The organism is Tistlia consotensis USBA 355, from assembly GCF_900177295.1.
Taxonomy (GTDB): Bacteria; Pseudomonadota; Alphaproteobacteria; order Kiloniellales; family DSM-21159; genus Tistlia; species Tistlia consotensis.
This window is the reverse complement of record NZ_FWZX01000015.1, coordinates 1-52471: the sequence shown is the minus strand read 5'-3', so window position 1 is coordinate 52471 and position 52471 is coordinate 1. Positions and strand designations below refer to the sequence as shown.

Annotated in this window: 64 protein-coding genes and 1 tRNA gene (1 of these 65 cut by a window edge); 6 read left to right on the top strand and 59 right to left on the bottom strand. The window is 70.2% G+C overall.

Features of this window, described 5'->3' with window-relative positions:
• The 10 genes from tolA to B9O00_RS17625 form a co-directional block, all read right to left on the bottom strand.
• A protein-coding gene (tolA, locus tag B9O00_RS17670) for a cell envelope integrity protein TolA (RefSeq protein ID WP_085124028.1) crosses the window boundary here: on the bottom strand, nt 1-646 show its 5' portion. 173 nt of this gene lie to the left of the window's left edge; 646 of the gene's 819 nt are visible here — the first part of the coding sequence; the start codon lies at nt 644-646; the stop codon falls past the left edge of the window.
• Nucleotides 647-802: 156 nt separating this feature from the next.
• Nucleotides 803-1261 carry a protein tyrosine phosphatase family protein gene (locus B9O00_RS17665; protein WP_089229594.1) on the bottom strand — a complete coding sequence of 153 codons (459 nt, stop codon included), beginning with the start codon at nt 1259-1261 and terminating at the stop codon, nt 803-805.
• Nucleotides 1262-1432: 171 nt separating this feature from the next.
• A tRNA-Pro gene (locus B9O00_RS17660) sits at nt 1433-1509 on the bottom strand.
• Between the two features lie 90 nt (nt 1510-1599).
• Entirely contained in the window at nt 1600-1992 is a 393-nt protein-coding gene (locus B9O00_RS17655) for a MerR family transcriptional regulator (protein ID WP_200808551.1), read from the bottom strand.
• 3 nt (nt 1993-1995) lie between these two features.
• Nucleotides 1996-2289 carry an integration host factor subunit alpha gene (locus B9O00_RS17650; protein WP_085124025.1) on the bottom strand — a complete coding sequence of 98 codons (294 nt, stop codon included), beginning with the start codon at nt 2287-2289 and terminating at the stop codon, nt 1996-1998.
• Between the two features lie 133 nt (nt 2290-2422).
• Nucleotides 2423-3400 carry a beta-ketoacyl-ACP synthase III gene (locus B9O00_RS17645; RefSeq protein ID WP_085124024.1) on the bottom strand — a complete coding sequence of 326 codons (978 nt, stop codon included), beginning with the start codon at nt 3398-3400 and terminating at the stop codon, nt 2423-2425.
• A 13-nt stretch (nt 3401-3413) separates the two neighbouring features.
• Complete coding sequence (gene plsX, locus B9O00_RS17640; protein WP_085124023.1) at nt 3414-4466, bottom strand: phosphate acyltransferase PlsX; 1053 nt, start codon at nt 4464-4466, stop codon at nt 3414-3416.
• Nucleotides 4467-4516: 50 nt separating this feature from the next.
• On the bottom strand, nt 4517-4702 hold the full coding sequence (rpmF, locus tag B9O00_RS17635; RefSeq protein ID WP_085124022.1) for a 50S ribosomal protein L32: 186 nt from the start codon (nt 4700-4702) through the stop codon (nt 4517-4519).
• A 155-nt stretch (nt 4703-4857) separates the two neighbouring features.
• Nucleotides 4858-5418: a YceD family protein gene (locus B9O00_RS17630; protein ID WP_085124021.1), complete on the bottom strand. Its 561-nt coding sequence runs from the start codon at nt 5416-5418 to the stop codon at nt 4858-4860.
• 82 nt (nt 5419-5500) lie between these two features.
• Nucleotides 5501-6103, bottom strand: coding sequence for a ubiquinol-cytochrome C chaperone family protein (locus tag B9O00_RS17625; RefSeq protein ID WP_085124020.1), 603 nt, complete (start codon nt 6101-6103; stop codon nt 5501-5503).
• Nucleotides 6104-6146: 43 nt separating this feature from the next.
• Between B9O00_RS17625 and B9O00_RS17620 the strand changes: the two genes are divergently transcribed.
• Nucleotides 6147-6623 (top strand): outer membrane protein assembly factor BamE, encoded by a 477-nt coding sequence (locus tag B9O00_RS17620; protein WP_085124019.1) that lies wholly within the window; start codon nt 6147-6149, stop codon nt 6621-6623.
• Nucleotides 6624-6824: 201 nt separating this feature from the next.
• Here B9O00_RS17620 and B9O00_RS17615 read toward each other — a convergent pair whose 3' ends face one another.
• On the bottom strand, nt 6825-8942 hold the full coding sequence (locus B9O00_RS17615; protein WP_085124018.1) for a sodium-translocating pyrophosphatase: 2118 nt from the start codon (nt 8940-8942) through the stop codon (nt 6825-6827).
• Between the two features lie 228 nt (nt 8943-9170).
• A complete protein-coding gene (locus B9O00_RS17610; protein WP_085124017.1) occupies nt 9171-10007 on the bottom strand; it encodes an EipB family protein in 837 nt (278 codons plus the stop codon).
• A 163-nt stretch (nt 10008-10170) separates the two neighbouring features.
• Between B9O00_RS17610 and B9O00_RS17605 the strand changes: the two genes are divergently transcribed.
• Nucleotides 10171-11136, top strand: a complete 966-nt coding sequence (locus B9O00_RS17605; RefSeq protein ID WP_085124016.1) for a 2-hydroxyacid dehydrogenase — start codon at nt 10171-10173, stop codon at nt 11134-11136.
• 68 nt (nt 11137-11204) lie between these two features.
• Here the strand turns inward: B9O00_RS17605 and B9O00_RS17600 are convergent, their stop codons facing one another.
• From B9O00_RS17600 to B9O00_RS17585, 4 genes are all read right to left on the bottom strand, one after another.
• A complete protein-coding gene (locus B9O00_RS17600) occupies nt 11205-12419 on the bottom strand; it encodes a hypothetical protein (RefSeq protein ID WP_085124015.1) in 1215 nt (404 codons plus the stop codon).
• Nucleotides 12420-12700: 281 nt separating this feature from the next.
• Complete coding sequence (locus B9O00_RS17595) at nt 12701-13393, bottom strand: class I SAM-dependent DNA methyltransferase (RefSeq protein WP_085124014.1); 693 nt, start codon at nt 13391-13393, stop codon at nt 12701-12703.
• 80 nt (nt 13394-13473) lie between these two features.
• Nucleotides 13474-15129 carry a methyl-accepting chemotaxis protein gene (locus B9O00_RS17590; RefSeq protein WP_085124013.1) on the bottom strand — a complete coding sequence of 552 codons (1656 nt, stop codon included), beginning with the start codon at nt 15127-15129 and terminating at the stop codon, nt 13474-13476.
• Between the two features lie 61 nt (nt 15130-15190).
• Nucleotides 15191-15781: a hypothetical protein gene (locus B9O00_RS17585; RefSeq protein ID WP_200808550.1), complete on the bottom strand. Its 591-nt coding sequence runs from the start codon at nt 15779-15781 to the stop codon at nt 15191-15193.
• 363 nt (nt 15782-16144) lie between these two features.
• Between B9O00_RS17585 and B9O00_RS17580 the strand changes: the two genes are divergently transcribed.
• Together B9O00_RS17580 and B9O00_RS17575 are read left to right on the top strand one after the other, a co-directional pair.
• On the top strand, nt 16145-18559 hold the full coding sequence (locus tag B9O00_RS17580; protein ID WP_085124012.1) for a GcvT family protein: 2415 nt from the start codon (nt 16145-16147) through the stop codon (nt 18557-18559).
• Entirely contained in the window at nt 18556-19017 is a 462-nt protein-coding gene (locus B9O00_RS17575; protein WP_085124011.1) for a YaiI/YqxD family protein, read from the top strand. Before B9O00_RS17580 ends, B9O00_RS17575 begins: the two co-directional genes overlap by 4 nt.
• 30 nt (nt 19018-19047) lie before the next feature.
• On the opposite strand, the gene B9O00_RS33510 is transcribed toward B9O00_RS17575, so the two are convergent.
• The 14 genes from B9O00_RS33510 to B9O00_RS17510 all read right to left on the bottom strand — a co-directional run bounded on the left by B9O00_RS33510 (nt 19048) and on the right by B9O00_RS17510 (nt 33700).
• On the bottom strand, nt 19048-19212 hold the full coding sequence (locus B9O00_RS33510; protein WP_179243915.1) for a hypothetical protein: 165 nt from the start codon (nt 19210-19212) through the stop codon (nt 19048-19050).
• A gap of 98 nt (nt 19213-19310) precedes the next feature.
• Nucleotides 19311-19520 (bottom strand): cold-shock protein, encoded by a 210-nt coding sequence (locus B9O00_RS17570; RefSeq protein ID WP_085124010.1) that lies wholly within the window; start codon nt 19518-19520, stop codon nt 19311-19313.
• Between the two features lie 202 nt (nt 19521-19722).
• Nucleotides 19723-21678 (bottom strand): acetyl-CoA carboxylase biotin carboxylase subunit, encoded by a 1956-nt coding sequence (locus B9O00_RS17565; protein WP_085124009.1) that lies wholly within the window; start codon nt 21676-21678, stop codon nt 19723-19725.
• A gap of 106 nt (nt 21679-21784) precedes the next feature.
• The gene (locus tag B9O00_RS17560; protein WP_085124008.1) at nt 21785-23317 is read right to left on the bottom strand and encodes an acyl-CoA carboxylase subunit beta; all 1533 of its coding nucleotides are present in this window, start codon (nt 23315-23317) and stop codon (nt 21785-21787) included.
• 137 nt (nt 23318-23454) lie between these two features.
• Entirely contained in the window at nt 23455-23898 is a 444-nt protein-coding gene (locus tag B9O00_RS17555; protein WP_085124007.1) for a hypothetical protein, read from the bottom strand.
• Nucleotides 23895-24629, bottom strand: a complete 735-nt coding sequence (locus B9O00_RS17550; RefSeq protein ID WP_085124006.1) for an ATP12 family chaperone protein — start codon at nt 24627-24629, stop codon at nt 23895-23897. The genes B9O00_RS17555 and B9O00_RS17550 overlap by 4 nt, the downstream gene beginning before the upstream one ends.
• Before the next feature lie 11 nt (nt 24630-24640).
• Nucleotides 24641-26845 (bottom strand): AsmA family protein, encoded by a 2205-nt coding sequence (locus B9O00_RS17545; protein WP_085124005.1) that lies wholly within the window; start codon nt 26843-26845, stop codon nt 24641-24643.
• On the bottom strand, nt 26842-27537 hold the full coding sequence (locus tag B9O00_RS17540) for an HAD-IA family hydrolase (RefSeq protein WP_085124004.1): 696 nt from the start codon (nt 27535-27537) through the stop codon (nt 26842-26844). The genes B9O00_RS17545 and B9O00_RS17540 overlap by 4 nt, the downstream gene beginning before the upstream one ends.
• A gap of 3 nt (nt 27538-27540) precedes the next feature.
• Nucleotides 27541-28569 (bottom strand): RluA family pseudouridine synthase, encoded by a 1029-nt coding sequence (locus tag B9O00_RS17535; protein ID WP_085124003.1) that lies wholly within the window; start codon nt 28567-28569, stop codon nt 27541-27543.
• Nucleotides 28566-28952 (bottom strand): fluoride efflux transporter CrcB, encoded by a 387-nt coding sequence (gene crcB / locus B9O00_RS17530; RefSeq protein WP_085124002.1) that lies wholly within the window; start codon nt 28950-28952, stop codon nt 28566-28568. The genes B9O00_RS17535 and crcB overlap by 4 nt, the downstream gene beginning before the upstream one ends.
• A 54-nt stretch (nt 28953-29006) precedes the next feature.
• A complete protein-coding gene (locus B9O00_RS17525) occupies nt 29007-29666 on the bottom strand; it encodes a cysteine hydrolase family protein (protein ID WP_085124001.1) in 660 nt (219 codons plus the stop codon).
• A 155-nt stretch (nt 29667-29821) separates the two neighbouring features.
• Nucleotides 29822-31135, bottom strand: coding sequence for a replication-associated recombination protein A (locus B9O00_RS17520; RefSeq protein ID WP_085124000.1), 1314 nt, complete (start codon nt 31133-31135; stop codon nt 29822-29824).
• Nucleotides 31136-31167: 32 nt separating this feature from the next.
• Nucleotides 31168-32574 carry a DegQ family serine endoprotease gene (locus tag B9O00_RS17515; protein WP_085123999.1) on the bottom strand — a complete coding sequence of 469 codons (1407 nt, stop codon included), beginning with the start codon at nt 32572-32574 and terminating at the stop codon, nt 31168-31170.
• 73 nt (nt 32575-32647) lie between these two features.
• Nucleotides 32648-33700: a pentapeptide repeat-containing protein gene (locus tag B9O00_RS17510; protein WP_085123998.1), complete on the bottom strand. Its 1053-nt coding sequence runs from the start codon at nt 33698-33700 to the stop codon at nt 32648-32650.
• Between the two features lie 333 nt (nt 33701-34033).
• On the opposite strand from B9O00_RS17510, the gene B9O00_RS17505 reads away from it, so the two are divergent.
• Both B9O00_RS17505 and B9O00_RS17500 read left to right on the top strand, forming a co-directional pair.
• Entirely contained in the window at nt 34034-34720 is a 687-nt protein-coding gene (locus tag B9O00_RS17505; RefSeq protein WP_085123997.1) for a fumarylacetoacetate hydrolase family protein, read from the top strand.
• A gap of 174 nt (nt 34721-34894) precedes the next feature.
• Nucleotides 34895-35506, top strand: a complete 612-nt coding sequence (locus B9O00_RS17500; protein ID WP_085123996.1) for a PAS domain-containing protein — start codon at nt 34895-34897, stop codon at nt 35504-35506.
• Nucleotides 35507-35547: 41 nt separating this feature from the next.
• Here the strand turns inward: B9O00_RS17500 and B9O00_RS17495 are convergent, their stop codons facing one another.
• From B9O00_RS17495 to tuf, 29 genes are all read right to left on the bottom strand, one after another.
• The gene (locus B9O00_RS17495; RefSeq protein ID WP_085123995.1) at nt 35548-36717 is read right to left on the bottom strand and encodes an acyltransferase family protein; all 1170 of its coding nucleotides are present in this window, start codon (nt 36715-36717) and stop codon (nt 35548-35550) included.
• Between the two features lie 252 nt (nt 36718-36969).
• Complete coding sequence (gene rplQ, locus B9O00_RS17490) at nt 36970-37401, bottom strand: 50S ribosomal protein L17 (RefSeq protein ID WP_085123994.1); 432 nt, start codon at nt 37399-37401, stop codon at nt 36970-36972.
• A 139-nt stretch (nt 37402-37540) separates the two neighbouring features.
• Nucleotides 37541-38557 carry a DNA-directed RNA polymerase subunit alpha gene (locus tag B9O00_RS17485; protein ID WP_085124102.1) on the bottom strand — a complete coding sequence of 339 codons (1017 nt, stop codon included), beginning with the start codon at nt 38555-38557 and terminating at the stop codon, nt 37541-37543.
• Nucleotides 38558-38721: 164 nt separating this feature from the next.
• On the bottom strand, nt 38722-39111 hold the full coding sequence (gene rpsK, locus B9O00_RS17480) for a 30S ribosomal protein S11 (RefSeq protein ID WP_085123993.1): 390 nt from the start codon (nt 39109-39111) through the stop codon (nt 38722-38724).
• Between the two features lie 47 nt (nt 39112-39158).
• Nucleotides 39159-39536, bottom strand: coding sequence for a 30S ribosomal protein S13 (gene rpsM / locus B9O00_RS17475; RefSeq protein WP_085123992.1), 378 nt, complete (start codon nt 39534-39536; stop codon nt 39159-39161).
• A gap of 202 nt (nt 39537-39738) precedes the next feature.
• A complete protein-coding gene (locus B9O00_RS17470; protein ID WP_085123991.1) occupies nt 39739-40332 on the bottom strand; it encodes an adenylate kinase in 594 nt (197 codons plus the stop codon).
• The gene (gene secY, locus B9O00_RS17465; protein ID WP_085123990.1) at nt 40329-41681 is read right to left on the bottom strand and encodes a preprotein translocase subunit SecY; all 1353 of its coding nucleotides are present in this window, start codon (nt 41679-41681) and stop codon (nt 40329-40331) included. Before secY ends, B9O00_RS17470 begins: the two co-directional genes overlap by 4 nt.
• Nucleotides 41682-41723: 42 nt before the next feature.
• Nucleotides 41724-42227, bottom strand: a complete 504-nt coding sequence (gene rplO, locus B9O00_RS17460; protein WP_085123989.1) for a 50S ribosomal protein L15 — start codon at nt 42225-42227, stop codon at nt 41724-41726.
• A 61-nt stretch (nt 42228-42288) separates the two neighbouring features.
• Complete coding sequence (gene rpmD, locus B9O00_RS17455) at nt 42289-42501, bottom strand: 50S ribosomal protein L30 (RefSeq protein ID WP_085123988.1); 213 nt, start codon at nt 42499-42501, stop codon at nt 42289-42291.
• Nucleotides 42502-42527: 26 nt separating this feature from the next.
• A complete protein-coding gene (rpsE, locus tag B9O00_RS17450; protein ID WP_085123987.1) occupies nt 42528-43094 on the bottom strand; it encodes a 30S ribosomal protein S5 in 567 nt (188 codons plus the stop codon).
• A gap of 16 nt (nt 43095-43110) precedes the next feature.
• Entirely contained in the window at nt 43111-43476 is a 366-nt protein-coding gene (rplR, locus tag B9O00_RS17445; protein ID WP_085123986.1) for a 50S ribosomal protein L18, read from the bottom strand.
• Nucleotides 43476-44009 carry a 50S ribosomal protein L6 gene (gene rplF, locus B9O00_RS17440; protein ID WP_085123985.1) on the bottom strand — a complete coding sequence of 178 codons (534 nt, stop codon included), beginning with the start codon at nt 44007-44009 and terminating at the stop codon, nt 43476-43478. Before rplF ends, rplR begins: the two co-directional genes overlap by 1 nt.
• A gap of 12 nt (nt 44010-44021) precedes the next feature.
• Complete coding sequence (rpsH, locus tag B9O00_RS17435; protein ID WP_085123984.1) at nt 44022-44420, bottom strand: 30S ribosomal protein S8; 399 nt, start codon at nt 44418-44420, stop codon at nt 44022-44024.
• 13 nt (nt 44421-44433) lie between these two features.
• On the bottom strand, nt 44434-44739 hold the full coding sequence (gene rpsN / locus B9O00_RS17430; RefSeq protein WP_085123983.1) for a 30S ribosomal protein S14: 306 nt from the start codon (nt 44737-44739) through the stop codon (nt 44434-44436).
• Between the two features lie 22 nt (nt 44740-44761).
• Complete coding sequence (rplE, locus tag B9O00_RS17425) at nt 44762-45304, bottom strand: 50S ribosomal protein L5 (protein WP_085123982.1); 543 nt, start codon at nt 45302-45304, stop codon at nt 44762-44764.
• Nucleotides 45305-45327: 23 nt separating this feature from the next.
• The gene (rplX, locus tag B9O00_RS17420; RefSeq protein WP_085123981.1) at nt 45328-45648 is read right to left on the bottom strand and encodes a 50S ribosomal protein L24; all 321 of its coding nucleotides are present in this window, start codon (nt 45646-45648) and stop codon (nt 45328-45330) included.
• Nucleotides 45648-46016 carry a 50S ribosomal protein L14 gene (gene rplN / locus B9O00_RS17415; RefSeq protein ID WP_085123980.1) on the bottom strand — a complete coding sequence of 123 codons (369 nt, stop codon included), beginning with the start codon at nt 46014-46016 and terminating at the stop codon, nt 45648-45650. The genes rplX and rplN overlap by 1 nt, the downstream gene beginning before the upstream one ends.
• Before the next feature lie 13 nt (nt 46017-46029).
• On the bottom strand, nt 46030-46293 hold the full coding sequence (rpsQ, locus tag B9O00_RS17410; RefSeq protein WP_085123979.1) for a 30S ribosomal protein S17: 264 nt from the start codon (nt 46291-46293) through the stop codon (nt 46030-46032).
• Nucleotides 46294-46297: 4 nt separating this feature from the next.
• Entirely contained in the window at nt 46298-46504 is a 207-nt protein-coding gene (rpmC, locus tag B9O00_RS17405; RefSeq protein WP_085123978.1) for a 50S ribosomal protein L29, read from the bottom strand.
• Nucleotides 46505-46508: 4 nt separating this feature from the next.
• Nucleotides 46509-46928, bottom strand: coding sequence for a 50S ribosomal protein L16 (gene rplP / locus B9O00_RS17400; RefSeq protein WP_085123977.1), 420 nt, complete (start codon nt 46926-46928; stop codon nt 46509-46511).
• A gap of 32 nt (nt 46929-46960) precedes the next feature.
• Nucleotides 46961-47650, bottom strand: a complete 690-nt coding sequence (gene rpsC, locus B9O00_RS17395; RefSeq protein ID WP_085123976.1) for a 30S ribosomal protein S3 — start codon at nt 47648-47650, stop codon at nt 46961-46963.
• Nucleotides 47651-47652: 2 nt separating this feature from the next.
• Nucleotides 47653-48033, bottom strand: a complete 381-nt coding sequence (rplV, locus tag B9O00_RS17390) for a 50S ribosomal protein L22 (protein WP_085123975.1) — start codon at nt 48031-48033, stop codon at nt 47653-47655.
• Between the two features lie 5 nt (nt 48034-48038).
• Nucleotides 48039-48317: a 30S ribosomal protein S19 gene (gene rpsS, locus B9O00_RS17385; protein WP_085123974.1), complete on the bottom strand. Its 279-nt coding sequence runs from the start codon at nt 48315-48317 to the stop codon at nt 48039-48041.
• 10 nt (nt 48318-48327) lie between these two features.
• Nucleotides 48328-49158 (bottom strand): 50S ribosomal protein L2, encoded by an 831-nt coding sequence (rplB, locus tag B9O00_RS17380; protein WP_085123973.1) that lies wholly within the window; start codon nt 49156-49158, stop codon nt 48328-48330.
• Between the two features lie 4 nt (nt 49159-49162).
• Nucleotides 49163-49495 (bottom strand): 50S ribosomal protein L23, encoded by a 333-nt coding sequence (locus tag B9O00_RS17375; protein WP_085123972.1) that lies wholly within the window; start codon nt 49493-49495, stop codon nt 49163-49165.
• Nucleotides 49492-50112, bottom strand: a complete 621-nt coding sequence (gene rplD / locus B9O00_RS17370; protein ID WP_085123971.1) for a 50S ribosomal protein L4 — start codon at nt 50110-50112, stop codon at nt 49492-49494. The genes B9O00_RS17375 and rplD overlap by 4 nt, the downstream gene beginning before the upstream one ends.
• Nucleotides 50113-50114: 2 nt before the next feature.
• Nucleotides 50115-50879 carry a 50S ribosomal protein L3 gene (gene rplC / locus B9O00_RS17365; protein ID WP_085123970.1) on the bottom strand — a complete coding sequence of 255 codons (765 nt, stop codon included), beginning with the start codon at nt 50877-50879 and terminating at the stop codon, nt 50115-50117.
• A 5-nt stretch (nt 50880-50884) separates the two neighbouring features.
• The gene (gene rpsJ, locus B9O00_RS17360) at nt 50885-51199 is read right to left on the bottom strand and encodes a 30S ribosomal protein S10 (protein WP_085123969.1); all 315 of its coding nucleotides are present in this window, start codon (nt 51197-51199) and stop codon (nt 50885-50887) included.
• A gap of 73 nt (nt 51200-51272) precedes the next feature.
• Nucleotides 51273-52463, bottom strand: a complete 1191-nt coding sequence (tuf, locus tag B9O00_RS17355) for an elongation factor Tu (protein WP_085122436.1) — start codon at nt 52461-52463, stop codon at nt 51273-51275.
• Between the last annotated feature and the right edge of the window lie 8 nt (nt 52464-52471).

The window sequence follows — 52471 nt, the reverse complement described above, 5'->3', positions numbered from 1 at the left end:
CCCGGACGCTGCCGTCGGGGGCCAGCAGGATGCGGATCGAGACGACCCAGCCGGAGCCGCTCGCCGGCGCGCTCTTCAGGTTCCAGCGGCGCTCGACCTGGGCCCGGATCAGGTCCTTGACGGCATAGGTCGCGTCCCGCGCGGGCTGCGCGCTGCTCGCCGTGGCATTCGAGGCCCCCTCGCCCTGCTGGCGGCTCGGCTGGGCCGGGCGCGGCGGCGCCGGCTGGTGCAGCTTCGCGAGGCGCCTCAGCTTGGCGCTGAGGTCCTCGGCAGTGGAGGTGCGATGCTGCGTCCGGGCGGCGGGCCGCGGCTCGGCGCGCGCCTGCGGCTCGGCCCGCGGCAGCGCCGCCCGGCTGTCCGCCTCGGCCACGGTCGAGAGATCGGGAGCCGGCCGGGCGCGGATCGGACGGCCCGAGACCCGGCCCTGGGGCAGCTCGGTGACCGGCACGGCGGTCGCCGGGACCGGTTCGGCGAGCTCCGGCGCCCGCACCTGCGGCAGCGGCGCCGGCAGCGGGGCCGGGGGCGCGGCCGTGACCTCGCCGAGCCGGACCAGGTCGACCGTCACCAGCCTCGGCGGGGCCGGGCTGCCGGCCAGCAACGGCGGTCCGAACAGCGCGAGCAGCCCGACCACGAGGTGCAGCAGCACGGAGGCGACGAGGCCGGCGGCCGGCGCGCGGCCGGGCCCGCACGAGCGGCTCCCCGCCGACCAGCCCGTCGCTCTCGACCATCCGGGCAGCGCTCCGCCCCGCTTCGCCGTTCCAGCACCGCGCCCCGGCAGGATAGCGCCCGCGGCCGGCGGCGCCTACGCGCCGCGCTGCACCTCGTGCCAGGCGATGTACTGCTCGATCATCGGCCGCATGCCGCCGAGGTCGTAGCCGCCGGCCCGGGCCTTCTCCAGGGTGGCGTCGATGTCGGCCGCGTTGTGGCAGGTCTCGCTCAGGGCCCAGAGCGCCGTCGAGCGCGCGCCCGACTTGCAGTGCGCCAGCACCGGCCCCGGGCTGCCTTCGACGACGGCGCGGAAGCGCTCCAGCAGCTCCGGGCTCAGGCTCTGCGGAGTCATCGGCAGGTAATGGTAGGCCAGGCCGGCCGCGACGGCCGCAGCGCCCATCTCCTCGGAGGTCGGCTGCTCGGGCCCGCCCTCGCCGTCCGGACGGTTGTTGACGATGGTGCGAACGCCCAGGCCCGCGATCTCCGCCAGGTCCTCGGGCGCGATCTGCCCGGACGCGTAGAAGCCCTCGGCGATCTTGCTGTAGCTCGGCATCGGACTGCTCCTCGGCAAGCGACGGCCCGCGGCCAGCACAGGGCCGCGCCGTCGAGGCTCATCTTGGCCCATCGCGCAGGCGGCACAAGGGCCCTAGGGTGTCGCACCGCCGCCGGCCCTCCGACAAAGCGACGGCCGGCCGGAGCTGCCTCCGGCCGGCCGTGCCGTCTTTGGTCGGAGCGGCGGGATTTGAACCCACGACCCCTTGACCCCCAGTCAAGTGCGCTACCAGGCTGCGCTACGCTCCGTCGGGTCGCCGGGCGGCTGGCCGGCCGGCGAGGCCCCTCTATAGCGATCCCCATCGCCGGGGGCAATGACCCAACGGCGACCGCGAGGCCTCAGCCGTTGCGGAGCAGGTTCCGAATCTCTATCAGATCGTCAAGAATGGACTGCAACTTATTGGTATCCTTGACGATCTCCGGCTCCACCTCGGCCGTTTCCTGGGGCCGTGCGCCACCTTCGCGCAGCAGCTTCTGCACTCCCTTGATGGTATAGCCCTCGCCGTAGAGCAGCTGCCGGATGCGGCGCAGCAGCTCGATGTCCTCGGGACGATAGTAGCGGCGCCCGCCGCCGCGCTTGAGCGGGCGGACCTGGGCGAACTTGGTCTCCCAGAAGCGCAGGACGTGCTGCGGCACGTCGAGCTCCTCCGAGACCTCGCTGATCGTCCGGAAAGCGCCAGCCGACTTGCCGTTCTGCCGGGATGCAGCGGCTGCGCGCACAGACTGGCTCACCGGCTACTCCCCGTTGATGCGCTTCTTGAGCACGTGGGAGGCACGGAACACCAGCACCCGCCTCGGCAGGATCGGCACCTCCTCGCCGGTCTTGGGGTTGCGGCCGATTCGCTGACCCTTTTCGCGCACCGAGAAGGTGCCGAAAGAGGAGATCTTGACCATCTCGCCCTTGACCAGCGCGTCGGCCATTTCGTCGAGCACCGCTTCGACCAGCTCGGCCGATTCGTTACGGGACAGGCCAACCTCCTGATAGACGGCCTCACTGAGATCAGCGCGCGTGAGGGTCTGACCAGACATTTCCCGTCTCCTCGCGATTTATCAAGACCTTAAGGCAGGGCCTTCACGCGGTCAATCACCCAAGACCGCGCCGGAGGGTCGGGAATGTAAGGATCGGGTAACGAGGCTGCAGGCTCGGTGCGGCGCGGGCGACCTACCAGCGGACCAGGGCCGAGCCCCAGGTGAAGCCGCCGCCCATCGCCTCGAGCAGCACCAGGTCGCCGGTGCCGATCCGCCCGTCGCCGGCGGCCTCGGCCAGGGCCAGCGGGATCGAGGCCGCCGAGGTGTTGGCATGGCGGTCGACGGTCAGCACGACGCGGTCGTGCGGCAGGTTCAGCCGCTTGGCCATGGCCTCGATGATCCGGGCGTTGGCCTGGTGCGGCACCATCCAGTCGATGTCGCCGGGGGTCAGGCCGTTGCTCTCGAGCGCCGTGTCGATCGCCTCGGCCATGCGCACGACGGCGTGGCGGAACACCTCGCGGCCCTGCATGCGCAGGTGGCCGACGGTACGGGTCGAGGAGGGTCCGCCGTCGACGTAGAGCGCGTCGTGGTGGGTGCCGTCGGAATAGAGGTGGGTCGAGAGCACGCCGCGGTCGCCGGCATGGCCCTCGCCCGGGGCGGCGCGCAGCACCACCGCGCCGGCGCCGTCGCCGAACAGCACGCAGGTCGTGCGGTCGGTCCAGTCGAGGATCCGGCTGAAGGTCTCGGCGCCGACGACCAGGGCGCTCTTCGCCTGCCCGGCGCGGATGAAGTTGTCGGCGACCGCCAGGCCGTAGACGAAGCCCGAGCAGACCGCCTGGACGTCGAAGGCCGCGCCCCGGGTCATGCCAAGCCGGGCCTGGATCATCGTCGCGGTCGCCGGGAAGGTCTCGTCCGGAGTCGAGGTCGCGCAGACGATCAGGTCGAGCTCGTCGGGCCGCATGCCCGCGACCTCGAGGGCGCGCTGGCTGGCCGCCAGGCCGAGGTCCGAGGTCGTCTCGCCCTCGGCCGCGATGTGGCGCTGGGTGATGCCGGTGCGCTGGCGGATCCAGGCGTCGTCGGTGTCGACGATCTTCGCGAGATCGGCGTTGGTCAGGATCCTCTCGGGCAGGTAGGCGCCTTGGCCGACCACCTGGGAACGGGTCAGAGCCATGCCCACGACCGGTTCAGGACACTGCCGCGCGAGGCGCCGTACCGCTGCGGGCGGCCGCCAGCGCGGCGAAGTCGTCGCGCATGGTGTCGATGAAGCCGTGCCGCGCCAAGTCGACCGCCAGGCCGACCGCGTGGGCGAAGCCGAGCGCGTCGCTGCCGCCGTGGCTCTTGACCGCGATGCCGTTGAGGCCGAGGAAGACCGCGCCGTTGTAGCGCCGCGGGTCGACGCGGGCGCGCAGCTTGCGCATCGCCGGCCTGGCCAGCAGGTAGCCCAGGCTGGCCAGCAGCGAGTGGCGGAAGGTGGCGCGCAGGAACTCGGTGTAGAGCTTGACCGTGCCCTCGGCCGTCTTCAGCGCGATGTTGCCGGTGAAGCCGTCGGTGACCACCACGTCGACCGTCCCCTTGGCGATGTCGTCGCCCTCGACGAAGCCGTGGAACTGCCCCGGCAGCTGGATGGCGCGCAGCTGGGCCGCGGCCTCCTGGATCGCGTCGTGGCCCTTCATCTCCTCGGAGCCGACGTTGAGCAGGCCGTAGGTCGGCGCCTGCAGGCCGAGCACCGAGCGGGCGAAGGCGTTGCCCATCACCGCGAACTGCACGAGGTTGTCGGCATCGCAGGTGATGTTGGCGCCGAGGTCGAGCATCACCGACTCGCCGCGCTGGGTCGGGAAGAACGAGGCGATCGCCGGCCGGTCGACGCCCGGCACGGTGCGCAGCGCGAGCTTGGCCATGGCCATCAGCGCGCCGGTGTTGCCCGAAGAGACCACGGCCTTGGCGAGCCCGTCGCGCACCGCGTCGATGGCGAGGCGCATCGAGGACTTGCGTCCGGTGCGCAACGCGATCGACGGCTTGACGTCGCTGCCGACCGCGTCGTCGGTATGGACGAACTGGCTGTGCTCGCGCAGGCGCTTCAGCCGATTGAGCATCGGCTCGACCTCGGCGGAACGGCCGAAGATCAGGAAGTCCACGTTCGGATGACGTCGCCGCGCAATGCTGGCACCGCGCAGCACGGCACCCGGCGCGTGGTCACCGCCCATGGCATCCAGCGCTATGGTCAGGCGCCCGGTCACCGCACTCCGTCCACTGCTGAGAAAGGGCCGGCCGAGCTAGCAGGCTCGGCTCAGAACTCGTCCTTCGGCTGCAGAATCTGCTTGCCGCGGTACATGCCGCTCTTCAGGTCGATGTGGTGCGGACGGCGCAGCTCGCCGCTGTCCTTGTCCTCGACAAAGGCCGCCGACGCCAGGGCATGGTGCGAGCGGCGCATGTTGCGCCGGGACTTCGAAACCTTCTTCTTGGGAACCGCCATCGTCTTCTCTCTCTATCGGTCCGCGCCGACGGGCTGCCGGACGCCTGTTACTTAGCCAAATTGCTACAGCCGGGCAAGCCCGACCCCAGGCCGCCGCCGAACTCGCCGTCCGGCCGACCTGGAACCGGCCCTGCCCGGGCCGTCCCTCGCCTCCCTCAGCGCTGCCCGCGGTCCTTCAGGCTGGCCAGCGCCGCGAAAGGATTGTCGCTCGGCACCTCCTCTTCGTCGGAGGCGCCCCAGTCCCTCTGCACCAGCTCCGCGCCCGGCGCCCTGGGATAGGGATCGAGCGCCAGCGCGAACTGCTGGGCAACCAGCTCCCCGAGATCCAGCCGGTCGCCCTCCAGCGGCTCCGGCTCGTCGACCTCGGCATCCAGAACCACCTCGGCGGCGTCCTGTCCCCCGGCCGGCTGGAAGTCCAGCTCGAAGCCCTCGTCCAGCACCGCCGGCACCGGGCCCAGGGTGACCACGCAACGCTGCGTCGCCGCCGCGGACAGCCGGCCGGTCACCCGCACCACGCTGCCGCCACGCAGACGCCGGAGCGTCAGCTCCCCGACCAGGCGCTCGAGGCCGATCAGGCCGAAGCGCTCGGCCAGGGCCGCGCGCTCGTGCGCATCGGCCTCGACCTCGCGCCGCACCGGGCGCTCGCCGAGCTCTCTCAGATTGAAGGGGCGGGAGAACTCGCCGGCCGCCCCGGAAGCCGGGTCGCCCTGACTCATTGCAACCTACCCTCGCGCGCCGGAGAGGCGCGGAAAGTAGAGAAAGCACCCGCTCTGGTCAAGCGGCGATGCGGGCCGGCGCTCAGCCGTTCCCGGCGGGTTCCGGCGCGGCCGCGAAGGCCGGGCGCCCGGCGAGCAGCGCCGCGTCCGGCTGCCCGGCCAGCGCCTCGATCTGCCTGCGCAGGTAGGCCGCCACCGCCTCGACCGCCGCTGCCGGCACCGGCGCCCCCCGGTAGAGGTTGCGGCGCAGGGCCTCGGCCAGGGCGTCCTCGCCCGCGCTGCCGCCCCCGGCCGCCTCGCCTGCCAGCGCCCGGTCGTAGGCCTCGACCCGGCCGTAGAAGGCACGGCCCATGGCCGTGACCTTCGGCCCGACCTTCAGGTCGCCGACTCCGCTGACCCGCACCGACTGGTCCATGTCGAAGAACAGCAGGTCGAACAGCGTCTGGCTGACCGCGGCGGCCGGCGCCGGCGCCTCGCGGAGCCGGCGCATGACCAGCCAGGCATGCAGCACCAGCAGGTCGAATCGGCCGTCGACGCTGTCGGCAACCGCACAATCCCGGTAGAAGACCGGCTGCCGCGCCTGGGCGACGACGGCCTCGTAGAGGCCCCGCGCAGCAGCCTCGTGGGGGTTGCCGGGGAAGATCGGGGCGAAATAGCGCGCCTTCAGGCGGTCGAGCAGAGTCATGGCGCGCTTGAAATGGCTGGGTCGGCGGCGGTAATCAAGCATCATGAACACGACGGCCCGCCATCTGACCGCTCTTCTGCTGATCACGCCGCTCGTCGCCGGGAGCCTCGCCGGCTGCGCGGCGCGGGTCGCGGTGCGCGGCAACCTGCCGGATCCCGAGCAGGTCGCCGCGGTCCTGCCCGGCCAGAGCAGCCGGCAGGACGTCCAGCGGATCCTCGGCTCGCCCTCGACGCTGTCGACCTTCCAGGCGAACACCTGGTACTACATCGGCGAGCGGACCGAGCAGATCGCCTTCTTCCGGCCCGACGTCATCGACCGCAGCGTGCTGGTCATCACCTTCAAGGACGACGGCACCGTCGACGACACCAAGCTCTACACGGTCGAGGACGGCCAGGAGATCGCGATGGTCGACCGCACGACCCCGACCGAGGGCAACGAGCTGACGATCTGGCAGCAGCTGATCGGCAACATCGGACGCTTCGGCAGCGACAGCGGCATCAAGAAGCCCGGCAGCACCTGAGCCGGCCGGCTTCTCCCCTCGGCGAACGACTCCGACGAAGAAGGGCCCCGGCGCGATCCGGGGCCCTTCTTCGTTGCCTCGCGCCTCGGCGGCGCCCGGGCCCGGCCGAGGCCGCACCCCCGCGCTTCGGGCTGCCCCGGAAAGACGAAGGGCCCCGGGTCGCCCCGGGGCCCTTCGCCGGACCGGAAGGCTGTCGTGCGGCTACCGCGCCAGGGCGGCGAGCAGCAGCAGGGCGACGATGTTGGTGATCTTGATCATCGGGTTGACGGCCGGGCCGGCGGTGTCCTTGTAGGGATCGCCGACCGTGTCGCCGGTCACCGCGGCCTTGTGGGCGTCGGAGCCCTTGCCGCCGTGGTGGCCGTCCTCGATGTACTTCTTGGCGTTGTCCCAGGCGCCGCCGCCCGCGGTCATCGAGATCGCGACGAACAGGCCGGTGACGATGACGCCGAGCAGCATCGCGCCGAGCGCCGAGAAGGCCGCCGACTTGCCGGCCAGCCCCCAGACGACGAAGTACAGCACGATCGGCGAGAGCACCGGCAGCATCGAGGGGACGACCATCTCCTTGATCGCGGCCTTGGTCAGCATGTCGACGCAGCGGCCGTAGTCCGGCTTGGCCTTGCCCGCCATGATGCCCGGGATCTCGCGGAACTGGCGCCGCACCTCCTCGACCACCGCGCCGCCGGCACGGCCGACGGCCATCATGCCCATCGCGCCGAACAGGTAGGGCAGCAGGCCGCCGACGAACAGGCCGATGACCACGAAGGGGTTGGACAGCGAGAAGTCGATGGAGACGCCCTTGAAGGCCTCCGTGCCCTGGGCGATGAAGTACTTCAGGTCCTCGGTGTAGGCGGCGAAGAGCACCAGCGCGCCGAGGCCCGCCGAGCCGATCGCGTAGCCCTTGGTCACCGCCTTGGTCGTGTTGCCGACGGCGTCGAGCGCGTCGGTCGTGTCGCGCACGTCACCCTCCAGCTCGGCCATCTCGGCGATGCCGCCGGCGTTGTCGGTGACCGGGCCGAAGGCGTCGAGCGCGACCACCATGCCGGCCAGGGCCAGCATCGCGGTGACCGCGATGGCGATGCCGAACAGGCCGGCCAGGACGTAGGTCACGTAGATCGCCGCGACGATCACCAGCGCCGGCAGCGCGGTCGCCTCCATGGAGACCGCGAGGCCCTGGATGACGTTGGTGCCGTGGCCGGTCACCGAGGCCGAGGCGATCGACTTGACCGGGCGGAAGTTGGTGCCGGTGTAGTACTCGGTGATGACGACGATCAGGCCGGTCACGGCCAGGCCGACCAGGGCGCAGAGGAACAGGTCCGTGCCGGTGAAGGTCGTCGTGCCGTAGGTATAGGAGGTGCCGAAGCCGACGCAGACCGCGGTGACCGGGATCAGCGCCAGGACCGACAGCAGCACCGCCGCGATCAGGCCCTTGTAGAGCGCCGCCATGATCTTCTTGCTGGCGCCCAGCTTCACGAAGTAGGTGCCGATGATCGAGGTGATGATGCAGGAGCCGCCGATCAGCAGCGGATAGACCATCAGGTGCGACAGGAAGGCCTGGCCGGCGAACAGGATCGAGGCCAGCACCATGGTCGCGCCGACCGTGACGACGTAGGTCTCGAAGAGGTCCGCGGCCATGCCGGCGCAGTCGCCGACGTTGTCGCCGACGTTGTCCGCGATGACGCCCGGGTTGCGGGGATCGTCCTCGGGAATGCCTGCCTCGACCTTGCCGACCAGGTCGGCACCGACGTCGGCGCCCTTGGTGAAGATGCCGCCGCCGAGACGCGCGAAGATCGAGATCAGCGAGGCGCCGAAGGCGAGGGCGACCAGCGCGACCACCGTCTGGCGGTCCTCGATGCCGAAGCCGATCAGCTGCATGAAGCCGTAGTAGCCGGCGAGGCCGAGCAGCGCGAGGCCGGCGACCAGCATGCCGGTGACCGCGCCCGACTTGAAGGCGACGTCCAGGCCGCCCGCCAGCCCCTTGGTCGCAGAGGCCTGGGTCGTGCGCACGTTGGCGCGGACCGAGACGTGCATGCCGATGTAGCCGGCCAGGCCGGACAGCACCGAGCCGACCAGGAAGCCACCGGCTTCGACGAGGCCGAGAAAGACGGCGACCAGGATCAGGATGACCACGCCGACCATCCCGATGGTCATGTACTGGCGGTTCAGGTAGGCGCGCGCGCCCTCCTGGATGGCGGCTGCGATCTCCTGCATCCGCTGGCTGCCGGCGTCCGCCGACAGCACCGACTTGGCGGTGATCGCACCATAGAGCACGGCCAGCAGCCCGCAGGCGATGGCGATGATCAGCAGTAGGCTAGAAGACATTCGTTCCTTCCCCCGTTCCCTCGCCTCAGCGCCGCGCTTTTCCGCGGCGACGAAGGGAACCTAAAGCGTCTCCAAAAGGCTGGAATCCCCGGATTGAGGCGCGCGGAACATGGCAGAATCGGCCGGTCCGCGCAACCGGCACCCGCCGCAGCGCACAACGCGAAGAGGATCAAGCCGTTGGGCGGGGAACATCGAGCGGCCGGGGCGGTCGCCGACCCGTGCGGACGATCAGCACTTCGGCTTCGGCAGGGCCTCTAGCTCGACCAGCCGGGCGCGCAGCGCGAAGTCGCCGTAGTCGAACACGAAGTCGTCGGCGACGCCGTTGCCGTAGATCAGCACCTCCTGCTCGTGGACCGGCTCGGAGCGGCTCGGATCGGTGCTGTAGTAGGCGAGAAAGATGCGGTGCGCCTCGAGGCCGGCCAGCAGGTCGGCGCCGACCTTCGGCGCCGCGACGGGCTTCTTGCCGTCCGACCGCACCGCCGAGACCTCCGACAGGCCGTCGTCGTCGGCCGAGCCGTCGAAGACCGTGCGCCAGATCTGCTGCTGGCCCGCCTCGGCCATGGCGATCATCTCGTAGGAATGCCAAGTCGGGAAGATCGTGCCGGCCGGCAGCGGCACGTCGCGCTCGACCGGCTCGTCGAAATGCGCCGTGCCGGCCTTGCCGACCGCCTGCAGGCTGGCCCGGCCCGAGATCGTCTCGCTCTTGCGGCCGTGGTCGAAGCGGTCGATGAAGAAGCGGTAGGACGTGCCGTCCTTGGCCTCCCAGGAATCGAAGCGCCAGCCGAAGTCCAGGCTCGGCTCCTGGCCGCGCGAGACCTCCATGCGGGTCAGCTGGCGCACGGTCCAGCCGTCGCAGGCGTCGGCCCACTCGAAGCTGAGCTGGCCGCTGGCCGCCGAGACGTCGCTGCTACGCGCCCGCTCCAGGGTCAGCTCGTAGGAGGCGCGATGGGGCTGGAACCGCTCGATGGCATGCTTCAGCGCCGCCTCCTGCGGACCGGCCGCCGCCGGATTGGCGACTCCGGTCGTGACCAGCACGATGAAGACCGCCGGGAAGAGGCATCGCATCGCATCCGTCCTTCATTGGGCTCCACACCCCCTTCGACAACTACTAGGCTTGCCGCCGCGCCGTGACAAGGCACGCGGCCAGGAACCCGAGGCCCTCCGCCGCCCGCGGCCCGCAGGGCAGACCGACCCCAGCCCGCAGGGCAGACCGACCAGGGAGAAGACCATGACCGACCGTCCCCTCGTGCTCGCGACGCGGCGCCTGCCGCCCGCCGTGACCGCCCGCCTGCAGCGCGACTACCGGGCGACGCTCAACGAGTCGGACGAGGTCCACAGCCCGGACCGCCTGGTCGCCCTCGCCGAGGGCTGCGACGCGATCCTCTGCTGCAGCTCGGAGAAGTTCACCGCCGGGCTGATCGGCCGCCTGCCCGCCTCGGTCCGGGCGATCGCCACCTTCTCGGTCGGCTACGAGCACATCGACACGGCCGCGGCGCAGGCGCGCGGCATCCGGGTCACCAACACGCCCGACGTGCTGACCGACGCGACGGCCGACATCACCCTGCTCTGCCTGCTCGGCGCGGCCCGGCGCGCCTGGGAGGGCGAGGCCATGCTGCGCAACGGCGAGTGGGTCGGCTGGTCGACGACCCAGCTGCTCGGCGTCCACGTCACCGGCAAGCGGCTCGGCATCTTCGGCATGGGGCGCATCGGCCGCGCCGTCGCCCGGCGCGCCCGCGGCTTCGACATGCAGGTGCACTACCACAACCGGCGCCGGCTGCCGGCCGAGCAGGAGGAGGGCGCGACCTATCACGCCGATCCCGACGAGCTGCTCGGCCTCTGCGACTTCGTCTCGCTGAACTTCCCGGCCAGCGCCGAGACCGAGAACTTCCTCAACGCCGAACGCATCGCCCGGCTGCCCGACGGCGCGGTCGTGGTCAACACGGCGCGCGGCACGGTGGTCGACGACGACGCGCTGATCGCCGCCCTGCAGTCGGGCAAGCTCGCCGCCGCCGGCCTCGACGTGTTCCGCGGCGAGCCGAAGCTCGATCCGCGCTACCGGGAGCTGCCCAACGCCTTCCTGCTGCCGCACATGGGCAGCGCCACGATCGAGACACGCGACGCCATGGGCCTCAAGTGCCTGGACAACCTCGACGCCTTCTTCGCCGGCAAGGAGCCGCCCGACGCCCTGGTCTGAGCGTCTCCCGCTCTCGCGGGACATCGCCGGCGATGCGGCGGGGGCGATGCGGCGGGGGCGGACGATGCTCAGGCCGGCATCAGGTCCATTGCCAGCAGCGCCCGCTCCTCCGCCGTCGCGCGCAGATCCTGGAAGCGCTCGATGTAGTGGAAGGCCTCGCCGTCGCCGGGGAACAGCGGGAACCAGGTCGAGGTCGGCAGGGAGTACATCAGGAACAGCAGGTGGCGCGGGCCGTCGCCCGGCCGCGAGCCGAAGTGCAGGCAGCGGGTCGTGTCGCAGAACACCGCCGTCCCGCGCCCGCCGGTGAAGACCAGCGGCGGCTCCGGCCCCGTCGCCTGGGCCAGTTCCTCGTCCGGCACGCGGCCGATGCCGTAGTCCGGCCGGGCGTGGAACAGCCGCTCGGTCCGGTCGGCCGGCAGCGCCGTGAAGGGGCCGCTGCGCTCGCCGACCTCGTTCAGGTAGATGAAGACCTTGACCTGGGTGATGTCCTCCGGATCGACGTGCCAGTACTGGCTGGAGTTCTTCTCCATCCGCTCGTTCGGCGAGACGTTGACCGTCGCCGAGAAGAGGATCGGCATGGCGCCCAGGTAGTCGATCACCGGAACCAGGATGTGCGGGTCGCAGGCCAGCTTGCGGATCGCCGAATCGTAGCCGATGCGGTTGTCGCCGACATTCAGGGTCTCCTCCGCCGAGACGGTGAAGATCATCGCGTTCTTCAGCGGCAGTCCCTCGTAGGGCGGCAGGGCCGCGACGAAGGCGGCGGCCTCGTCGAGACCGGCCTCCAGCACCGGCGTTGCCGGCAGCCGGCCGGCCGCGCAGCCCGTGACCGGATCGATGCGGATCGCCTCTCCCGCCAGCGCCGGCCGGTGGCGCTCGAGGTAGGCCCGTCCCATCTCGGCGCGGGCGGCCATCAGGTCGCGGCGGGTCTGGCGGGCCAGGTGGTGGTAGAAGACCCGATCGCCGCGCGTCCCGCGCTTGCGCACCTCGGCCCGGTTGACCGGCGCGCCGGCCAGGTCCAGGCGGACGTCCGGTCCCTCCAGGTACAGCGCGAGGTTGCGGGTGCTGTTGGCCGGCAGCAGCAGCTCCTCGGCCTTCAGGCGTTCCTTCTCCGCCTGCCGGGCGGCCCTCTCGGCCTGCCTGGCCGCCTTCCCGGACCGTGCCCGGGCTTCGGCCTCTTCCCGCAGGCGCTGCTTTTCGGCCAGTCGGGCAGCCTTCCCGGCCTGCCTGCGCGCTTCCTTTCGCCGCAGATGCAATTCGCCGCGGAGCTTTTCGAGAATCGCCATCACCTCGCCCCCCGAGATGCAATGCGCTTCTACCTTTAGGGGAGAATGCCAATCGGCCGGCGACGACTCAAGGACTCTCGCGCACCGAGCCGCGCAACGCGCCCGCCGAAGGCTGCCCGACGGGCCGGAACCCGGCCGCGACTCGGGCGTTACGGCAGCATCCTATGCGCCGGCGACGCCGGCCTGGGCTCAACCGGAACGGCGGGGCGTGGCCCCCATCGCGCCCCGCCTCCCGATCGCCCGCCTCCCGATCGCCCGGCGGTTGCCGCCGATCGGGCCGCTCAGAGCGGCTCCAGCACCAGGATCTCGCAGTCGTCGCCGGCGGCCTGCTCCGACGGGGGCCGCATGTAGGGCGCGCGGCGGCGCGCCAGGATGCGCAGGCGCCCCGCCGACTCCAGCACCTCGAAGCGCCGCAGGAAGCCGCCACCGTCGTCGCGGCCACCGCCGGGGCCGCTCCCGGGGCCGAGGCGGATGCAGGGCACGATGCGGCCGCCCGGGCGGACCAGGCGCAGCAGCTCGTCGAGGGCCGGAACGGCGATATGGCTGACCGAGAAGACGCCGACGCCGACGGCCGCGTCGTAGGCGTGATCCGGCAGGTCCAGCCCGGCCAGCAGGTCCCCGGCGAACAGCCGGCGGTAGACGCCCTTGGCCCGCGCACGCTCCAGCATGGCCGGCGAGAGGTCGACGCCGTCGATCGCCGAGAAGCCGTGCCCGGCCAGCGCCGCGCCGACCAGGCCGGTGCCGCAGCCAATGTCGAGCAGGGCCGCCGTCCGGTCCGGCAGGGCCTCCGCGACGACCTTCGCGGTCTCGACCGGCCCGACGTAGCCTTTCGCGCCGAGCAGCTCGGCGTCGTAGTCCGCCGCCCAGTCGTCGTAGAGCGCGCGCGTGTCCTCGGGGCCGGTCAGGCGGCGCGCACGCCCGACCCGGTCCGGTGTCCGGTCGGGCGCGGGGTCGGGACCCGGTTCGGCGGACATGGCTCGGCCTCCTGGATCACAGGAGGCCGAGCCTAGCACGGTGAGGGTCTGCCGGTCGCCGGCCGGCGGGAGCGCGCGGCTCAGGCCGCCCGGAGCTTGGAGAGGAAGCGGCCGAGCGCCTGGTCGAGCGCCACCGACTGCTCGGCGACCCGCTCGGAGGCGAGGCGCATCTCCCTGGCCGCGCTGCCGGTCTCGGCCGCGACCTGGCTGGCGCCGACGACGTTGCGCGAGACCTCCTCGGTGCCGACGGCGGCCTCGCTGATGTTGCGCACGATCTCGTCGGTCGCCGAGCTCTGCTCGCTGACCGAGCCGGAGATGTGGCCGGCGATCTCGCTGACCTTGCCGACGATGCCGGTGACCGTCTCGATCGCCGCGACCGACTGGCTGGTCTCCGACTGGATCGCGCCGATCTGCTGGGAGATCTCGTCGGTCGCCTTGGCGGTCTGGGTCGCCAGGTTCTTGACCTCCGAGGCGACCACGGCGAAGCCCTTGCCGGCCTCGCCGGCGCGGGCTGCCTCGATCGTCGCGTTCAGGGCGAGCAGGTTGGTCTGCTCGGCGATCTCGCTGATCAGGTTGACGACCTCGCCGATCCGCTCGGCGGCACGCGCCAGCGACTGGATCTGCTCGTTGGTGCCGTTGGTCGTGGTCACGGCCTCCTCGGTCATCCGGAGCGATTCCTGCGCCTGGCGCCCGATCTCGGCGATCGAGGCCGTCAGCTCCTCGGCCGCGCCGGCGACCGCCTGGACGTTCGCCGAGGCCTCCTCGGACGCCGAGCCCGCCGCGGAGATCTGGCGGGCACTGCCCTCGATCGCCTCGGCGATCGCGTTGACGTGGCGCTGCATCGTCTCGGTCGCCCCCTTCAGGCCGTCGACGACCGCCTTGATGCTGCCTTCCAGCTCCTCGGCCATGGCGAGCAGGTCGGCGCGCCGCGCCTCGGCGTTGCGGGCCTCATCCTCCTGCTGGCGCTGGCGCAGGGCCTGCACCTCGAGGGCGTTGTCCTTGAACACCTGGACCGCCCGGGCCATCTCGCCGACGTCGTCGCCGCGCTCGCGCTCCGGCACCTCGGTCTCCAGCTCGCCGGCGGCCAGGCGCGACATCGCCCCGGTAATCACCGCCAGCGGCCGGCCGATCAGGCGGCCGGCCGTCACGGTCAGCAGGATCAGCAGCAGGCCGACGCCGGCCAGCGATACCAGCACGCTCTGCCAGGCGGCGTCGGTGACGGCCTGATCGAGCGCCGAGGTGCTCCAGGCGATTGCCAGAGTGCCCAGGCGCTTGCCCTGCTTGTCGGTCCCGGCGGGCACGGCGATCGCGATGTGCTCGCCGTCCTGCGCCTTCCAGACGCCGTCCTTGGCGTCGGCCGACTGCTTCGCGGCCTGGCCGAGGTCCATCGGCGGCAGGCGGTCGGAGTCGTAGTGCGTCACGACCTCGCCGGCGGCGTTGAAGGTCCACAGCGAGGCGATCGCCGAATCGGGCCGGTCGGTGAGCGGCCGGTAGACCTCCTCGATCGCCTCGGGCTTGTTCCAGCGGATGCCGCCGGAGACGTTGCCCGCGACCAGCTGCGTCACGGTCAGGAACTTGTCCTCGCCCTGCTGGAGCAGCGTCTGCTGGGCGCGCAGCAGGCTGACCGCCGCGACGGCGGCGAAACCGATCACCACGGCGACGGCGACGGCCAGCGTCAGCTTGCGCGCGACGGTGAAGCGGGGCCGGCGAATGCCGGGGGAAGATGCTTCGGTCATCTCGATACTCCCTGTCCGAGATTCCGGCCGGGCGGGCGCCCCGCCCGGCCGGGCCCTTTCGTCAGAGGGCGTCGACGTTGACGCCGACCGTGATGGCGCCGATCGGCTTGCCGCTCGCCGGGTCGACCACGGTCATCGAGACCTGCGACTGGAACATCTGGGTCGACTCGTCCTTCTCGACGTCGTCGACGAAGACGGCATCCGGCCCGACCGCGAAGGTCTTCTGGTACTTCGCCTCGTCGCCCTGCCAGTAGTCCGAGGTGACGTCGGACTGGCCGACGTTCAGGCCCTTGTCGTCCATCACGAAGATCTCGGTGACCAGGCCGCCCTGCTGCTCCTTGACGCCGGACAGCCACTTCGACAGCGCGTTGCCCATCACCGAATCGATCAGCGGCTTGGCAGCCGCCGAGGTCTCGGCACGCCACTGCTTGTCGAGGGCATCGATCTTCGCCTGGTCGTATCCGGCGGTCTTGGCGTTCTGGGCCTTGATGGCATCGACCAGGACCGGCTCGGCGGTCCAGCCCTTCACGGTCTTGGCGGCGAATTCCTTCATCGGCGCCACATGGGGCGCATCGGCGGCAAGTACCGTGGCCTGGACGGCGACCAGGGCCGCGAAACCGACCAGCGAGGCGACAATAATTCTCCCGAGCATCTATTCCTCCAGGGGCGTTTGTCTCTTGATATTCGAGTCGTTGCTTTCGGAACGACTGGCGACTGGGGAGGCAGTGTTGTCCCGCGATCTTAAAAAAGGCTAAATTCATAATGGATTGTAACAATCCGGAGTTGTTCAGTAGTTGCCCCCGTTTACCCGTTTAAGGTCAAACCAGATCGCCCTGCGGTAGCGACGACGCCGGGGCCAGGGCCCGCCTCTGCGACATTCGCGCCAGAGATACCGGCCCTTTGAAACGTTTGCGTCGCGCCCTGTCGGCTTTGCGCTAGATTGGCCGGCGCACCCGTGCTGTCTTCCTGACCCAGCGTCCGCGATCCTGTCCGTCAACCCGGAGGAAGCCTTTCGATGAAGTCGCATCTGCAGGTCGCCGTGATCGGCGGCGGCGTGGTCGGCGCCAGCGTGCTCTATCACCTGGCCAAGCTGGGCTGGCCAGAGGTCGGGCTGTTCGAGCGCTCGGAGCTGACCGCAGGCTCGACCTGGCATGCGGCGGGCGGCATGCACACCATGAACGCCGACCCCTACGTCGCCAAGCTGCAGGCCTACACGATCGGCCTCTACAAGACGCTGGAGCAGGAGAGCGGCCAGTCCTGCGGCATCCACCAGACCGGCGGCCTGCTGCTGGCCAGCGACCCCTCGCGCCTGGACTACATCCGCGCCGTGCATGCCAAGGGCAAGGTGCTGGGCCTGGAGCTGGAGCTGGTCGACGCCGCCGAGGCCAAGCGCCGCCTGCCGATCGCCGACGTCAGCGACGTGCTGGGCGCGCTCTACGACCCGCTCGACGGCCACGTCGACCCCTCGGGCGTGACCAACGCCTACGCCAAGGCGGCCCGCTCCTTCGGCGCCGAGGTCTACCGTCACACGCCGGTCGAGGAGCTGACCCAGAACGGCGACGGCTCGTGGAACGTGGTGACCCCGAACGGCACGGTGGTCGCCGAGCACGTCGTCAACTGCGGCGGCCTCTGGGCGCGCGAGGTCGGCGCCCTGGTCGGCCACTCCGTGCCGATCCTGCCGATGGAGCACCAGTACATCCTGACCGACGAGATCCCCGAGGTCGCGGGCTCGCCCAGCGAGGTCATCCACTGCGTCGACTTCAAGGGCGAGAGCTACCTGCGCCAGGAGGGCAAGGGTCTGCTGCTCGGTACCTACGAGGCGCACGGCACGCCCTGGTCGCTCAACGGCACGCCGAAGGACTTCGGCCACGAGCTGCTGCCGAGCGACCTCGACCGGATCATCGACCGCATGGAAGCCGCCTACAGGCGCTACCCCTGCCTGGCCGAGGCCGGCATCAAGAAGATCGTCAACGGCCCCTTCTCCTTCGCCGGCGACGGCAACCCGCTGCTCGGCCCGGTGCCCGGCTACCGCAACTACTGGATCGCCGCCGGCGTCATGGCCGGCTTCAGCCAGGGCGGCGGCGTCGGCCTGTCGCTGGCCCAGTGGATGATCGACGGCGAGCCGGAGACCAGCGTCCTGGCGATGGACGTCGCGCGCTACGGCGACTTCGCCAACAGGCGCTTCACCATGCTGAAGGTGAAGGAGAACTACGGCCGCCGTTTCTCGATCACCTTCCCGAACGAGGAGCTGACCGCGGCGCGGCCGGTCAAGACGACGCCGGTCTATCCGCGCCTGAAGCAGCTCGGCGCCGTCATGGGCGCGCAGTACGGCACCGAGTACGCGCTGTGGTTCGCGCCGGAGGGCATGGCCCCGGTCGAGACCACGACCTTCCGCCGCTCCAACGCCTTCAAGCCGGTCGCCGAGGAGTGCAAGGCGGTGCGCGAGCGCGCCGGCATCATGGAGATCTCGGTCTACGGCAAGCACGAGATCGAGGGGCCGGACGCCGCGGCCTTCCTGGACCGGATCTTCGCCAACCGCCTGCCCGCCGTCGGGCGCATCGCGCTGACCCCGATGCTGAGCGAGAAGGGCCGCATCGTCGGCGACCTGACGGTCGCGCGCCTGGCCGAGGACCGCTTCTTCGTGATCGGCTCCGGCTCGGCCGAGCTCTACCACCAGCGCTGGTTCCACAGGCACCTGCCGCCCGCGGGCGTGACCAGCCGGGCCGTCACCCGCCAGTGGGTCGGCTTCAACCTGGCCGGCCCGCAGGCCCGGCAGGTCCTGCAGAAGCTGACCGACGAGGACCTCGGCGGCAACGCCTTCCCCTTCCTGGCGATGCGGGAGATGGCGCTCGGCCTGGTGCCCGCGCGGGTCGGCCGGATCTCCTTCACCGGCGAGCTCGGCTACGAGATCTATTGCACGCCGGAATACCAGAACACGCTGCTCGAGCTGCTGCTCGAGGCCGGCAAGGAGGTCGACGCCCGGCTGATCGGCAGCCGCGCGCTGCAGTCGCTGCGGGTCGAGAAGGGCTTCGGCGGCTGGACCCGGGAGTACACGCCGGCGAACCTGCCGTTCGAGGCCGGCCTCGGCCGCTTCGTCAAGCTGGACAAGGGCGAGTTCATCGGCCGCGCCGCCGCCGCCGCGGAGAAGCAGGCCGGGCCGGCCCGCAAGCTGGTCATGCTGGAGATCGAGGCCAGGGATGCCGACCTCTGGGGCGACGAGCCGCTGCTCGACGGCGATCGCTGCGTCGGCTTCGTGACCTCGGGCGCCTACGGCCACACGGTCGGCAAGTCGCTGGCGCTCGGCTACCTGCCGGCGGCTCTGGCCGAGCCGGGCCGGCGCTTCGTCACCGACAGCCTCGGCAACGCCCTGGGCGCGACCGTGCTGGCCGAGCCGCCCTACGACCCGAGCGGCGCGCGCATGCGCTCGTGAGCGGGGGCAGCATCTACGTCGACGCCGACGCCTGTCCGGTCAAGGCGGAGATCTACAAGGTCGCCGAGCGCCACGGCCTGACGGTCTTCGTGGTCTCGGCCGATGTCATGGGAGTGCCGCGCCAGCCCTGGATCCGGCCGGTCGTCGCCGGCCCGGCCTTCGACGCCGCCGACGACTGGATCGCCGAGCGCGTCGGGCCGGGCGATATCGTGGTGACCGCCGACGTGCCGCTGGCCTCGCGCGCGGTCAAGGCGGGGGCCGCGGCCATCGGGCCGACCGGCCGCGCCTTCACCGAGGCCTCGGTCGGCATGGCGCTGGCGACCCGCAACCTGATGCAGGAGCTGCGCGAGGCCGGCACGGTCACCGGCGGCCCGAAGCCCTTCTCGCCGCGCGACCGCTCGCGCTTCCTGGAAGCGCTGCACGAGACGATCGTGCGGCTGAAGCGGGGCCGCGGCTAGGCCGGGGCCTCGCGGAGCGACGCCGCGACGTCAGCCCTGGGGAGCGCCCTCGTCGGCGCCCGGCAGTTCGTCGCCGCGCTCGGCCTTGCGGCGGGCGACCTCGTCCTCCTTCTTCTGCAGCTTCTCCTGCTTCTTCTGCTGCTTGGCGCGATTGCGCTCGGCGCGCTGCTGGTTGTAGTTCGGCTTGAAAGCCATCGCCTCTCCTCCTCTCTCTCGCCCAGGGACGTCCCGCAGAAACGAAAAGGGCACCGGAAGCCGGTGCCCTCCTCGCGAACCCGGAGAAAACCGAGGCGTCAGACCGCCTTCAGGTTCTCCGCAGAGCTCTTGCCGCGCCGCGGGTCGGTGACGACCTCGTACGAGACCTTCTGACCCTCGTTGAGGGCACCCATGCCGGCGCGCTCGACGGCCGAGATGTGGACGAAGACATCCGGACCACCGGAGTCGGGCTGGATGAAGCCGTAACCCTTGGTGGCGTTGAACCATTTCACTGTGCCGACGGGCATTGCAGTCTCCTCTGTGCGTCGGTCGCGCCCCCGCCTCGGACCTGAGCCGGTGCAGCGCGTCAAACTGTGGCGTGGATTGGCAGCGTTTCCGTAGCCACGAAGGCACGAGAGGTCGGCCGTCCGACAGATTGACCGCCAATAATTGGCTCGACCGGGCCTCGACGCCAAGAACTTTTTTTGAAGGGCCTCCCCGGGGGCCTCCCTACTCGAACTCCAGAATCGCCTGATCGACGGCCAGCGAATCGCCGGGACTCGCCTTGATCGCCGCGATCCTGCCGTCGGCTGCGGCCCGCAGGACGTTCTCCATCTTCATGGCCTCGACGACCGCCAGCTCCTCGCCCGCCTTGACCTCCTGGCCCTCGCTGACCGCCAGCGAGACGAGCAGGCCGGGCATCGGCGAGAGCAGGAACCTTGAGAGATCCGGGGGCTGCTTGACCGGCATCAGCTCGAGCAGGCTGCCGATCCGCGGCGCCACGACCAGGGCGCGCAGGCTGGCGCCCTCGAAGGTCAGGCGGAAGCCCGGCTCGTCGCCGTCGACCTGGACGATCAGGGCGCGGCTGCCGACGGCGCCGCGGAACAGCGGCACGCCGGGCGCCCAGCTGCCCCGGACCTCGCGCTCGAAGCCCTCGCCGCGCACCACGACGTCGCCGGTCGTGCCTTCGATCGTCACCCGGTGCGACGTGCGGTCCAGGAAGACCACGCGCTCGACTGCCTGCCCCGGCGGCGCGGCGCGGAACTCCCGGCGCCAGCCGACGAAGGCGGCGACCGCGACCAGGCGGTGCAGGTCGTCGGGCTGCAGCGCGCTGCCGACGAAGCCGTCGGGGAACTCCTCGGCGATGAAGTTGGTCGAGAGGCGCCCTTCGCGGAAGCGCGGATGGCCGACGACCGCCGAGAGGAAGGCGACGTTGTGCTGGATGCCGCGGATGTGGAAGGCGTCGAGCGCCGCGCGCATGCGCTGGATCGCGGTCTCGCGGTCCGGCCCGTGGGTCACCAGCTTGGCGATCATCGGGTCGTAGTACATCGAGATCTCGGCGCCGGCCCGCACCCCCGAATCGACGCGCACGCCCTCGACCGCCTTGGGCTCGGCGTAGTGCACCAGCCTGCCGATCGAGGGCAGGAAGCCGCGCGTCGGGTCCTCGGCATAGACGCGCGTCTCGATCGCCCAGCCCTGGCGCTTCACCTCCTTCTGGGAGAACGGCAGCGTCTCGCCGGCGGCGATGCGGATCATCCACTCGACCAGGTCCAGGCCGGTGATCATCTCGGTCACCGGATGCTCGACCTGCAGGCGGGTGTTCATCTCCAGGAAGAAGAAGTTGCGGTCTCTGTCGACGATGAACTCGACGGTGCCGGCCGAGCGGTAGCCGACCGCCTGCGCCAGCGCCACGGCCTGCTCGCCCATGGCCCTGCGGGTCGCCTCGTCGAGGAACGGCGACGGCGCCTCCTCGACGACCTTCTGGTGGCGGCGCTGGATCGAGCACTCGCGCTCCCAGAGGTAGAGGCACTTCTCGGCGTCGGCCAGCACCTGGATCTCGATGTGCCGCGGCTCCTCGACGTAGCGCTCGATGAACACGCGGTCGTCGCCGAACGACGACTTGGCCTCGCTGCGCGCCGAGCGGAAGCCCTCGGCGACCTCCTTGTCGCTGCGCGCGATGCGCATGCCCTTGCCGCCGCCGCCGGCCGAGGCCTTGATCATCACCGGGTAGCCGACGCCGCGGGCGATCTCGACCGCCTCCTCGGCGTCGGCGATCTCGCCGATGTGGCCGGGCACGGTGCTGACGCCGGCCTTGGCGGCCAGCTTCTTCGACTCGATCTTGTCGCCCATCGCGGCGATCGCCGGCGCCGGCGGGCCGATGAACACCAGGCCCGCCTCGGCCAGCGCCTCGACGAAGCCCGCCTTCTCAGACAGGAAGCCGAAGCCGGGATGGATCGCCTCGGCGCCGGTCGCCTTGGCGGCCTCGATGATCCTGTCGGCCCTGAGGTAGCTCTCGGCCGAGGCGGCCGGCCCGATCGCGACGGCCTCGTCGGCCAGCTCGACGTGCAGCGAGTCCCGGTCGGCCTCGGAATAGACCGCGACCGTGGCGATGCCCATCCGCTTGCAGCTCTTGATCACCCGCACGGCGATCTCGCCGCGGTTGGCGATCAGGATCTTCTTGAACATGCGTCTCCCCTTCGCCGCCCGTTCGCCGGCTTTTCGATTCCGTCATCCCCGCGAAGGGATGACGGGCTGAGGGGCCGGAAGACCGGCGCTCCGGGCATCCTGGTCCTCACAGCGGCATGTTGTCGTGCTTGCGCCAGGGGTCCTCGAGCCGCTTCTTCTCGAGCAGCTTGAGGGCCTGGCAGATCCGCCGGCGGGTGCCGTGCGGCATGATCACGTCGTCGATGAAGCCGCGGCTGGCGGCGACGAAGGGGTTGGCGAAGAGCTTGCGGTACTCCTCGGTGCGCTGCTCGATCTTCCCGGGATCGCCGGCGTCGGCGCGGAAGATGATCTCGACCGCGCCCTTCGGGCCCATCACGGCGATCTCGGCCGAGGGCCAGGCGTAGTTGACGTCGCCGCGCAGGTGCTTGGAGCTCATGACGTCGTAGGCGCCGCCGTAGGCCTTGCGGGTGATCACCGTGACCTTCGGCACCGTCGCCTGGGCATAGGCGAACAGCAGCTTGGCGCCGTGCTTGATGATGCCGTTGTATTCCTGGGCGGTGCCGGGCAGGAAGCCGGGCACGTCGACGAAGGTCACGATCGGGATGTTGAAGCAGTCGCAGAAGCGCACGAAGCGCGCGCCCTTGATCGCGCTGTCGATGTCCAGGCAGCCGGCCAGCACCATCGGCTGGTTGGCGACGATGCCGACGGTCCTGCCGTCCATGCGCGCGAGGCCGATCACGATGTTGCCGGCATAGGCTGGCTGCAGCTCGAAGAACTCGCCCTCGTCGACGACCTTCTCGATCAGCTCCTTCATGTCGTAGGGCTTGTTCGGGCTCGGCGGCACCAGGGTGTCGAGGGAGAGGTCCTCGCGCTCGGCCGGGTCGTCGGTCGGCCGGACCGGCGGCGCCTCGCGGTTGTTGAGCGGCAGGAACGACAGGAAGCGGCGCAGCTCGAGCAGGGCCTCGACGTCGTTCTCGAAGGCGAGGTCGGCGACGCCGGACTTGGTGGTGTGGGTCAGCGCGCCGCCGAGCTCCTCGTGAGTCACCGTCTCGTGGGTCACGGTCTTCACCACGTCCGGACCGGTCACGAACATGTAGGAGCTGTCCTTCACCATGAAGATGAAGTCGGTCATGGCCGGCGAGTAGACGGCGCCGCCGGCGCAGGGCCCCATGATCATCGAGATCTGCGGCACGACGCCCGAGGCGACGACGTTGCGCAGAAAGACGTCGGCGTAGCCGGCCAGGGAATCGACGCCCTCCTGGATGCGCGCGCCGCCGGAATCGTTGAGGCCGACGACCGGCACGCCGAGCTGCAGGGCCTGGTCCATGACCTTGCAGATCTTCCTGGCGTGGGTCTCCGACAGCGAGCCGCCGAACACCGTGAAATCCTGACTGAAGACCATGACCGGCCGGCCGTCGACCAGGCCGTGGCCGGTGACCACGCCGTCGCCCGGCACGCGCTGCTCGGCCATGCCGAAGTCGACCGCGCGGTGCTCGACGAACATGTCCCACTCCTCGAACGAGCCGGGATCGAGCAGCACCTCGATGCGCTCGCGCGCGGTCAGCTTGCCCTTGCCGTGCTGCGCCGCGATCCGCTTGCCGCCGCCGCCGAGCCGGGCCTGGGCGCGCCGCCGCTCCAGTTCCTGCAGGATCTCCTTCATGCGCGCCTCTTCCCCTGTTTTCCGGCTTCTGCGGCCGTCCAGGCCTCGCGGCCGGCCGCCCCGGCGATAGCATGGGGGCGTCGGGCGGGCAAGGCGAGGGCTGCGCGGCGCTTCGGCCGGCCGCAGCAGCGAGACGGCTACCGCGACGTCCCGCTGTCGCGCAGCTGCGCCGGCGGCTGGGGGTTGTTGGCCGGGTTGGTGTCGTAGCGGTCGAGGCCGACGACCAGGCCGCCGCCGACCAGCGGCTCCAGCTCGGCCTGGAGCGCATCGGCCACCTCCGTGGCATAGACCTCCCTGCCCTCGACATAGAGCGTGAAGGACTTCAGGTACTTCGCCTGCTTGGCCGGGTCCTCGATCGTCGCCCTGGTCCAGGCGTAGAGCGGGAAGTCCTCGACGCCGCGCCGCTCCGCCTCGGCGACGTAGTCGGCGAAGGCGTCGTACTGGCACGTCAGGCTGGCCCGGTGCCGGGCCAGGATCTCCGGCAGCGGCGCCAGGGCCGGGTCGCCGGGATCGCGGCGGGCGGCGGCCGCCGCCTCCGCGGCGAGCGTGAGCCGGAGCTGATGGTCCCACGGCCCGCTCATCCGTCGCCCTCATCGGGGCCGGCAGCCTCGTCGAGCAGGCGCAGGAAGCGCTCGGCGGCGGCGAGCTCGGCGAGCAGGCCCCGGCGGCGCTTCGCCGCCTCCGGGTCCTCGCCCCAGCGCTCGATGGTGAAGGACTCGTCGAGCTCGGCGGCCTCGAAGGCGCCCGTTGCGTCGAGCCGCCCCTCGGCCAGCGCCAGGCCGACGACCAGCGAGCCGGAGACGCGCACGGCCAGCGCCAGGGCGGCGAGGCGCCAGTCGTCCTGGCGCTCGACGGCGCGCCGCAGCGCGGCCAGCGCATCCGGCGGCTGCGGGACACTGGCCAGGCCTTCGGTCGCGACCAGCGGCGCGTCGAGGCCGAGCGCCGCCCAGTCGAGCAGCGGCTGCCAGACCGCCTTCTGGCGCTCGGCCAGCTCGGCCGGATTGGGCGCGCGGTAGCAGAGCAGCTCGTGCTCGGCGAAGCCGGCCAGCTCCTCGACCGTCTCGGCGCGCTTGGCGCTCACCAGGTCGATGGTGCTGCAGGCGAGTGCGGTGAGCGGCATGGTCGAGGGATCGAGCGTGGCGCCCTGGGCCCGCCATTCCTCGGCGATCGCCTCGGCGAGCCCGGCGGCCGGCACCGCCAGCGGCACCCTGGCGGGCGTGCGCAGCGGCCGGCCGTCGAGCTGGACCAGATGGCCGCCCGCGTCGCGGGCGACCGTCACCGTCTTGTAGATGCGCTTCCTGGGCTCGGCCATCGGGGCAGGCGTCAGTTCTTGAACAGGCCCTCGAGGCCCTTCTTGACGTCGTCCAGCCCCTTCTTGACGTCGCCCTTTCCGAGCGTGTCCTTGGCGCTGTCGAGCGCCTTCTGGGCATCGTCGCCCTTCAGCACCTTGTCCAGGCTCTCCTTGACCGAGCCGATCGGCGTCTTGCTGGCCGGCACGTCGGCGGTCTGCTCGAGAGCCGTCACGCAGCTGTTCTCGGTGGCGGCTGGGGCGGCGGTGCCGCCACCGGCCTGGCCGCCCTGGCCCGAGACCATCTCGCCGAGCGCGGCCAGCGGGTTGCTGCCGCCGCCGACGAACTCGCTCGCCTTCATCGCCGCGCCCAGCGCGTCCGGCGCCGGCTTCGGATCGGCCAGGGTGCCCCTGACCACGAAGGGGATGGCCAGGCTGACCAGCGCCGCCTCGCGGGTGCGCGTGTCGAACTTCAGGTCCAGGTTCTCGTTCTTGAGGTTCACCGTGCCGGCGCCGGCCAGGGAGAAGGTGCTGCTGTCGAGCAGCTGGGCCTGGCTGACCGCCAGGCCGTTCTCGAAGCGGAAGCGGCTGACCAGGCAGTTCAGCTTGGTCTCCTTCTCGCCGCCGAACAGCGGGCCGAGGATCTGGTCCAGGCCGGTCGCGACGATCGCCAGGATCCGGTTGTTGATGACGCCCTCGCCGCCGACGATCTCGCTGCTGCCGTTGAGGCTGGAGGCGATGGCGCGCGGCGAGTCGCCGCGGCCCTTCAGGTCCAGCGCGACGTCGAGCGAGGTCTCCAGGTCCTGCGACCCGGCGTAGGTCTTCAGCAGCTCGCCGACCGACAGGCCCTTGACGTCGACCTTGGTCGCGAGCGGCGCCGGCGACTTGCCGGCGTCCAGGCTGAGCGTGCCGTCGAGCTGGCCCTCGAAGGCCTTGGCGCGCAGCTTCGAGATGTCGAGCTTGCCGTTCTCCAGGCGCAGCGCCAGCTCGACGTCGCCGAGCGTCAGCTCCGGGTCGACGATCAGCTGGCCGAGCTTCAGCTTGACCTGGGCGTCGGCGAGCTTGAGCGCGGCGAGCGGCAGCGGCGTGTCGGGGATGACGTAGGGCTGGCCGCCCGCGGTCTCGGTCTGCCGGGCCTCCTTGGCCTGCTGGTCGGCCGCCTTCTGCTCCGCCTGGTCGACCGGGGCGGTCGAGACGGCCTTCTCGCCCGCCCCCGCCTTGGCGAAATCGGAGAGGTCGAGCTTGGCGCCGGTCAGGTCGGCCAGCACGGCCGGCCGCGCGCCTTTCAGGCTGGCGGTCAGCGTGCCGGCGAGATCCGAGCCGCCGAGCGACAGGGCCATGCCGTCGACCGTGATCAGGCCGGCGTCCAGGCCGATCCGGCCGCTGAAGGCGAGCGGCCCGAGCGGCGGCAGGCTGGAGCCGGCCAGCTTGTCGAACTGGTCCAGGGACTCGGCCTGCAGCTGGACCTTGATGTCCGGGGTCGCCGCGCCCTTGAGGTCGGTGATCCGGCCGTCGGCCGAGACCTCGGCACCGGCGATCTTGCCCGACAGCTGGACCGGCAGGTCACCGCCTTTCATCAGGATCGGCAGGCCGCCGAGGCGGCCCGACAGCTCGAAGGGCGCTTCCTGATAGCTGCCCTCGGCCGAGACCTTCAGCTGGTCGCCGTCCGGCTTGACCTCCAGGGAATCGAGATTGAGCAGCAGGCTCTCGCCGGTCGCGCCGTCGCGGTAGACCAGCCGGCTGTCGCGGATCTCAACCGAGCCGACCTCCGGCACCACCGGCGTGCCCGACGCCGTCGAGCCGCCGGCCGATCCGGCGCCCGCCGCACCGCCCTTGGCGCCGCCGGTCGAGAGCGCCCAGTTGCCCTCGCCCTTCTTGTCGGTCTCCAGCAGGATGTCGGCATTCTCGATGACGACCCGCTGGATGACGTAGCGGCCCTGGAGCAGCGGCATCAGGGCGACCTGGGCCTCGACCTGCCCGACGTCGAGCAGCTCGGGCCGGCTGCCCCAGTCGGCGTTGTCGAAGCTGACGTCCTTCAGCACGATCGCCGGGGTCAGCGAGACCGACAGGTCGATCGGACCCTTGAGGCGCAGCTTGCGGCCGGTCGCCTGCTCGGCCTGGGCCTCGATGAAGCCGCGCAGCTCGTCGGTGTTGAGGCTGCGCAGGATCGCATAGAAGGTGGCGCCGACGGCGACGACCAGCACGACGAGGCCGATCAGGATCCACTTCACCACTTTCATGACAGCTCTCCAGCCAGGGTCGCCAGGCGCTCGGGCAGCTCGGCCATCTCGGCCAGCACACCGCGCGCACCGGCTGCACGCAGCTCCTCGGGATCGTGATACCCCCAGGACACGCCGAGCGAAACCGTGCCGGCGTTTTGTGCCATTTCGATGTCGAAAGTCGTATCTCCGATCAGCACCGTCTCGTCAGGGTAGCACCCGACCTCGTTCATTGCCCGTTGCAGCATGCCCGGATGCGGCTTCGATGGCGAGTGGTCGGGAGTCTGCAGCGTCGTGAAGCGATGCCTCAGGCCGTGGCGCTCCAGCGAGGCCGAGAGGCCGCGCAGATTCTTGCCGGTCGCGATGCCGAGCAGCACCTCGGGGCGGTCGAGCCGCTCCAGGGTCTCGGCCACGCCCTCGAACAGCGGCTCGTGGAACGCCGGATCGGCCCGCCACGCCAGGAAGGCCTCGCGATAGGCGGCGGCGGCCGGCGCCACGGCGTCCCCGGCCGCGTCCGGCAGCAGGCGCGCGATCGCCAGCTCGAGGGACAGGCCGACGACCCGGCGCACCGCCCCGGCCTCGGGCGCCGGCAGGCCGACGGCGGCGAAGCCCGCGGCCATGCAGTGCACGATGCCGGCCTGGCTGTCGACCAGGGTGCCGTCGAAGTCGAAGACGATCAGCCTGTAGGGATGCGACGGGGCGCCGGCCGCCACCCGTCAGCCTTCCAGCCAGAGCGCGGCCCGCTCGACCGCCGGCCCTTCGGGATCGAAGCGCAGCGCCGCCAGAGCCTCGGCGAAGTGCGGCGGGATCGGCGCGGTGAAGCGCACGGTGGTGCCGTCCTCGGGATGCGGCACGGCGAGCTCGCGGGCCAGCAGCATCAGCTGCTTGGGCAGCGCCGGCCGGTCGAGGAAGGCCTGCCTGCCGCCGTACTTGCCGTCGCCGAGGATCGGACAGCCGAGCGCCGCCATGTGGACGCGCAGCTGGTGCGTGCGGCCGGTCAGCGGCCGCAGGGCGACGAAGCTGGCCTTGCGGGCGTGGCTGTCGATCAGGTGGTAGCGCGTGCGCGCCGGCTTGGCGTCGGCGGCGCCGGTGCGCACCTTCTCCTTGCCGGGCCCGCCCTCCTTGCCGAGCGGCAGGTCGAGCTGGCTGCGCTTCTTCGGCGGCACGCCGGCGACCAGCGCCCAGTAGATCTTGCGCGCGCCCTCGCCGCCGCCTTCCTGGCGGAAGGCCTCGCCGAGGCGCCGGGCGGCTTCGGCGGTGCGCGCCAGCAGCAGCACGCCGGCGGTGTCGCGGTCGAGGCGATGGACCAGGCGCGGCCGCTCGACCGCCTCGAACATCAGGGCGTCGAGCATGGCGTCGAGATGGCGGGTCTGGCCGCTGCCGCCCTGGACGGCCAGGCCGGCCGGCTTGTCGAGGGCGATGATCCAGTCGTCACGATAGAGCACCCGGGCGCGCAGCGCCTCGGCCTCCGCCTCGCTCAGCGGCGTCTCGGCACGCTGCGGGGCGGCCGGCACCGCCGCGCCCGGGCCGCCGGACGGCCCGCCGAGCGGCGGCACCCGCACCGCCTGGCCCTCGGCCAGGCGGGTCGAGGGCTGCGCGCGCTTGCCGTCGACCCGGACCTGGCCGGTACGCAGCAGCTTGGCGAGGTGGCCGAAGGTCACCGCCGGATAGTGCTTCCGGAACCAGCGGTCGAGCCGCTGCTCGCCCTCCCCGGCCTCGACCAGACGGGTCTCGACGCCGCTCATGCGGGCACGTTCCGGATCAGCCAGAAGCCGAAGAAGAGGGCGGCGATCGAGAGCGACACGCTGACGATCACGTAGAGCGCGGCCAGGCCCAGCTCGCCGCGGCCGTGCAGCAGGCCGACGTCGAGCGAGAAGGTCGAGAAGGTGGTGAAGGCGCCGAGCAGGCCGACCACCAGGAAGGCCCGCAGCTCCTGGCTCGGGTGGAAGAAGCGGGCGAAGACCTCGATCAGCACCCCCATGATGAAGGAGCCGAGCACGTTGACGAGCAGCGTGCCCCAGGGGAAGCCGGTGCCGAGCAGCTTCATCGCCTGCCCGGCGGCGAAATGGCGGCCGAGGGCGCCGACGGCGCCGCCGGCAGCGATGGCGAGGAGGAGCGGCAGCTTCATGGCTGCGCTTTTAGCGGAAACCCGCGCGTGAGGTAAGGGTACGGGCGCCGCACCTCAGGCGGCGCTGGAGCGCTGCCCGCCGGCCAGCCATTCCAGGCAGGCCGAGGTGGTCTTCTGATAGGCGCCGAGACGGCCGAGCTCGCGCAGGCTGTCCTCGCTGGCATCGCCCAGGGCGTCGCCGACGACGATCACCCGGTAGTCGCGCGCCGCGCCCTCGTAGACCGTGGCGCGGCCGCCGGTCGGGAAGTTGACGCCGCAGATCACGATCGTCGTGATCCCGAGCTCGCGCAGCTGGGCATCGAGCCCGGTACTGAAGAAGGCGCCCCAGCGCGGCTTGTAGAAGGCGTATTCGTTGCGCGCCAGCTCCTGGAACTCGCCGGCGAGCAGGGCGTCGGGCATCAGCCGCGCCTTGCAGGGCGAGATCTCGGCGACCAGGTCGGCGCCGCGCGTGCCGGGCATCAGGACGCGCATGCCCTCCTCGACAGCCGTGCGCCGGAACAGGTCGACGTTGGTGCCGTCGGGCCGGTAGAGGCGCACCGAATGGAAGATCGGCTTCCGGTGCTCCCGGAAGCCGCGGACCAGACGCTCGATGTTGGGCAGCGCCGACTTGACGCCGCTCGCCTTGACCGGCGAGTCGCTGCGCAGGAAGTCGTTCTGCATGTCCACGGTGATGAGCGCGGCCGAATCCCTCTGGGGGACGTTTTGCTCGACCATGGGGGTTAGCTTCTCGCTCTGTGGAGAGGGCCGGCGGGGGCTTCGCCCGACTTTGTTACCAAGACAATACGACCGCCCCGGGCGCGCACAACAGGCGCTCCTGCATGACCGCGTCGCGAGGCGTGCAACGCTGTCCGCGTTTCAATCGGCATGACTCATCCCCCCTCTGAGCGCTCCCGGCGCAACCGCTCCCAGTATTCCAATCGCTTGGCGATTTCCCGCTCGAAGCCGCGTTCGACCGGGCGGTAGAAACGCTGCCGCTCCATCGTCTCGGGAAAGTAGTTCTGGCCCGAGAAGGCCTCCGGCGCGTCGTGGTCGTAGGCGTAGCCCTTGCTGTAGCCGAGCTGCTTCATCAGCTTGGTCGGCGCGTTCAGGATGTGCATCGGCGGCATCAGCGAACCGGTCTCCCTGGCCGAGCGGGAGGCCGCGCCGTAGGCCTTGTAGGCAGCGTTCGACTTGGGCGCGGTGCCCAGATAGATGACCAGCTGCGCCAGGGCCAGCTCGCCCTCCGGGCTGCCGAGCCGCTCATAGGCGTTCCAGGCCGCGATCGCCTGGGTCAGCGCCTGCGGGTCGGCGAGGCCGACGTCCTCGACGGCGAAGCGCAGCAGGCGCCGGGCGATGTACTCCGGGTCCTCGCCGCCGGCCAGCATGCGCGCGAACCAGTAGAGCGCGGCGTCGGTGTCCGAGCCGCGCAGCGACTTGTGCAGAGCCGAGATCAGGTTGTAGTGGCCCTCCTGGCTCTTGTCGTAGAGCGGCATGCGCCGCTGCACGACCTCGGCCAGGCCGGCGGTGTCGAGCACCGGCCCGCCGTCGCTCGCCGACGGCAGGCTGAAGAGCTCCTCGGCCAGGTTCAGCAGGTAGCGGCCGTCGCCGTCGGCCAGGGCGGCGAGCGAGGCCCGCGCCTCGGCGGTCAGCGGCAGCGGCCGGCCGGCCTCGGCCTCGGCGCGCGCCAGCAGCTTCTCCAGGGCGGCGTCGTCGAGGCGCTTCAGCACCAGCACCTGGCAGCGCGACAGCAGGGCGGCGTTGAGCTCGAACGAGGGGTTCTCGGTGGTTGCCCCGACCAGCACCACCGTGCCGTCCTCGACGTAGGGCAGGAAGCCGTCCTGCTGGGCGCGGTTGAAGCGGTGGATCTCGTCGACGAACAGCAGGGTGCCGCGGCCGCTCCGGCGCCGCTCCCTGGCCCGCTCGAAGACCTTGCGCAGGTCGGCGACGCCGGAGAAGACGGCCGACAGCGGCTCGAAGGCGAGATCGCTGATCTCGGCCAGCAGGCGGGCGATCGTGGTCTTGCCGGTGCCCGGCGGCCCCCAGAGGATGGTCGAGCTGACACGCCGATGGGCGGCCATGCGGCCGATCGGGCCGTCGGGGCCGATCAGGTGGTCCTGGCCGAGCACCTCGTCGAGCGCGCGCGGCCGCAGGCGGTCGGCCAGGGGCCGCGGCGCCTGGGTCTCGAACAGCTCACCGCTCGACATGGGAACGACTCCCGTGGAGGGACAGCGCCTTCCTAGCCGACGATCTCAAGGCGCCTCTGCTCGCCGTTGCGACTGATCACCAGCGACCAGCGGTCCTGGTTCGACAGCAGCCGGTCGAGGCCGTCGACGCTCTCGATCCTCTGGCCGTTGACCGAGATCAGCACGTCGCCCGGCTCGAAGCCGTAGCGGCGGGCCGGCGAGTTGCGGGCGATCGCGATCAGGGCGACGCCGTGCCACTTGCGGATGCCGAGCTCCTCGGCGACCGCCGGCGACAGGTTGACGACCTTGGTGCCGGCCAGCGGATGGCGGCCGCTCAGCACCGTCTCGTGGCGCGGCGGGTTCTCCGGCGCCTTCTCCATCGGCCAGCGCAGGGTCAGCTGGTGGCCGTCGCGCAGGATCTCGAACTCGGCGCGGCTGCCGATCGGCCGGGTCGCGACGCGGAAGGCCAGGGCCTCGGGATCGTCGACCTCGCGGCCGTCCATCGCCTCGATGACGTCGCCGCGCTTCAGGCCGGCGTTGGCCGGCGGGCTGCCCGGGTAGACGTCGGTGACCAGCACGCCGCGCGGCGCGTCGAGGCCGAAGCCGCGCGCCAGCTCGGACGTGACCTCCTGGCTGTGGAAGCCGATCCAGGGCCGCTCGATCTGGCCGCCGTGCAGCGCCGCCTGGATCACCGTGTCGACCATCTCGGAGGGAATCGCGAAGCCGATGCCGACCGAGCCGCCGGTCTTGGTGTAGATCGCCGAGTTGATGCCGACCAGCTTGCCGTCCAGCGAGACCAGGGCGCCACCGGAGTTGCCCGGATTGATCGCCGCGTCGGTCTGGATGAAGGAGCGGTAGTCGGACGCGCCGATGCCGGTGCGCGCCAGCGCCGAGACGATGCCGCTGGTCACGGTCTGGCCGACGCCGAAGGGGTTGCCGATGGCCAGCACCAGGTCGCCGACCTGCAGCTCGTCGGAGGGGCTGGTCTGCAGGTACGGCAGCGGCTTGCCGCCGTCGTCGACCTTGAGCACCGCGAGGTCGGTGCGCTCGTCGCTCAGCATCACCTTGGCGTCGAGCTCGCGCCGATCGCCGAGCACGACGCGGATCGCGTCGGCGCCGTTGATGACGTGGCGGTTGGTGACGATCAGGCCGTGCGGATCGACGATGACGCCCGAGCCGAGCGACTGCTGCCGGCGCTCGCGGGTGATGCCGCCACCGAAGGCGTCGCCGAAGAAGCGCTTGAAGAAGGGATCGTCGAACATCGGCGACACCGGCTGCTGCACGGTGCGCTGGGCGTAGATGTTGACCACGGCCGGCGCCGTCTCGCGCACCACCGGGGCGAAGGACAGCTTGATCTGGGCCTGGCTCTGCGGGACGACGCGCTGGGCCGCCGCCGCCGGCACGGCGACGAGGACGAGCGACAGGAAGACGGAGGCGAAAAGACGGTCGATGGCGGCCATCGCGGCAAGATGACCGCCGCCGCCGCCAGGATCAAGCGGCGTCGCCGCGCCGCGATGAAAGGCCGCCGCCCGGTCAGGCCGGGACCCGGTCCTCCTCGGCCATCCTGGTGAAGAGGTTGACGTTGTCGAGCTGGCCGATCCGGGTGCCCGTGAGGTCGGCGTCGCGCAGGTTGGTGTCGCGCAGGTCGGCGCCCCTGAGGTCGGCCCCGGAGAGGTCGGCGCGCAGCAGGTTGGCGTTGCGCAGGTCGGCCGCCGCCAGCACGGCGTCGCGCAGCCTGGCCTCGGTCAGCAGGCAGAAGGAGAGATCGGCCGCCGCCAGGAAGCTGCCCGACAGGTCCCGGCCGGCGAGGTCGAGGCCCTTGAGGTCGGCCTTGCGCCCCTCGCGCCCGCCGCTCGCGACCCAGCGCCGATGCTCCCCGAGCGCCTTGGCCAGGAACTCCGGCGTCGCCCGCCGGGCGTTCGAGGTGATCGCCAGGGAGTTCTCGATCATCGTCTTGTCCATGCCCTCGAAGACGGCGCCGCGCAGGTCGGCGGCGTCGAGGCGCGCGCCGTCCAGCCGGGAGTCCCTGAACTCGGCGCCGTTGAAGGCGGCCTCGCGCAGGTCGGCGCCAGTCAGGTCGACGCGGTCGAGCACCGCGCTCGAGAAGTTCGCGTTCTTCAGGCGTGCCTGCTTGAGGTTGGTGCCGCGCAGCACGGCGCGCTTGAAGGTCGTGGCCTGCTCGCGGGTCGCGGTGCCGCCCTCCTCCAGGACCGAGCTGTCGCGCAGGTCGGCGCCGGTCAGCAGCGCGCCCGACAGGTCGGCCTTGTCGAAGGTCGCGCCGCGCAGGTCCGCGCGCTCGAAGTCGGCGCGCGTCATGTCGGCCTCGTCGAAGCAGGCGCCGTGCAGCCGCGCCTGCCGGAACTTGGCGTCGACCAGGCTGGCCCGGGTGAAGTTGCAGCCCGCGAGCTCGCTGTCCGACAGGTTGAGGCCGGCGAAGTTGAGGCCGGACAGGTCGCACTGGTTGAGCATGCAGCGGATCCCCTGGCGCTGGCCCCGGAGGAAGCGCCCGTGCAGCTCGGCGAGCCGGGCGAGCACCGGCTGGGTGATCCGGACCTTGGAGAAGACCTTGCTCTTGTCTGCCGTCATGGTCGTCCTGACCTAGCGGCCGCCTCCCCGATCGGGCGGCCCACGCGGCTACATCAGCCGGTCAGTACTTGAGCAAACGTTAAGGAAACAAATAAATCACAGAATATTACAGTATTCACCAAATACCTATTCTTGATGGAACGAAACGAGACGGTGCAATTTGATCTTTATGCCGAAAACCGCGGGCGGAGCGGCACGAGGACGGCCCTCGGGCGAGGGGGCCGCGGCGCGGGACGGATCCGGGAGCCAGGGATCGCAAGGCCGCGCTTGTCGTGGCCCGGCCCAGTCGATACCAAGGGCGCCGCCTCGACAGCATGCGGAGGGAACAGAACCATGGGTTACGTCATCGCCGGCTGGGAACAGCCGTCGCTCGCCGTCGCCGACAGCCAGGAACGCTTTCCGGTCCGGCGGATCTTCTGCGTCGGCCGGAACTACGCCGAGCACGCCCGCGAGATGGGCTTCGATCCGGACCGCGAGCCGCCCTTCTTCTTCATGAAGCCGGCCGACGCGATCCGCAGCGACCGCGACGGCTTCCCCTACCCGAGCCAGTCCGAGAACGTGCACCACGAGGTCGAGCTGGTCGTGGCGCTCGGCAAGGGCGGCAAGGACGTCGCCAAGGAGCAGGCCCTGGACCTGATCTGGGGCTACGGCGTCGGCCTCGACATGACCCGCCGGGACCTGCAGGGCGAGATGAAGAAGGCCGGCCGCCCCTGGGAGGCCGGCAAGGCCTTCGACGCCTCCGCGCCCTGCGGCGACCTTCGCCCCGCCGCGGAGATCGGCCACCCGGCCAAGGGCGCGATCTGGCTGAAGGTCAACGGCGAGACGCGCCAGACCGGCGACCTCTCCGAGCTGATCTGGTCGGTGCCCGAGACCATCGAGCACCTCTCGAGCCTGTTCGAGCTCAAGCCCGGCGACCTGATCTTCACCGGCACCCCGGCCGGCGTCGGCCCGGTCGTGCCCGGCGACATCATGACCGCCGGGATCGAGGGCGTCGGCGAGATCGAGGTCAAGGTCGGGTAGCTCGCTCCGCACGACGAACGCCGTGCCCGAGGGCCGCCGGAGCAGCGCACCGGCGGCCCTCTTCGCGTTTCGGGCCCGCAGTCCGGGCCCGGCCGGACAAGAGGCCTAAACTTCGGTCGTAGGCTGACGTACGATGCGCTGGCCCGATCAGGTCACCGACGAAGGACGCCCGCCTTGGCTCCTGCCGACGCATCCGGAAAGTTCGAGGCCCGGCGCGCTCTTGGCACGCTGCCGGAGGCGGAATCCTGGGCGCTCGCCCGGCGCCTGGCCGAGGGCGAGCCGGGCTGCTGCGACGCGCTGATGGCCAGGCTCGGCAGCCCGCCGCCGCTGATGGTCTGGAACCCGCAACCGGAAGACCTCGAGTCCGAAGTGCTCGGCCATCTCGTCCGCTGGTGGCACGGGGCGACCGCCGGCGGACCACCGCCGCCGGAGGCCGTCGCCCCCCTGGTGCTGCGCCCCGCCCTGGGCGCGATCTCGCTGCTGCACGTGATCGACGACGGCCGCGACTTCGAGATGCGGCTGCACGGCTCGCAGATCAGCCAGACCCTGGGCATGGACATGACCGGAATGCGGCTCGGCGAGATGGCCGTGCCCTTCATGGCCTTCCTCATCGTGACCTACCGGGCACAGCTGCTCCGGCCGGAGCCGCTGCTGCTGCGCTACACGCCTGCGATGCAGTACTTCCTCTCGGCCTGGTGGCGCATCGGCCTGCCGCTGATGCGCGACGGCAAGGTCGTGCGCCTGCTGATCGGCATGGAGCGTGCGCCCCGCCAGGACGAGCGCTGAGCCGCCGCCGGGGCGGCGGGAAGGCAGCGCGCCCGTGGAGGTCAGGATCCGGCGGCCGGAAGTGCGTCCTCCGCTCCGCCCGCGAGGCGCCGGCTGCCGCCGAGCCGGCGCAGGGCTCTGCGCGCCGGCGTCTCGACCCAGCGATGCAGCAGCGTCGACAGGCCGAGGAGCAGGCCGAGCAGAACCGCGAGGGCCAGCAGCGACTGGCCGGCGCTCAGGCTGGCTCCGAAAGGCTGGCCCGAGACCGCACGCCAGCCCATGTCGGTCAGCTGCAGCACGAAGAGCTGCGACAGGTAGACGGCGTAGGAGATCTCTCCCAGGAAGACCAGCGGCCGCGACGCCAGCAGCCGGCCGCCCCCTGCACCGTCGAGCGCCACGGCCAGGATGAGCAGGCAGAAGACCGGCGGCAGCAGCAGGTCCGGCGCGCCGAGGTGCAGCAGCAGCAAGGTCGCGGCAAAGCAGGCCGGCGCAAAGCTCCTGCCGCAGGGCCACGGCTCCCCGCGCGCCCGTTCGTAGACGAGGTAGAGCGCCGTTCCGAAGGCGAACTCGAAGAGGCAGCGCAGCATCCCGTAGTCGTAGGTCAGGTCGAGGCCGCCACCGGCGAGGTCGAGCAGCACCAGCCCGGCCCAGGCCGCCCCGAGCAGCCCGATCCGGCCGCGCCAGGACTGGCGCTGCAGGACCAGCCCCAGCAGCGGAAAGGCGAGATAGGCGTACCACTCCGCACCGACCGACCAGGCCGGACCGTTCCAGGTCAGGCGATCCAGCAGGCCGCTGCTCTGCAGCATCAGCAGGTTCAGCAGCAGCGCGAAGGGGCTCTTGGCGTCGGCCGTCGAGAAGGCCGGACTGTAGAGCGCGAGCAGGTCGGCGCGCCCGAGCAGCCACTTGCCCAGCTCGAGCAGCACGAAGGCGGCCAGCAGCACCAGGTGCAGCGGGTAGACGCGGGCGAAACGGGCAGCCAGGAAAAGCCGGAAGCGCCCCCAGTCGACGGCATCGCGGAACTCGCGGCCGTAGGCGTGCATCATGATGAAGCCGCTCAGGATGAAGAAGAAGTCGACCCAGAGATACGACTTCGCGATCAGCTCCGAGCCGCGATCGAGGTGCAGGTTCGGCAGGAAGCCGCCCGAGAAGTGATAGAGCGCGACGAGCAGCGCCGCGATCCCGCGCAGGGACGTCAGGCTCGCCAGCTGCCGCCTCTCCGCCCCGCCCTCCATGGCGCCGTCCCTCCCCTCGTGAGGATTCCGTCCCCGCCGGCACCGGGCCGTCTTCCCCGGCCGGAGGCGTCCGCAGGGCGTCCTGTCAGACCTGGCCCCGCAGCACGGCTTCGCGAGGGAGAGGATTGGGCCGTTGCATGGCCATCGCGCCGCGGCCGGGCACGACGGGAGACGGCCGGATCGCCGCGGCCCGAAACGCGGAAGGCCCCGCCGAAGCGGGGCCTTCCGTCAGTCCGTCGAGGCGGCTGCAGCCTATTCCTCGGTCTCGCCGGCGGCCTCCAGCTCGGCCTGGTGGCGCGCCTTGTCGGCGGCGCCCTTGGCCTCCGGATTGCGGTCGACCAGCTCGATGACCGCGAGCGGCGCCATGTCGCCGTGGCGGAAGCCGGCCTTCAGCACGCGGGTGTAGCCGCCGTTGCGCGCCTTGTAGCGCTCGGCCAGCTCGCCGAACAGCTTCTGCACCATGGCGTTGTTGCGCACCGAGATGGCGGCCTGCCGGCGATTGTGCAGCGAGCCCGACTTGCCCAGGGTGATGAGGCGGTCGACGACCCGGCGCAGCTCCTTGGCCTTGGGCAGCGTCGTGACGATCTGCTCGTGCTCGATCAGCGAGGTCGCCATGTTGGCCAGCATCGACTTGCGGTGAGCCGCCGTGCGGTTGAGCTTGCGATATCCACTGCCGTGACGCATCGCGTCTGTCTCCTCATCATCCTGGCCTCGGAGCCCGAGACCGATTGCGCAGCCCGCCGCCCTTCAAGCCGGTGCGGCCGGGAGTGGGCCCGAACGGCCCGGAACCGACGGGAGCACTGCCAAGCGCTCCCGACCGCCCTCAGTAGGGCTCTTCCAGCTTCTTGGCCAGCTCCTCGATGTTCTCGGGCGGCCAGTTGCTGATCTCCATGCCCAGGTGCAGGCCCATCTGCTGCAGCACGTCCTTGATCTCGTTCAGGGACTTGCGGCCGAAGTTCGGCGTCCGCAGCATCTCGGCCTCGGTCTTCTGAACGAGATCGCCGATGTAGACGATGTTGTCGTTCTTCAGGCAGTTGGCCGAGCGCACCGACAGCTCGAGCTCGTCGACCTTGCGCAGCAGGTTCTTGTTGAACGGCGGCTCGGCGCGCTCCTCGGCGGCCTCGCGGACCGTCGGCTCCTCGAAGTTGATGAAGAGCTGCAGCTGGTCCTGCAGGATGCGCGCGGCGAGAGCGACCGAGTCGTCCGGCGTGATCGCGCCGTTGGTCTCGATCTCCATGGTCAGCTTGTCGTAGTCAGTGACCTGGCCGACGCGGGTGTTCTCGACCTTGTAGGCGACGCGGCGCACCGGGCTGAACAGCGAGTCGACCGGGATCAGGCCGATCGGCGCGTCCTCCGGGCGGTTCTGCGAGCCGGGCACGTAGCCCTTGCCGGTCGCGACGGTCATCTCCATGTCGATCCGCGCGCCGTCGTCCAGCGTGCAGATCACCAGCTCGGGGTTCATCACCTCGATGTCGGGGCCGGTCTCGATCTGGCCGGCGGTCACCTCGCCCGGGCCGAAGGCGCGCAGGCGCATGCGCTTCGGGCCGTCGCCGTGCATCCTGAGGGCGATCGTCTTGACGTTGAGGACGATGTCGGTGACGTCCTCGCGCACGCCGGGGATCGAGGAGAACTCGTGGAGCACGCCGTCGATCTGGATGGCGGTGATCGCCGCCCCCTGCAGAGACGACAGCAGCACGCGGCGCAGAGCGTTGCCGAGGGTCAGGCCGAAGCCGCGCTCGAGCGGCTCGGCGACGACCTTGGCGAAGCGCTTCGGATCGTCGCCCTCCTGAACGTCGAGCTTGTTCGGCTTGATCAGGTCGGTCCAGTTCTTCTGTAGCACGGGAGTGGCCTCACGCTTGTCGAGCGGGTTCATGAAACGACGATGGGCCGGCAACCTCTCGCGGCTGCCGCCCCCGTCGGCTTCAAACGCCCCGTCCTGTCCCGGAACCGGCGTTGCTCAGGCGCCGGTCCCCATGCATCGGCCGGGGCGCGAGTGACTTCTAATCAGACGCGGCGGCGCTTCGGCGGACGGCAGCCGTTGTGCGGGATCGGCGTCACGTCGCGGATCGCGGTGATCTGGAAGCCCACCGACTGCAGCGCACGCAGCGCCGACTCGCGGCCCGAGCCGGGGCCCTTGACCTCGACCTCGAGGGTCCGCATGCCGTGCTCCTGGGCCTTGCGGCCGGCCGACTCGGCGGCGAGCTGCGCGGCGTAGGGGGTCGACTTGCGCGAGCCCTTGAAGCCCTGGCTGCCGGCCGACGACCAGGAGATCGCGTTGCCCTGCACGTCGGTGATGGTGATCACCGTGTTGTTGAAGGAGGAGTTCACGTGCGCGATGCCGCTCGTGATGTTCTTGCGCTCGCGGCGGCGCATGCGCGTCTGCGGCTTGGCCATGATCTTTGCGTTCTCGTTCTATACGTTCCAGCGGGACGGGACGGCGGTCAGCGCGTCGCCTTCTTCTTGCCGGCGATCGGCACGGCCTTGCCCTTGCGGGTGCGGGCGTTGGTGTGGGTGCGCTGGCCGCGCACCGGCAGGCCCTTGCGGTGACGCAGGCCGCGGTAGCAGCCCAGGTCCATCAGGCGCTTGATGTTCATCGCGACCTCGCGGCGCAGGTCGCCCTCGACGGTGTAGTCGCGGTCGATCGCCTCGCGGATGCGCACCACCTCGTCGTCGGTCAGCTCATGCACGCGGCGGTTCTCGGGGATCCCGACCTTGCCGCAGAGCTCCTTGGCCTTCGCCGGGCCGATGCCGTGAATGTAGGTCAGCGCGATCGGCACGCGCTTGCCCGTCGGAATGTTCACACCAGCGATACGCGCCACGTCCGTGGTCTCCTATCCGCTTACCAGATCTGCCCGGAGGCTCTTCACGATCCCAGAGAGCGCTTCACCCTTTCGGACATCGTCGATCCGAAAAGACCTCGCTCTGGAGGCAACAGCAATCACCCGGCCGCAGCCGCGCGCCAGGGAGCGCGGATTATAGGGTTGCGCGCGAACGCGTCAAGCCCCGCGACCGGCTTTTCCCTCAGCCCCTCACCGTCGCGCCGAGGATCTCCTCGATCTGCGCCGTCACCTGGTCGATCGACTTCAGGCCGTCGACCCGCTTGAGCCGGCCGCTCCGCTCGTAGTAGGGCAGGATCGGCGCGGTCTGGCCGTGATAGACCTCGAGGCGACGCTTCAGCGTCTCGACGTTGTCGTCGCTGCGCGCCGCGCCGCCGCTCTGGGCGGTCTGGCGGCTGCGCGTCTCGATGCGCTGGACCAGCACCTCGTCCGGCACCGCGATCTCGATGACCGCGTTGAGCGACAGGCCCTTGTGCGCGAGCAGCTGGTCGAGCGCCTCGGCCTGCGGCACGGTGCGCGGAAAGCCGTCGAGGATGAAGCCCTTGCGGCAGTCCGGCTGGTCGACGCGCTCCGAGATCATCTCGATCATCAGGGAGTCCGGCATCAGATGGCCGGCATCCATGATCTCCTTGGCATGACGCCCGAGCTCGCTTCCCGAGGCGACGGCGGCGCGCAGCATGTCGCCGGTCGACAGCTGCTTCAGCCCGTCCTTCTCCTCGAGAATCTTGGCCTGGGTCCCCTTGCCCGCCCCCGGCGGCCCAAGCAGAATTATGTTCATCCCCGTCTCCCCCTCAGCTTCGCCTTCTTGATGAGGCCTTCGTACTGGTGCGCCAGCAGGTGGCTATGGATCTGCGCGACCGTGTCCACGGTCACCGAGACGACGATCAGCAGGCTGGTGCCGCCGAAGTAGAACGGCACGGAGAAGTGAGAGATCAGGAACTCCGGCAGCAGGCAGACCAGCGCCAGATAGAGCGCGCCCAGCGTGACCAGGCGCATCAGCACGTAGTTGATGTAGTCGGCCGTGTTCTTGCCGGGCCGGATGCCCGGGATGAAGCCGCCGTGCTTCTTCAGGTTGTCGGCCGTGTCGACCGGGTTGAACACGATCGCCGTGTAGAAGAAGGCGAAGAACACGATTAGCGCCACATAGAGCACCATGTAGAGCGGCTGGCCGTGGCCGATGTTGGTGGTGATCCAGGTCAGCCAGGCCGGCTGCGCGCCGGTCGAGCCGGCGAAGCCGACCACGGTCAGCGGCATCAGCAGCAGCGACGAGGCGAAGATCGGCGGGATCACGCCCGACGGATTGAGCTTGAGCGGCAGGTGGGTCGACTCGCCGCCGAACATGCGGTTGCCGACCTGGCGCTTCGGGTACTGGACGATCAGGCGCCGCTGCGCGCGCTCCATGAACACGATGAAGGCGATGACGCCGACCGCCATGACCAGGAACAGGATCAGCACCGGCCAGGAGATCTCGCCGACCCGGCTGAGCTCGAACAGCTGGGCGATGGCGATCGGCAGGCGCGCGACGATGCCGGCGAAGATGATCAGCGAGATGCCGTTGCCGACGCCGCGCTGGGTGATCTGCTCGCCCAGCCACATCAGGAAGATCGTGCCGCCGGTCAGGGTGATGACCGTCTCGACCCGGAAGAACAGGCCCGGGTCGATGACCGCCGACAGGCCGCCCGAGGTGTTCATGCCCTCCAGGCCGATGGCGATGCCGTAGGCCTGGAACAGCGCCAGCACGACCGTGCCGTAGCGGGTGTACTGGTTGATCTTCTTGCGGCCGGACTCGCCTTCCTTCTTGAGCTGCTCCAGGGACGGCGAGACCGCCGTCAGCAGCTGCATGATGATGGCGGCCGAGATGTACGGCATGATCGACAGGGCGAAGATCGTCATGCGCCGCAGGCTGCCGCCCGAGAACATGTCGAACACGTCCAGGATGCCGCCGGCCTGGCTGTGGAAGATGTCCTGCAGGACCTGGGCGTCGATGCCCGGGACCGGGATGTAGCTGCCCAGGCGATAGACGATCAGGGCGCCCAGGGTGAACCAGATCCGCTGCTTGAGCTCGGTCGCCTTGGCGATGGCGCCGAAGTTGAAGTTCGCGGCAAGCTGCTCGGCGGCTGAGGCCATTGCTCTCCGTTTCCCGGCTGGCCCCGATCAGGCTTTGCCCGATCAGGCCTCGGCGGTCGTCTCGTTCTTGTCCTGCTTCGCGGCAGCCGGCGCGGTCACGGTGACGCTGCCGCCTGCCTTCTCGACCGCGGCGATCGCCGCCTTCGACGCGCCGGCCACGGTGATCTCAATCTTGGCCTTGAGCTCACCCTGCGCAAGCAGGCGCACGCCGTCGCGCGACGATTTGAACAGACCGGCGGCCTTCAGCGCCTCGGCATCGACCGGCTTGGCGGTGTCGAGCTTGCCGGCGTCGATCGCCTGCTGCAGGCGGCCGAGGTTCACCTCGACGTAGTCCAGGCGGAAGATGTTCTTGAAGCCGCGCTTCGGCAGGCGCCGGTGCAGCGGCATCTGGCCGCCCTCGAAGCCCTTGATCGCGACGCCCGAACGCGCCTTCTGACCCTTGTGGCCGTGGCCGGAGGTCTTGCCGAGCCCCGAGCCGATGCCGCGGCCCAGGCGCTTGCCGACCTTGCGGGCACCTGCGTTGTCGCGAATCTCGTTGAGCTTCATCGTCCCACGTGTCCTTGAAAAGCTGCTGTCCCGACTGCCGCCCGGATCGCGCCGGGGGCCGTCAGCCCTCGACGACCCGAACGAGGTGCGGGATCTTGTTGATCATGCCGCGCACCGAGGGGGTGTCCTCGAGCGTGCGGGTGCGGTTCAGCTTGCCGAGGCCCAGGCCCTTCAGGGTCTGGTGCTGGTCCTGGTGCCGGCCGATCGGGCTGGCGATCTGCCGAACCGTCACGGTCCCAGTCGCGACCTGGGCGTCCTGCTTCTTGGCGGCCATGCCGTCTGCTCCCTCGCCTCAGCCGATCACATCGTCGCCGGCTGCGCTTCTTCGCGCTTGCCGACGATGTCCGAGACCTTCTTGCCGCGGCGCTGGGCGACCGAACGCGGGCTCTGCATGTTGTTGAGCGCGTCGAAGGTCGCCCGGATCATGTTGTAGGGGTTCTGGGTTCCGACCGACTTGGCGACCACGTCGTGGATGCCCAGGCACTCGAAGATCGCGCGCATCGGGCCGCCGGCGATGATGCCGGTGCCGACCGGCGCGGCGCGCAGGTAGACCAGGCCGGCGCCGAAGTGGCCGCGGACGTCGTGGTGCAGCGTCCGGCCCTCGCGCAGCGGGATGCGCACCATCTTCTTCTTGGCGTCCTCGGTCGCCTTGCGGATCGCCTCCGGCACCTCGCGGGCCTTGCCGTGGCCGAAGCCGACGCGGCCCCGCTGGTCGCCGACGACGACGAGGGCGGCGAAGCCGAAGCGCCGGCCGCCCTTCACCACCTTGGCGACGCGGTTGATGCCGACCAGCTTGTCGACGAACTCGCTGTCTTCGCGATCGCGATCCCGGCCACCGCCGCGATCGTCCCTCTGGCCTCGTGCCATGTCTCTTACCTTCCGATCAGAACTGCAGGCCGCCTTCGCGGGCGGCGTCGGCGAGGGCTCGCACCCGGCCATGGTAGAGGTAGCCGCCGCGGTCGAAGAAGACCGCCTCGACGCCCTGCTGCTTGGCGCGCTCGGCGATCAGCTTGCCGACCTCGGAGGCGGCGGCGATGTCCGCGCCGGTCTTCAGCTTGCCCTTGAGCTCCTTGTCGACCGACGAGGCGGTGGCGAGCGTGACGCCCCGCGCGTCGTCGATCAGCTGGGCATAGATGTGCTTCGACGAGCGGAAGACGCTCAGCCGCGGCCGGCCGTTCGCCTTCTTGCGCAGGCTGGCGCGAGTCCGGAAGGCGCGCTTCAGCCGCAGATCGCGATGAGACGTAGCCATTACTTCTTCTTACCTTCCTTGCGCAGGATCTGCTCGTCCGAGTACCGGATGCCCTTGCCCTTGTAGGGCTCCGGCGGCCGGTAGCCGCGGATCTCGGCGGCCATCTGGCCGACGACCTGCTTGTCGGCGCCCGAGATGGCGATCGAGGTCGGCTTCTCGCAGACCACCTTGATCCCCGCGGGGATCGGATAGTTGACGTCGTGGCTGAAGCCGAGCTGCAGGTTCAGGCTCTGTCCCTGGACCGAGGCGCGGTAGCCGACGCCGGTGATCTCGAGCTGCCGGGTGAAGCCCTCGGAGACGCCCTTGACCAGATTCTGGATCCGCGCGCGCGCCGTGCCCCACATGGCCCGAGCCCGCTTGCCCTCGTCCTTGGGGGTGACCCAGACCTTGCCGTCCTTCATCTCGATCGAGACGTCGTCGGTGGCCTGGTACGTCAGCTCGCCCAGCTTGCCCTTGGCCGTGACCAGGTTGGCGGCGACCTGGACGTCGACGCCGCCCGGCACCACCACGGGGTTCTTACCTACGCGCGACATACCTGAAGCTCCTTAGAACACCTGGCAGAGGATCTCGCCGCCGACGTTGGCGGCGCGGGCCTCGTGGTCGGCCATCACGCCCTGCGGAGTCGACAGGATGGTGATGCCCAGGCCGTTGTAGACGCGGGGCAGCTCCTTGATCCGGGAGTAGACGCGGCGGCCCGGCTTGGACACACGCGCGATCTCACGGATGACGGGCTCGCCCTCGTGATACTTGAGCTCGATCTCGATCACCGGATGGCCGCGCTCGTTGCTCGCCTCGCGATAGGCACGGATGTAGCCCTCGCGCTGCAGCACCTCGAGCACGTTGCAACGCAGCTTCGAGAAGGGAGCCTGGATCTTGGACTTGCGTGCCTGCTGCCCGTTGCGAATACGGGTCAGCATGTCGCCCAAGGGATCGGTCAGCGCCATGGGGCCGCTCCTCTTACCAGCTCGACTTCGTCATCCCGGGGATCTGGCCCTTAGACGCCAGATCGCGCAGCGAGATGCGAGACAACTTGAGTTTCCGATAGTAGCCCCGCGGCCGACCGGTGACTTCGCAACGGTTGCGCACCCGGTTGGCCGCACCGTTGCGCGGCAACTCGGCCAGCTTCAGCACCGCCTGGAAGCGCTCCTCGGGAGACAGCGAGCGGTCGCGCACGATCTCCTTCAGCTGCGCCCGCTTCGCGGTGTCGCGCTTGGCCAGCCTCATGCGCTTGTTGTTGCGCTCGACTGAAGACTTCTTCGCCATCGGCTTTCTTTCCCTTCGCCGCTCAGTTCCGGAACGGCAGCTCGAACTCGGCCAGCAGCGCCTTCGCCTCGGCGTCGGTCTTGGCCGTGGTGCAGATGATGATGTCCATGCCCCGGACGTCCTCGATCTTGTCGTACTCGATCTCGGGGAAGACGATCTGCTCCTTGAGACCCATCGCGTAGTTACCGCGCCCGTCGAAGGACTTGCCGTTGAGGCCGCGGAAGTCGCGGACCCGAGGCAGCGCGATGTTCACCAGGCGGTCCAGGAACTCGTACATGCGGTCGCGCCGCAGCGTCACCTTGGTGCCGATCGCCATGCCCTCGCGCAGCTTGAAGCCGGCGATCGACTTCTTGGCGCGGTTGGTCACCGGCTTCTGGCCGGCGATCAGGGTCAGCTCGGAGACGGCCGCCGTCAGCTTCTTGGAATCGCCGACGGCCTCGCCGACGCCCATGTTGATGACGATCTTCTCCAGGCGCGGCACCTGCAGGTCGTTCGTGTAGCCCTGCTCCTTCTTGAGCTTGGGCTTCACGACCGTCTCGTAGTGTTCCTTCAAACGGGCCGCCATCGTTCTCGTCCTCGTCCTAGCCCTTAGCGGTCGATCATCTCGCCGGAGCGGCGCGAGAAGCGGACCTTGCGGCCGTCCTCCAGCACCTTCCAGCCGACGCGCGCCGCCTTGCCGTCGTTCGGATCGGCGTGGGCCACGTTGGAAATGTGCACCGGCGCCTCGACCTCGACGATGCCGCCCTCCTGTCGGGCGGTCTGGCGCTGGTGCTTCTTGACCAGGTTGACACCCTGGACCAGCACGCGGTCGTCCTTGCGCAGCACGCGCAGGACCTCGCCGCTCTTGCCCCGGTCCTTGCCGGTCGTGACGACCACGCGGTCGCCCTTGCGGATCTTGAACTTCTTCATCACAGCACCTCGGGCGCCAAGGAGATGATCTTCATGAAGCGCTTGGCGCGCAGCTCGCGGGTCACCGGGCCGAAGATGCGGGTGCCGATCGGCTCGCCCTGCTTGTTGATCAGCACGGCCGCGTTGCCGTCGAAGCGGATCGACGTGCCGTCGGTCCGCCGGATGTCCTTGGCGGTGCGCACGATCACGGCGCGCAGCACGTCGCCCTTCTTCACGCGGCCGCGCGGGATCGCCTCCTTGACGGAGACCACGATGACGTCGCCGATGCCGGCGAAGCGCCGCTTCGAGCCGCCCAGCACCTTGATGCACTGGACGCGGCGGGCGCCGGAGTTGTCGGCGACATCGAGGTTCGACTGCATCTGGATCATGACGCGGGTCTCCTCAGCCGGCCGTGGTCTGGGCGCCGGCGGCGGCCTCGTCGGTCACCACCTCCCAGCACTTCGTCTTGGAGATCGGCCGGCACTCGCGGATGCGGACCACGTCGCCGACCTTGCAGGCGTTGGCCTCGTCGTGCGCGTGGTACTTCTTCGAGCGGCGGAGGAACTTCTTGTAGAGGGGATGCATGACGCGACGCGTCACCTGGACGGTGACGGTCTTGTCGGTCTTGTCGCTGACCACGACCCCCTGGAGAATACGACGCGGCATCGGCTCACGACTCCCGAACGGCGGGCTGCACCTTCTGGCGCAGCACGGTCTTGATGCGCGCGATGTCCCGCCGGACCTGGCGGGCGCGCGCGGTGTTCTCGAGCTGCCCGCTGGCCTTCTGGAAGCGCAGGTTGAACGCCTCCTTGCGCAGCGACAGCAGCTGCTCCTTCAGTTCGTCCTCGGACTTGGCCCGAACGTCTGCGGCCTTCATCGGATCAGCCCTCCTCGCCCAGGCGGGCGATGAATTTGGTCTGGATCGGCAGCTTCGCGGCGGCCAGACGGAACGCGTCCTCGGCCACCTCGTGATTCACGCCGTCCAGCTCGAACATGACGCGGCCCGGCTTGACGCGCGCGGCCCACCATTCCGGATTGCCCTTGCCCTTGCCCTGGCGGACTTCGGCCGGCTTGGAGGAGACCGGCACATCGGGGAAGATGCGGATCCACAGCTTGCCGACACGCTTCATGCGGCGCGTGATCGCGCGGCGCGCCGCCTCGATCTGACGCGACGAGATACGCCCGGGCTCGACCGCCTTCAGGCCAAAGGCCCCGAAGTTCAGCTGGGTGCCACCCTTGGCCTGGCCATGGATGCGCCCCTTGTGCTGCTTGCGGTATTTCGTGCGCTTCGGCTGCAGCATCGTTCCGTTTCCTTACCGTTCCTTCCGACCGATCAGGCGCGCGGCGCCGGGCCGGTCTGCATCTCGCTGGCGCGGCGTTCCTGCGCCATCGGGTCGTGGGCGAGAATCTCGCCCTTGAACACCCAGACCTTGACCCCGCAGGTGCCGTAGGTCGTCACCGCGGTCGTCTCGCCGTAGTCGATGTCGGCGCGCAGCGTGTGCAGAGGCACGCGGCCCTCGCGGTACCACTCCATGCGCGCGATCTCGGCGCCGCCCAGGCGGCCGGAGCAGTTGATCCGGATGCCCTGGGCGCCCAGGCGCATGGCCGACTGCACGGCGCGCTTCATGGCCCGACGGAAGGCGACGCGGCGCTCCAGCTGCTGCGCGATGTTGTCGGCGATCAGCTTGGCGTCGATCTCCGGCTTGCGGATCTCGACGATGTTCAGATGCACCTCGCCGCCAGTCATCTTCTGCAGGTCGCCGCGCAGCTTCTCGATGTCGGCGCCCTTCTTGCCGATGACCACGCCCGGCCGTGCCGTGTGGATGGTCACGCGGGCCCGCTTGGCCGGCCGCTCGATGACGATGCGCGAGACCCCGGCCTGCTTCAGGCGGTCCTGCAGGAACTTGCGCAGCTTGATGTCCTCGTGCAGCAGCTTGCCGTAGCCCTTGTCGGCGAACCAGCGGCTGTCCCAGGTCCGGTTGATGCCGAGGCGCAGGCCGATCGGATTGACTTTCTGGCCCATGATCAGACGTTCTCCTCACGCTCGCGAACGACCACCCGCAAGCGCGCCCACGGTTTCTCGATGCGCCCGACGCGGCCGCGCGCCCGGGGGCGGAAGCGGCGCATGACGAGCGACTTGCCGACGCTCGCCTCGGCCACGTAGAGCCGGTCGACGTCGAGCTGATGGTTGTTCTCGGCGTTGGCGATCGCGGCCTGCAGCACCTTGCGCACGTCCTGCGCGATGCGGCGCTTGCTGAACTCCAGCTCGGCCAGCGCGCGGTCCGCGGCGAGGCCGCGGATCAGGCCGGCGACCAGATTCAGCTTGCGCGGGCTGGTACGCAGCTGCGTCGCCACGGCCATCGCTTCGTTGTCCGCCAGGGACCGTTCGGCCTTAGGCTTGCCCATCTGCCTTACCCTCGCTTCGCCTTCTTGTCGGCCGCATGACCGTGGAAGGTCCGCGTCGGCGCGAACTCGCCGAACTTGTGGCCGATCATGTTCTCGTTCACGAGCACCGGGATGAACTTCTGCCCGTTGTGCACGCCGAAGGTCAGGCCGATGAACTGCGGCATGATGGTCGAGCGGCGCGACCAGGTGCGGATGATCTCGTTGCGACCGGACTCGCGCGCCTTCTCGGCCTTCTTGAGCAGAAAGCCGTCGACGAACGGGCCCTTCCATACGGAACGCGACATGGTTCAGTCCCTACTTCTTCGCGTGCCGACGGCGGACGATCAGCCTGTCGGTCTTCTTGTTCTTGCGCGTGCGCGCACCCTTGGTCGGCTTGCCCCACGGCGTCACCGGATGGCGGCCGCCGGAGGTCCGGCCCTCGCCACCGCCGTGCGGGTGGTCGACCGGGTTCATGGCGACGCCGCGCACCGAGGGGCGCTTGCCCAGCCAGCGCGAGCGGCCGGCCTTGCCGGAGTTGATGTTCTGCTCGTCGGGGTTCGAGACCGCGCCGACCGTCGCCATGCACTCGGCGCGCACCATGCGCACCTCGCCGGACGAGAGGCGCAGCAGCGCGTAGCCGGCGTCGCGGCCGACGATCTGCACGTAGGTCCCGGCCGAGCGGGCCAGCTGGCCGCCCTTGCCCGGCTTCATCTCGACGTTGTGGACGATCGTGCCGACCGGGATCGAGCGCAGCGGCATCGCGTTGCCCGGCTTGATGTCGGCCTTCTCGCCCGCGATCACCTGGTCGCCGACGCCCAGGCGCTGGGGCGCCAGGATGTAGGCGAGCTCGCCGTCCTCGTACTTGACGAGGGCAATGAAGGCGGTGCGGTTCGGGTCGTACTCGAGCCGCTCGACCGTCGCCGGCACGTCGAACTTGCGCCGCTTGAAGTCGACCAGGCGATAGGTCCGCTTGTGGCCGCCGCCGCGACGGCGGGCGGTCACGTGACCCTGGTTGTTGCGGCCGCCGGACTTGGTCAGGCCTTCGGTCAGCTTCTTGACCGGCTTGCCCTTCCAGAGGCCCGAGCGATCGACCGTCACCAGCTGGCGCTGGCCCGGCGTCGTCGGATTGTACTGCTTCAACGCCATGGCATCAGACCCCCGTGGTCACGTCGATCGAGTGACCCTCTTCGAGCGTCACCATCGCCTTCTTGTAGTCGCTGCGCGTGCCCGGACGGCCCTTGAAGCGCTTGAACTTGCCCTTCTGGCGCAGCGTGTTCACCGCCGTGACCTTGACCTTGAACAGGCTCTCGACCGCGGCCTTGATCTCCGGCTTGCTGGCATTCAGCGCGACCTCGAAGGTGACCTGGCTGTGCTCGGAGCCGCGGGTCGACTTCTCGGTGATGATCGGGCGGCGGATCACCTCGTAGATGCGCTCCGCCGACACCTTGGTCTCAACCGCCTTGCGCGGACGTCCCCGGCTCATTTCAGTCGTGCCTCCAGCGCTTCGACCGCGGCCTTGGTCAGCACCAGCTGATCGCGCCGCAGGATGTCGTAGACGTTGGCGCCCTGCTGCGGGAGCACGTCCACCAGCGGAATGTTGCGTGCCGCGCGGGAGAAGCTCTCCTCGACCTCGGCGCCGTCGATGATCAGCGTGTTCGCCCAGCCCAGGGCCGCCAGCTTGGCGGCCAGCGCCTTGGTCTTGTGGCTGTCGACCTTCGCGGTCTCGAGCACGACCAGCTTGCCCTCGGCCAGCTTCGCCGACAGCGCCGTCTTCAGCGCCAGCTGACGCACCTTGCGCGGCAGGTCGTAGGCGTAGGAGCGCGGCACGGGGCCGTGCACGACACCGCCGCCGCGCATGATGTTGGTCTTCAGGTTGCCGCGCCGGGCCCGGCCGCCGCCCTTCTGGCGGAAGGCCTTCTTCGACGTGCCCGACACCTCGCCGCGGGTCTTCGCCTTGTGCGTGCCGGCGCGCCGCTTGGCGAGCTGCCAATGCACGACCCGCGCCAGCAGGTCGCCGCGCGCCTCCAGGCCGAAGACCTCGTCGGCGAGATCGATCTCGCCGGCCGCGGTGTTGTCGAGCGTGGTGACCGGATGCTTCATGGTCACTGCTCCTCGTTCTGCTCGGGCGCCGCCGGCGCCTCGGAAGCGGTCGCCTCGGGCGCCGCGGTCTCGGCCACAGCCGCCGCCTGCGCGGCCTCGACCAGGGCGGCCGGGAACGGCAGGTCCTCGGGCAGCTTGCCCTTGACCGCGTCGCGCACCAGCACCCAGCTGCCCTCGGCGCCCGGCACCGCGCCGCGCACCAGGATCAGGCCGCGGCCGGCGTCGGTCGCATGCACCGTCAGGTTCTGGGTGGTCACGCGGGTGGCACCCATGTGGCCGGCCATCTTCTTGTTCTTGAAGACCTTGCCGGGATCCTGGCGGTTGCCGGTCGAACCGTGGCTGCGGTGCGAGATCGACACGCCGTGGGTCGCCCGCAGGCCGCCGAAGTTGTGCCGCTTCATGACGCCGGCGAAGCCCTTGCCGATCGTCGTCGCGGTGACGTCGATGCGCTGGCCGGCGAGGAAGTGCTCGGCCGACAGCTCGGCGCCGACCTCGACCAGGGCGTCGTCGGAGACGCGGAACTCGACGATCTTCTGCTTCGGCTTGACCTTGGCCTTGGCGAAGCGCTCGCGCTCCGGCTTGGAGACGCGCTTGACCTTGGCGTTGCCCGCGCCGAGCTGCAGCGCGGTGTAGCCGTCCTTGTCAGCGGTCCGCTGGGCGACGACCTGGCAGGCGTCGACGTGCAGGACGGTGACCGGAACGTGGCCGCCTTCCGCGTCGAACACGCGGGTCATGCCCAGCTTCTTGGCAATGAGACCGGTACGCATGGTCCTCAGCCCTTCAACTTGATCTCGACGTCGACGCCCGAGGCGAGGTCGAGCTTCATCAGCGCGTCCACGGTCTGCGGCGTCGGATCGACGATGTCGAGCAGCCGCTTGTGGGTGCGGATCTCGAACTGCTCGCGGCTCTTCTTGTCGATGTGCGGCGAGCGGTTGACCGTGAATTTCTCGATGCGCGTCGGCAGCGGGATCGGCCCACGCACCTGCGCACCGGTGCGCTTGGCGGTGTTGACGATCTCGCCGGTCGACTGGTCGAGGACCCGGTGATCGAACGCCTTGAGGCGGATTCGAATATTCTGACTGTCCATGGCTCGCCGTTTCCGTCTGACAGAACGGGGGGCTGGCCGAAGCCCGCCCCCGTGCTCAGCGACCGGTCCTTTCCTACTCGATGATGCTGGCGACGACGCCGGCACCGACGGTGCGGCCGCCCTCGCGGATCGCGAAGCGCAGGCCCTCGTCCATGGCGATCGGCGCGATCAGCTCGACCTCCATCGACACGTTGTCGCCCGGCATCACCATCTCCGTGCCTTCCGGCAGCGAGATCACGCCCGTGACGTCGGTCGTCCGGAAGTAGAACTGCGGACGGTAGTTCGTGAAGAACGGCGTGTGACGCCCGCCCTCCTCCTTCGTCAGGATGTAGGCCTCGGCCTTGAACTTCGTGTGCGGCGTGATCGAGCCCGGCTTCGCCAGAACCTGGCCGCGCTCCACGTCGTCGCGGCCCACGCCGCGCAGCAGCGCGCCGATGTTGTCGCCCGCCTCGCCCTGGTCCAGCAGCTTGCGGAACATCTCGACGCCCGTCACGACAGACTTCTTCGTGTCCGTCAGGCCGACGATCTCGACCTCCTCGCCGACCTTCACGATGCCCCGCTCGACCCGGCCCGTCACCACCGTGCCGCGCCCGGAGATCGAGAACACGTCCTCGATCGGCATCAGGAACGGACGGTCCTTCGGACGCTCCGGCGTCGGGATGTACTCGTCCACCGCCTTCATCAGCTCGAGGATCGCGTCGTGGCCCAGCTTCGGGTCGCCGTTCTCCAGCGCCACCAGCGCAGAGCCCTTGACGATCGGAATGTCGTCGCCCGGGAACTCGTAGCTCGACAGAAGCTCGCGAACCTCCAGCTCGACAAGCTCCAGAAGCTCCTCGTCGTCCACCATGTCGCACTTGTTCAGGAACACCACCAGCGCCGGAACGCCGACCTGGCGCGCCAGAAGGATGTGCTCGCGAGTCTGCGGCATCGGCCCGTCAGCCGCAGAGACCACCAGGATCGCGCCGTCCATCTGCGCCGCGCCCGTGATCATGTTCTTCACGTAGTCCGCGTGGCCGGGGCAGTCGACGTGCGCGTAGTGCCGGTTCTGCGTCTCGTACTCGACGTGCGCCGTCGAGATCGTGATGCCGCGAGCCTTCTCCTCAGGCGCCTTGTCGATCTGGTCGTAGGCCGTAAACGTCGCCCCGCCCGTCTCGGCAAGAACCTTCGTGATCGCAGCCGTCAAAGACGTCTTGCCATGGTCAACATGGCCGATCGTCCCGATGTTGCAGTGCGGCTTCGTACGCTCAAACTTCGCCTTCGCCATCGTTCTTC

Bases quoted from the DNA above. Each gene is read 5' to 3' on its own strand.
- B9O00_RS17620 (WP_085124019.1), top strand. From the start codon at position 6,147: ATGAACACGACGGCCCGCCATCTGACCGCTCTTCTGCTGATCACGCCG.
- B9O00_RS17610 (WP_085124017.1), bottom strand. From the start codon at position 10,007: ATGCGATGCCTCTTCCCGGCGGTCTTCATCGTGCTGGTCACGACCGGA.
- B9O00_RS17515 (WP_085123999.1), bottom strand. From the start codon at position 32,574: ATGGCCGCCATCGACCGTCTTTTCGCCTCCGTCTTCCTGTCGCTCGTC.
- rpsE (WP_085123987.1), bottom strand. From the start codon at position 43,094: ATGGCACGAGGCCAGAGGGACGATCGCGGCGGTGGCCGGGATCGCGAT.
- rplE (WP_085123982.1), bottom strand. From the start codon at position 45,304: ATGGCGGCCCGTTTGAAGGAACACTACGAGACGGTCGTGAAGCCCAAG.
- rpsQ (WP_085123979.1), bottom strand. From the start codon at position 46,293: ATGCCGCGTCGTATTCTCCAGGGGGTCGTGGTCAGCGACAAGACCGAC.
- rpsC (WP_085123976.1), bottom strand. From the start codon at position 47,650: ATGGGCCAGAAAGTCAATCCGATCGGCCTGCGCCTCGGCATCAACCGG.
- rplO (WP_085123989.1), bottom strand. From the start codon at position 42,227: ATGAAGCTCAACGAGATTCGCGACAACGCAGGTGCCCGCAAGGTCGGC.
- B9O00_RS17565 (WP_085124009.1), bottom strand. From the start codon at position 21,678: ATGTTCAAGAAGATCCTGATCGCCAACCGCGGCGAGATCGCCGTGCGG.
- B9O00_RS33510 (WP_179243915.1), bottom strand. From the start codon at position 19,212: ATGGCTTTCAAGCCGAACTACAACCAGCAGCGCGCCGAGCGCAATCGC.
- rpsK (WP_085123993.1), bottom strand. From the start codon at position 39,111: ATGGCCAAGCCGCAGACGCGCATGCGCCGCCGCGAGCGCAAGAACATC.
- B9O00_RS17645 (WP_085124024.1), bottom strand. From the start codon at position 3,400: ATGGCTCTGACCCGTTCCCAGGTGGTCGGCCAAGGCGCCTACCTGCCC.
- rplB (WP_085123973.1), bottom strand. From the start codon at position 49,158: ATGGCGTTGAAGCAGTACAATCCGACGACGCCGGGCCAGCGCCAGCTG.
- tuf (WP_085122436.1), bottom strand. From the start codon at position 52,463: ATGGCGAAGGCGAAGTTTGAGCGTACGAAGCCGCACTGCAACATCGGG.
- rpmC (WP_085123978.1), bottom strand. From the start codon at position 46,504: ATGAAGGCCGCAGACGTTCGGGCCAAGTCCGAGGACGAACTGAAGGAG.
- B9O00_RS17605 (WP_085124016.1), top strand. From the start codon at position 10,171: ATGACCGACCGTCCCCTCGTGCTCGCGACGCGGCGCCTGCCGCCCGCC.
- B9O00_RS17615 (WP_085124018.1), bottom strand. From the start codon at position 8,942: ATGTCTTCTAGCCTACTGCTGATCATCGCCATCGCCTGCGGGCTGCTG.
- B9O00_RS17495 (WP_085123995.1), bottom strand. From the start codon at position 36,717: ATGGAGGGCGGGGCGGAGAGGCGGCAGCTGGCGAGCCTGACGTCCCTG.
- rplV (WP_085123975.1), bottom strand. From the start codon at position 48,033: ATGGGCAAGCCTAAGGCCGAACGGTCCCTGGCGGACAACGAAGCGATG.
- B9O00_RS17470 (WP_085123991.1), bottom strand. From the start codon at position 40,332: ATGAACATAATTCTGCTTGGGCCGCCGGGGGCGGGCAAGGGGACCCAG.
- rplQ (WP_085123994.1), bottom strand. From the start codon at position 37,401: ATGCGTCACGGCAGTGGATATCGCAAGCTCAACCGCACGGCGGCTCAC.
- B9O00_RS17665 (WP_089229594.1), bottom strand. From the start codon at position 1,261: ATGCCGAGCTACAGCAAGATCGCCGAGGGCTTCTACGCGTCCGGGCAG.
- rpsN (WP_085123983.1), bottom strand. From the start codon at position 44,739: ATGGCGAAGAAGTCTTCAGTCGAGCGCAACAACAAGCGCATGAGGCTG.
- rpsS (WP_085123974.1), bottom strand. From the start codon at position 48,317: ATGTCGCGTTCCGTATGGAAGGGCCCGTTCGTCGACGGCTTTCTGCTC.
- rpmD (WP_085123988.1), bottom strand. From the start codon at position 42,501: ATGGCCGCCAAGAAGCAGGACGCCCAGGTCGCGACTGGGACCGTGACG.
- rplP (WP_085123977.1), bottom strand. From the start codon at position 46,928: ATGCTGCAGCCGAAGCGCACGAAATACCGCAAGCAGCACAAGGGGCGC.
- B9O00_RS17505 (WP_085123997.1), top strand. From the start codon at position 34,034: ATGGGTTACGTCATCGCCGGCTGGGAACAGCCGTCGCTCGCCGTCGCC.
- B9O00_RS17525 (WP_085124001.1), bottom strand. From the start codon at position 29,666: ATGGTCGAGCAAAACGTCCCCCAGAGGGATTCGGCCGCGCTCATCACC.
- rplR (WP_085123986.1), bottom strand. From the start codon at position 43,476: ATGGCTACGTCTCATCGCGATCTGCGGCTGAAGCGCGCCTTCCGGACT.
- B9O00_RS17590 (WP_085124013.1), bottom strand. From the start codon at position 15,129: ATGACCGAAGCATCTTCCCCCGGCATTCGCCGGCCCCGCTTCACCGTC.
- B9O00_RS17520 (WP_085124000.1), bottom strand. From the start codon at position 31,135: ATGTCGAGCGGTGAGCTGTTCGAGACCCAGGCGCCGCGGCCCCTGGCC.
- rpsH (WP_085123984.1), bottom strand. From the start codon at position 44,420: ATGGCGCTGACCGATCCCTTGGGCGACATGCTGACCCGTATTCGCAAC.
- B9O00_RS17630 (WP_085124021.1), bottom strand. From the start codon at position 5,418: ATGAGTCAGGGCGACCCGGCTTCCGGGGCGGCCGGCGAGTTCTCCCGC.
- crcB (WP_085124002.1), bottom strand. From the start codon at position 28,952: ATGAAGCTGCCGCTCCTCCTCGCCATCGCTGCCGGCGGCGCCGTCGGC.
- B9O00_RS17555 (WP_085124007.1), bottom strand. From the start codon at position 23,898: ATGAGCGGGCCGTGGGACCATCAGCTCCGGCTCACGCTCGCCGCGGAG.
- rplF (WP_085123985.1), bottom strand. From the start codon at position 44,009: ATGTCGCGCGTAGGTAAGAACCCCGTGGTGGTGCCGGGCGGCGTCGAC.
- rpmF (WP_085124022.1), bottom strand. From the start codon at position 4,702: ATGGCGGTTCCCAAGAAGAAGGTTTCGAAGTCCCGGCGCAACATGCGC.
- B9O00_RS17585 (WP_200808550.1), bottom strand. From the start codon at position 15,781: ATGCTCGGGAGAATTATTGTCGCCTCGCTGGTCGGTTTCGCGGCCCTG.
- B9O00_RS17545 (WP_085124005.1), bottom strand. From the start codon at position 26,845: ATGAAAGTGGTGAAGTGGATCCTGATCGGCCTCGTCGTGCTGGTCGTC.
- B9O00_RS17560 (WP_085124008.1), bottom strand. From the start codon at position 23,317: ATGAAGGAGATCCTGCAGGAACTGGAGCGGCGGCGCGCCCAGGCCCGG.
- B9O00_RS17595 (WP_085124014.1), bottom strand. From the start codon at position 13,393: ATGTCCGCCGAACCGGGTCCCGACCCCGCGCCCGACCGGACACCGGAC.
- B9O00_RS17375 (WP_085123972.1), bottom strand. From the start codon at position 49,495: ATGAGCCGGGGACGTCCGCGCAAGGCGGTTGAGACCAAGGTGTCGGCG.
- B9O00_RS17625 (WP_085124020.1), bottom strand. From the start codon at position 6,103: ATGACTCTGCTCGACCGCCTGAAGGCGCGCTATTTCGCCCCGATCTTC.
- secY (WP_085123990.1), bottom strand. From the start codon at position 41,681: ATGGCCTCAGCCGCCGAGCAGCTTGCCGCGAACTTCAACTTCGGCGCC.
- rplX (WP_085123981.1), bottom strand. From the start codon at position 45,648: ATGAAGAAGTTCAAGATCCGCAAGGGCGACCGCGTGGTCGTCACGACC.
- B9O00_RS17535 (WP_085124003.1), bottom strand. From the start codon at position 28,569: ATGAGCGGCGTCGAGACCCGTCTGGTCGAGGCCGGGGAGGGCGAGCAG.
- rplD (WP_085123971.1), bottom strand. From the start codon at position 50,112: ATGAAGCATCCGGTCACCACGCTCGACAACACCGCGGCCGGCGAGATC.
- B9O00_RS17580 (WP_085124012.1), top strand. From the start codon at position 16,145: ATGAAGTCGCATCTGCAGGTCGCCGTGATCGGCGGCGGCGTGGTCGGC.
- rplC (WP_085123970.1), bottom strand. From the start codon at position 50,879: ATGCGTACCGGTCTCATTGCCAAGAAGCTGGGCATGACCCGCGTGTTC.
- B9O00_RS17600 (WP_085124015.1), bottom strand. From the start codon at position 12,419: ATGGCGATTCTCGAAAAGCTCCGCGGCGAATTGCATCTGCGGCGAAAG.
- rpsJ (WP_085123969.1), bottom strand. From the start codon at position 51,199: ATGGACAGTCAGAATATTCGAATCCGCCTCAAGGCGTTCGATCACCGG.
- B9O00_RS17570 (WP_085124010.1), bottom strand. From the start codon at position 19,520: ATGCCCGTCGGCACAGTGAAATGGTTCAACGCCACCAAGGGTTACGGC.
- rplN (WP_085123980.1), bottom strand. From the start codon at position 46,016: ATGATCCAGATGCAGTCGAACCTCGATGTCGCCGACAACTCCGGCGCC.
- B9O00_RS17550 (WP_085124006.1), bottom strand. From the start codon at position 24,629: ATGGCCGAGCCCAGGAAGCGCATCTACAAGACGGTGACGGTCGCCCGC.
- B9O00_RS17650 (WP_085124025.1), bottom strand. From the start codon at position 2,289: ATGTCTGGTCAGACCCTCACGCGCGCTGATCTCAGTGAGGCCGTCTAT.
- B9O00_RS17510 (WP_085123998.1), bottom strand. From the start codon at position 33,700: ATGACGGCAGACAAGAGCAAGGTCTTCTCCAAGGTCCGGATCACCCAG.